Raw genomic sequence first — 56,532 nt, forward strand, 5'->3', positions numbered from 1 at the left:
GGTTCGAGGTGGAAGCATGGTGACATGTGCAGCTGACGAATACTAATCGATCGAGGACTTATCTATACTAATAAAGTACGGTTTGTTTGAACCTTGTTTTACTTCTTATCTAGTTTTTAGGGTATATTTTTATATATACAGGGAAGCACTTCCTTTACATAAAGGAAGATCAACGAAAACCGTCACATCCATGTGACAACGTTGATCGACTTGCATCCTGCAAGCCTGGTGACGATAGCGGAGAGGTCACACCTGTTCCCATGCCGAACACAGTAGTTAAGCTCTCCAGCGCCCATGGTAGTTGGGGCTCGCGCCCCTGCAAGAGTAGGACGTTGCCAGGCATATCAAAAAATCCTTAGTCTTTATTAGACTGAGGATTTTTTAATATTATAAAATACTGATTCTCAAATTCCATTATATGGTGTAAAATCTATAATTAAATGGAGGGAGAGGATCAGAAGATGTTAGATGAATGGCAATCAAAGCTCTACGATGATAAGCATTATTTTGTTTCTAATTATGGCAAAGGCATATTGGAATTGTTAGAACCACTAAAAGGTGAAAAGATCCTTGATGTTGGATGTGGTACAGGAGATCTTGCTGTTGAAATATCCAAATCTGGAGCAATAGAGAAAGGTATTGATAAATCAGAAGACATGATACAAACAGCGCAATCAAAATACCCTGATCTTAACTTTGCTACGGTAGACATTCTAAATATGGATTATAACGAAGAGTTTGATGCTGTGTTTTCAAATGCTGCTTTACATTGGTTGCAACAACCAAAAGAAGGCTTACAAAAGATCTATCAGAGTTTAGGTGAGGACGGACGATTTGTAGCAGAATTTGGTGGGAAAAACAATGTGATGATGATTAGAAATGCGCTTCATGCAGCTTATAGTAATTTGTTTTCGGATTCCCCTCCTCTAAAGGAACCATGGTATTTTCCAAGTATTGCAGAATACACAACATTAATGGAAGAAGTAGGGTTTACTGTCCATTATGCTAGATATTATAGTAGACCTACACCCCTTGAAGGAACAGATGGTTTAGCTAATTGGATTTTAATGTTTGGAGAGGGAATGTTACAGCATCTAACAAAAGATGAGAAGAGAACACTTATTGAGAATGTAGAAAAAAGTCTTAAGACAACGTTATATATGGATCATCAGTGGATAGCAGATTATTGTCGTATTCAAGTTATTGGGAAAAAATAACCTCTTATAAAAAATGTTTCACGTGAAAAAGCGATGAAAATGTCGAAGAATTAAATCTAGTATTCTTTGTATATTTATTACTAGATTGGCCATACTATCTAATGGAGGTGTGGCAAATGGGGAACAATAGTAAACATATTTGCGGTATTTGTGATCAGACAAAAGAAGAAGGAATTTATTTATATCAGTTATATATTTGTCGAGAGTGCGAGAAAGAAATTCTTTCTATTCATCCTCAAGATGATAATTATCAATATTATGTAGAGAAATTGAGAGCTATTAATCAATCAACCTATACTATATAATGGAATCACGAATAGTGATTCCATTATTTTTATATGTTAGAAGAGCGTGAAATTTAACAAAAAGAGATTTTAAGAAGTAAAAATGTCGTAAAGTATAAGAAAACTGCGGCATTTGTTAAAAGGAAAAAGAGAATACCGAGTTTTTTTTATAAAGTGAGGCAACAATATGCATAAAAAACAAAGACAGACACCACTCTACCAGAAACTTATTCACTTCGCTCAAAGCAGGCATACATCTTTTCATGTACCTGGCCATAAAAGTGGTGGGATCTTTCCAGAGGACTTTTCAGAGATTTTTAGTGACATATTAAAAATAGATGTAACAGAATTAGAAGGTTTAGATGATTTGCATGCACCTAGCGGGGTGATTAAGGAAGCACAAGATTTAGCTTCAGAATGGTTTGGCTCGCTGTATACTTATTTTTTAGTGAATGGCAGTACAGTAGGAAATCTAGCCATGATATTAGCGACTTGCCGACCAGGAGACCAAGTATTGGTGCAACGAAACTGTCATAAATCAATTTTGCATGGTATCGAATTAGCTGGGGTACAACCGATTTTCTTACCACCAATGTTTGATGCTGAAAAACAAATGTATACAAATCCTTCAATACAGGTTATGAAGGAAACGCTCTATAACTATCATAATGCTAGAGCAATCCTACTTACATATCCTGATTATTTCGGGAATACGTTTAATTTAGAGGAAGTAATAGAGATAGCCCACCATAACAACATACTAGTGCTAGTTGATGAAGCACATGGTTGTCATTTTTCTTTACCTTTTATCGAGGTGCCGCCTTCAGCTGTCTCGTTAGGTGCGGATGTTGTTGTCCAGTCTGCCCATAAAATGACTCCTGCCTTAACGATGGCCGCATACTTACATGTACAATCTACAGCTATTGATCAACAAAAGATGAATTATTATTTGCAGATGTTACAATCAAGCAGTCCCTCTTATCCGATTTTAGCAAGTTTAGATATTGCTCGTTATTATCTAGCTACCTTTTCTGAACAAAAAAAGCTGTCTTTATTTGCTTATATTGAAAAGGTGATCACTTGTTTTTCTGAAAGTGATGCATGGGTATTAGAAAAAAAAGGACCGAATGATGATCCATTAAAATTATCATTGAGAGTTAATCAAAATGTAGATATTCAACAATTAAAGTCCTTATTTGAACAAGAAAAATTATATCCCGAACTCATTACTGATAAACATGTGTTATTTATATTTGGTCTCGAGCCTGTTATTGACCCTTCGATCTTAAGAAAGAAATTAGTAAGAATTCAACAAGAATTAAAATTTTCTGATAATCGTGCTACAATAGAGATTAATCACAATACTTATTATCATGAAAAGATACTTCCTTTGGCTATATCGTATGCTGATATGAAAAGGTTACAAGCAAAATGGTCAGATTGGGAGAATGCAATAGGAAAAATTGCAGCTGAAGCAATTATCCCATATCCACCAGGGATACCCTTAATAGCTAAAGGGGAAAGAATCGAGCAAATAACAGTAGAAAAAATAAAACAATTATTTCAACAACAAATAAATTTTCAACCGAGTAATCGACAAACAGGTTTATATGTATATGTTGTGGATGAAACTAGAGGAGAATGAACGTGTTTATAACTTTTGAAGGAGGCGAAGGTGCTGGAAAGACGACTATTCTACATAGACTGGCACAACGCTTAAGAGAAGATGGTTATCAAGTAATGACAACGAGAGAGCCAGGAGGAATCCCAATTGCCGAAAACATACGGGATATTATTTTAGATACTAACAATACGATGATGGATGCCAGAACAGAGGCACTTTTATATGCGGCTGCAAGAAGGCAGCATCTAGTCGAAAAGGTACAACCTGCATTGGAACAAGGAAAAATTGTCCTTTGTGATCGTTTTGTTGATAGCAGTCTTGCCTACCAAGGAGCTGCAAGAGGATTAGGAATTGAAGAAGTATATCAAATCAATCAATTTGCTATTGCAGATCACATGCCTGATTTGACCTTGTTTTTTGATATTCAACCAGAAGAAGGATTAGCAAGGATCCAGCGAAATAAAGAGAGAGAACAGAATAGACTAGACCTAGAATCTCTCCAGTTTCATCAACAAGTATACCAGGCTTATCAACAATTACTTATTAAATTTCCGAAACGTATCGAGAGTATTGAGGCAAACTTTGGTATAATAGAAGTAGAAGCACAAGCATATAAAAAGATTAAAGCAAGATTATAATATTTTCGTCCATTAAAAAAGGAGGCGGCAAACGTGAAATTAATTATGGCGGTTGTACAGGATAAGGATAGTAATCGTTTAATTGACGCACTTAGTGATCAACAGTTTAAAACGACAAAGTTATCATCTACAGGTGGTTTTTTAAAAGAGGGGAATACCACGTTAATGATTGGTTGTGAAGATCAGCATCTGGATGAGGCATTGGAAGTTATCCGTGATAACTGTAGTCAAAGGGAACAAATGGTTTCACCTGTCTCTCCTATGGGTGGTAATGCAGATTCTTATATTCCTAGGCCGATAAATGTCGAAGTAGGCGGGGCAACCGTATTTGTAGTACCAGTTGATGCGTTTCATCAATTCTAAAAGGTGGGTATAGCAAGATATGAAAATTAGTCAGGACATGCGTACACAGTTGGATGCATTAAATAAAAAAGAACAACAAGCTAGACCGCCTTCACAAAGGTTCGATACGCTTGTAAAGCAGCAATCTACCCAAATGCAACAGGCACAGTTACAAAAGTTAATGAGTGAATTAACGGCACAAGGTCAAAAGATTGCTCGTTTTCGTTCTTTTAAAGATCTGGCAACCTATAAAAGAATGGTAAAACGCTTTGTGAAAGAAGCTGTTGATTATGGGTTAACCTTAAAACAATCGCATAGTTTTATGCTGGATGGTGATAACAGGAAATTAACGATTGTAGAAGAAGTAGATGAGAAATTAGTAGAATTAACCGAGTCTGTGATGGATCAGGAAAAGAATTCGATACAAATCTTGGACCTTATTGGAGAGATTAAAGGGCTTCTCATTAACTTATATACGTAGTACGTCATCAAGAGGATAGATTAGGAATGGTTACTAATCCATCCTCTTCTTTTTACAAATTAGAAAAACATAAATTAGAAAGTAGGCAATTTAATGGATTTAGTATGGGGAGATATGGTGGAAAAACAACCGATCGTCAGTAAAATGGTGATGAATAGTATTAGTAAATCAAGAATATCCCATGCCTATCTATTTCATGGTGATAAAGGCACAGGCAAATTTGAGTTAGCTCAATTATTGGCGATGAGTATCTTTTGTAAAAAAAGGACAACAATTGATCCTTGCCACCAATGTAGTGATTGTCGACGAATTAAGAGTGGCAATCATCCTGATTTACATATGATCATTCCTGATGGTGCAAGTATAAAGAAAGAACAAATATTACATTTACAAAAAGAATTCACCTATACAGGATTAGAATCTAACAAAAAAGTGTATATTATTTCTCAAACCGAAAAAATGACGGACAATGCTTCCAATCGTTTATTAAAATTTTTAGAAGAGCCAAGTCAACAAACCACAGCGATTTTATTAACCGAAAACAGTCATGCGATTTTGTCCACGATTCGATCAAGATGTCAAATGATCGCTTTTAAACCTTTGAATCCAAAACAACTCGAAAAAAGTCTTCAATCAGAAGGATTAACAGAGGCAAATGCGCGAATGATGACCGCGGTAACCAATAATGTACCTCAAGCAATTGAAAAGAGTAAGGATACTTGGTTTGCACAGTCACGAAAATTAGTGGTACAATTAATTGAAATGCTTCAACATAATCGAGGTGAAGTTCCAATATTTGTGCATACTCAGTGGATGCCACATTTTAAAGAACGTTCGCAATTGCAAGAGGGATTAGATTTATTATTAATATGGTTTCGAGATGTGGTTCATTGTCATCTTGAAGAAACCTCTGCCATCGTTTTTGCTAATCACCAAGATAAATTAGAAGCAGCAAGCATGTTTTGGTCAATCGGCCATGCTACAGAATGCTTGCAATTTATTATGGAAGCAAAACGAAAATTAGAACAGAATGTGCACCCACAATTAGTATTGGAGCAACTAACACTTCAAATACAGAGGTGAATTTTTGTGATAGAAGTAATTGGTGTCCGCTTCAAGAAAGCGGGTAAAATATATTATTTTGACCCAAGTGACCTAAAAATCGATAAAGATGATTATGTCATTGTGGAGACAGTAAGAGGAGTAGAGTTTGGTAAGGTAGTTGTTGCCAATAAACATGTTGATGAAGAAGATGTTGTTCTTCCATTAAAAAAGGTAATTCGTATTGCCAATGATAAAGATAAGCTTATCGTTGTGGAAAATAAAGAAATTGCTGAAGAAGCCTATCAGACTTGTCAGGCGAAAATTAAAGAACATCAACTAGACATGAATTTAGTCGATGTTGAATATACATTTGACCGAAACAAAGTGATTTTCTACTTTACGGCAGATGGCAGAGTCGATTTCCGTAATTTAGTAAAAGATCTTGCATCTGTTTTTAAAACACGGATTGAATTGCGGCAAATTGGTGTAAGAGACGAAGCGAAGCTATTAGGTGGAATTGGTCCTTGTGGTCGTATGCTTTGTTGCTCGACTTTCCTAGGAGATTTTGAACCAGTATCGATTAAAATGGCAAAGGATCAAAACTTATCATTAAATCCTTCTAAAATATCTGGTTTATGTGGTCGTCTAATGTGTTGTTTAAAATATGAGAATGATGATTATGAAACAGCTAAAAAGGAATTACCAGACCTTGGTGAGAAAATAACTACTAGTTATGGCCATGGTAAGGTAGTTGGCCTCAATATTTTAGAACGTCTCATTCAAGTCGAAATTCCAGAGAAGGAACGAATGATTGAATATACGTTAGATGAGTTGATTGATGAAGGAGTTATTAATACCCAGGCCACAGAATAATGGGGTGTAAGTGACGTGAAGAAAAAAGAACTATTTGAACAAGTTTCCGATATGGAAGAACAAATCGGCCAATTATATCAGCAATTAGGTGATTTGAAACAACAGTTAGGTGAAATGTTAGAAGAAAATCATCGAATAGAAATGGAAAATCATCATCTCAGACAACGATTGGATAGTGAAACAGAAGGTCAGGAAGGTCATCAACTTGATGAAGATGACCCTGGCATAGGGGAAGGTTACGACAACTTGGCAAGGCTTTATGAAGAAGGCTTTCATATTTGTAATGTCCATTTTGGAAGTCCAAGACAAGAAGGCGACTGCTTATTTTGCCTACTCTTCCTTAACAAAACAAAATAAAATCAAAAGTTTAAGGCTGACGCAAACCAAGTGTCAGCCTTTTCTCTAGAAAGTAACCTATAAAATCTTTACAATAAACCTAAACGTGCTGCGAAGTTAATAAAACAAATAAACAATGTTCTTCACAGGATAATGCCTTCTCTTGACGGGATATACCCTGCGCTTCACTGGATAATTGGTTTGCTTCACGGGATATGAAGACTTATCCCGTGAAGCGATCACTATATCCCGTTAAGACATTCGATTATCCCGTCTACAATACCTCATATCCCGTAAAGGGGATCAACTTTTTATAAATTGTCACTAGTTCGCAATCTACTGAGTGAATTGTGTAATGAAGGAGAAGTAACATGGAATTAAAAGATGATGAAAGAATTGATGATTTATTGGTAGATCAAACGATGCAAATCATCCAAAGCCCGACGGTATTTTCCTTTTCAATTGATGCAGTCTTATTAGCGCACTTTGCGTCAGCTCCTAGAACAAGAGGGAAGATTTTAGATTTATGTTCTGGTAATGGAGTTATTCCCTTGTTATTATCCCAACGGTCGACTGTTCCGATAACAGGAGTAGAGTTACAAGCAAGGTTATATGATATGGCATGTCGAAGCATAAAATTAAATGATGTAACGGAACAAATTAGCATGATACACGGAGATCTAAAGGAAATGCCATCCTATTTTAAAAATAATAAATTTGATTTAGTCACCGTTAATCCACCGTACTTTAAAACTGATAATAAGAAACATCAAAATGCTAATGATCATTTAACGATAGCACGTCACGAAATTTATTGTACACTAGAAGAAGTGATCCAGTCCTGCAGTAAGTTAGTGAAATCTGGAGGGAAAGTAGCGATGGTGCATCGTCCTTCACGATTTGTCGATATTGTCACCTTATTCCGACAATATAAAATAGAACCAAAAAGAATACAATTTGTCTATCCAAAAGAAGGTAAGGAAGCGAATATATTATTAATAGAAGGTATTCGAGATGGCAGTCCTGATTTGAAGTTTTTATCGCCTTTATATACATTTGATCAAAATGGAAATTATACGAAAGAGTTAGAGGGCATATTATATGGTAGAAAAAATTAATCATTATGTCTACATACTGAAATGTAAAGATGAAACATTATACACAGGTTATACCACTAATATAAAAAGAAGATTAAACATGCATGAACAAGGAAAAGGTGCTAAATATACGAGAGGAAGAGCTCCTTTCCAATTACAATTTTACCAACGGTGTGAGACAAAATCAGAAGCACTTAAGTTAGAAGCAAAAATCAAGAAGCTTCCGAGAGCTAAAAAAATGCTTTTTATAAAGAAAAAGCAAAAAGAAGGGTATGGCGCAGATGAAAATACAAAAAAGCTACCAGAATGAACAAGATAAAGGGATGCTGTATGTTGTGCCGACACCAATCGGTAATTTGGAGGATATCACTCTTCGTGCATTAAAGGTATTAGAGGAAGCGGATGCAGTATTAGCTGAAGATACAAGAAACACCGGAAAGCTTCTTCACCACTTTGAATTAAAGAAAAAGATGATCAGCTATCATGAACACAATAAAATGATGAGACAGGATCAAATAATAGAAATGTTAAAAGAAGGACAAATGCTAGCCTTGGTTAGTGATGCAGGCATGCCCGGTATTTCTGACCCAGGTTATGAAGTGATTAATGCTGCTATCTCTGCAGATTTGACGGTAGTGGTATTACCTGGGGCAAATGCTGCATTGTCCGCCCTAGTTGCTTCAGGATTACCAACAGACCATTTTTACTTCTATGGTTTTCTACCACGAAAGAAAAAAGATCGGGATCATGCCATAAACGTACTGAAATCTATTGATACTACAGTGATCTTATATGAATCACCGCACCGGATTAAAGAAACAATTGAGTATTTAGCAGAACAACTTGGTGACAGGAAAGTTTCTATTGCTAGAGAAATAACGAAACGGTATGAAGAATACATAAGAGGTAACCTTCAAGAAATTGCCGATTGGTTAAGCGAACATCCAATCAAAGGTGAGTGCTGTATTGTTGTGGAAGGAAAAAAAGAAGAAAACTCCTCCCAGTGGTGGACAAACCTTACATTAAAAGAACACGTAGAAAAAATCATGGAATTAGATCGTAATACAAGTAAAGAAGCTATTAAACAGGTAGCAAAGGAACGGAACCTTTCAAAGCGCGAGGTGTATAGTGCCTATCATGTAGAATAGCTGATAAAAAAAGCGATCAATAATAAGTAGTTCAGTTTTGGAGAGTAAATTGTACTTCAAAATGGACTACTTTTTTCATTTTCAATTACATATAAAATGCAATTGAAAATAATAATTGAAGTATGTAATTTTATGGTATTATATTAGTGTAACTTATAATAAATTGCTCATTCAATTAGCGCGGCAGTAACGTTTAACATGAGTAGAGAAATAAGGTTACAAAAAGGGAGATATATAAATGACTTTACACCATTTCATTGGGTCCAATACAGAACTTCCTATTGGTAGTTTTGCTAGGAACCCAACATATAAACCTCTTTCAGAAGTGAAATTAAAAGGAGTAAGTTTAGATAAACATTTGAAGAAGAATAACAGTTCTAACCGTATAACGGTCTACGAAACAGAAGAAGATGCAAGTGGAATTGATGTTTTTGACTTAGATACTGGATATGAACCAATAAGAAATAAATTCACCACGCCTTTTGTATATGAAGTACAAGGCTACTTTCAAGCAAACAATACATTAGGTCAACGTAAATCAATCAAAACACTTTTTAATTATATTGATGAACATTTATTAAAAGAGGATTTCATTGAAATATACTCTTGTTGGGATGGGCATGAGGAAAAAGAGAAAGAAGAAAGCAAAGATGTAGTTATTAACCTTAGTACGTTCCAATTTGGAAAACATTTAAAGTTAAAAGACATAAATCATCTTTGCGAAACATTCTTTTTAGAAGATAAACAATACGTGTTGATAAAGAAATAAAGGATATTAATCTATTAAACGGGGACGTTGGTTGAAAAAGAACTGTATAGATAAAGCAAAAGAGCTTGGAATTACTCCAAGCTCTTTGTGTTATTTATTCATCTTTTGTTGAATCTCATCGATTAGTGCTTGCGCGCCTTCTGGGCTAAGTACTAATTTACCGTCTGCTAACGTAAAGTTATCGTCAGAGATGTCACCAGTAACATGACATGTCATGTTTGGCTTATATTTTTGTAAGATGATGCGCTCGTCATCGACATAAATTTCAAGTGCATCTTTCTCGTTAATTCCTAATGTACGACGAAGTTCGATCGGAATTACCACTCGACCTAGCTCGTCTACCTTTCTTACAATACCTGTTGATTTCATTATTTATTCTCCCCTTTGATAAATAAATTCGGCAATATTCGACAACTATAGCGTTATAATACCATTAGTTGCCATTAATGTCAAACCAAAAATATCTATTTTTTTCAAGCATTTATAAAAAAATTGAAAAAAACCAGGACTTTTTGATATTATCATTCTTTAAACTATATTGGGTTATAAGTTTGTCAAATTTAGGCGAAAATATATGAATCAAGCGTAACCGTCTTACTACATCCCTTTAATATTCAAGTACCAACAAAGAAGTTAAGTAGTGATAAGCAGGCGCTAACATCTGATGAGATTTGTTAGTAATCAGTAGGAAATTGAAATTCCTTCTAATTGAAGCCTCCCTTTATGATGGAAAAATGTTCGAAAAATCGCTACAATAAAAACAGACTGTTTATTTATAGTAAAATTGCGTTGAGGAGGTATAACAATGGCAGAACAAAAGAAGACTTTTTATATAACAACGCCCATCTATTATCCAAGCGGTAATTTACATATTGGCCATGCGTATAGTACGGTTGCAGGAGATGCTATGGCACGATATAAACGACTACGAGGATATGATGTTCGTTATTTGACAGGAACGGACGAACATGGGCAAAAGATACAAAAGAAAGCGGACGAGGCTGGAGTAACCCCACAAGCATATGTCGATGACATCGTAAGTGGTATTAAAGATTTGTGGGAGAAGTTAGATATTTCCTATAGTGATTTTATTCGTACAACAGAAGATCGTCACAAACAGGTTGTCGAAAAAATCTTTGCGAAATTATTAGAACAAGGTGATATTTATTTAGATGAATATGAAGGCAGTTATTGTACTTCTTGTGAGTCTTTCTTTACTGAACGTCAATTAGATAATGGTCGGTGTCCAGATTGTGGTGGCCCGGTAGATCATGTAAAAGAAGAATCTTATTTCTTTAAAATGAGTAAGTATGTCGATCGACTACTTGCCTTTTATGAAGAAAATCCTTCGTTTATCCAACCAGAAAGCCGTAAAAATGAAATGATCAATAATTTCATTAAGCCAGGATTAGAGGATCTAGCGGTATCCCGTACTACTTTTGATTGGGGTATTCAAGTGCCAGGTGATCCAAAGCACGTTATTTACGTATGGATTGATGCATTGTCGAATTATATTACCGCCTTAGGATATGGAACAGATGATGATGAATTGTATCAAAAATATTGGCCGGCAGATGTCCACCTAATGAGTAAAGAGATTGTTCGTTTCCATACCATTTATTGGCCAATTATGTTAATGGCTCTGGATTTACCATTACCAAAGAAAGTATTTGCTCACGGTTGGATTTTAATGAAAGACGGAAAAATGTCGAAATCAAAAGGTAATGTTGTCAATCCGACCGATTTAACGGAGCGTTATGGTCTTGATGCTTTACGTTATTACTTGCTAAGAGAAGTTCCGTTTGGATCAGATGGTGTTTTTACACCTGAAGGATTTGTCGATCGAACGAATTATGACCTTGCAAATGACTTAGGTAATCTACTAAACAGAACGGTAGCAATGATTAATAAATATTTTGATGGTCAAGTCCCTGCTTTTCGCACGGCAGAGGATCAATTTGATCAACAACTAGAGAACTTAGCCAAAGAAACAGTGAATAATGTAGAAGAAGCACTAGATGAAATGGGCTTCTCGGTTGCATTGACGCACATATGGAAATACGTGAGCAGAACCAATAAATATATTGATGAAACAGCACCATGGGTTTTAGCGAAGGACGATAGTAAACAAGAGCGTTTAGGAAATGTCATGGCGCATTTAGTAGATAGTTTACGTCGTATCGCTATTCTATTACGTCCTTTCTTAACACAAACACCAAATCGTATTTTCGAACAAATTGGTGTGACGGATGAATCGAAACATACATGGGAAAGTCTATTAGATGTTGGAAGTATAGAAGCTGGTACTAAAGTGGTGAAAAAAGATCCTATTTTCCCACGCTTAGATGTCGAAAAAGAAGTACAAATCATTAAAGAGATGATGACAAAACCGGAACCAGACAAAAAAGAAGCAAGTAAAGAGCAACATAATGAAATTACCTATAATGATTTTATGAAACTAGATTTACGCGTAGCAGAAGTAACACATGCTGAAAAAATGAAAAAAGCGGATAAATTATTACGTATCCAGTTGGATCTAGGATCAGAAAAAAGACAGGTTGTATCAGGCATTGCCGAGTACTATTCACCAGAAGAGTTAGTTGGGAAAAAAGTGATCTGTGTGACGAACCTAAAACCGGTAAAATTACGTGGTCAACTTTCTGAAGGAATGATTCTATCAGGAGAAGATGAAGATGGTTCATTATCCCTGGCAACCGTAGAATCCAACCTGCCAAATGGATCGATCGTAAAATAATAAAGCAGAAAACGCTTATCATCTAACCAGTGATAAGCGTTTCCGCATTAGGAGGATATTTATGTTATTCGATACACATGTGCATTTAAATGTCTCTCATTTTGATGAGGATCGGGAAGAAGTGTTACAAAGAGCAAAAGAAGCTGGTGTCGAAAAAATGGTGATTGTCGGATTCGATCATGAAACGATACCGAAAGCAATCGAAATGGCAGAAAAATATGATTATATGTATGCAGCTGTCGGCTGGCATCCAGTAGATGCTATCGACATGACTGATAAAGAATTAGATTGGTTAGAAGAGCTTTCCGCCCATCCAAAAGTGGTCGCCTTAGGAGAAATGGGACTTGATTATCATTGGGATAAGTCTCCAAAGCAAATTCAAAAAGATGTTTTTCGTAAGCAAATTCAATTAGCTAAAAAAGTAAATCTTCCAATTATTATTCATAATCGAGAAGCAACGGAAGATATTATACAAGTATTGCAGGAGGAGAAGGCAGAAGAAGTCGGCGGCATTATGCATTGTTATAATGACTCAGTAGAATACGTGGATGCATGTTTAGCGATGAATTTTTATATATCACTTGGTGGTCCTGTAACCTTTAAAAATGCATCATTGCCAAAAGAAGTAGCTAAATATGTACCCGAAGATCGTTTACTTATTGAAACTGATTGTCCCTTCTTAGCGCCTCACCCAAATCGAGGCAAAAGAAATGAACCAGCATATGTAAAATTGGTAGCGGAAAAAATCGCAGAACTACGGGAGCAAAACTTTGAAGAAATCAGTACAAAAACAACAGAAAATGCCAAAAGATTTTTTGGGATTAAATAGTGTTAAACATAACGCAGGATAGCCTTTAATCAATTGTTACTGTATTGTAATCTATTTGAAATATTCATCGATAAAAAGCAGGAGAACCCTTGAATTCAAAGGATTCCCCTGCTTTTTTATGTCTAATTAGAAGTTTGACACAAGAAAAGGAAGTTTATATAATACAACGGCGAGTAAAAAGGAGGGAAAGTTCATGAAACGTCTCAAATTTAGTCGCCTTTTGAGCAATAAAGACTTCGTTTACGCATTGACACTATTAGTATTTATTGGATTTATCAGTTTCTCTTATTATGAATTATCAAAAGCGGAAGTGACCTATGCTCAGGACGACGAAACAACAACAGTGCGCACACATGCTAAGACTGTTGAAGATGTACTAAATGAACTGGCAATTAATGTGGGGGAACATGATGATCTTTCACATAGTCTAGATGATCTCGTTACATCAGATATGGAAATTGAACATACAATAGCAAATCAACTCATTGTCAGCATAGATGGCGAAGAAGAAGCATATTATACAACAACAGATACTGTAGAAGCTTTTTTAGAAGAACAGAATATTGAATTAACAGAAAATGACCAGGTTTCGGTAGCATTAGATACTAAAGTGGATGAAAATCTTGAAATAGGTATTGAAAAAGCGTTCCAAGTAACGATTAATGATGCTGGAGAAGAACATCAAGTTTGGACAACAGGTGGATCTGTCGAAGAATTGTTAAATGAACACAATATCAAACTAAATGAACTAGATAAGGTTGAACCAAAAACCACTGCTTCATTAAGTGATAACTCTGATATACATATCACCAGAGTAGAAAAAATCACTGACGTAATCGAAGAAGAACAAGATGTTCCGGTAGTAAAACGAAATGATGATTCTCTTGATAAAGGTAAAGAAGAAGTCGTGTCTTCAGGTGAGCCAGGTCTGATCGAAAAACACTACGAGGTCGTGTTAGAGAATGGTGAAGAAGTATCAAGAGAGCTTGTTAAAGAAGAAGTGAAAAAAGAAAGTAAAGAGAAAATAGTAGCGATTGGTACGAAAGAAAATCAACCACAACCGACAAAAGCAAATACGTCAGCGAGTGCGTCAAATACATCGAGCAGTTCAGAAAAAGTTTCACGTAGTGGTGAGACTAAATCTGAAGGTAAAACGCTTTACATGAAAGCAACAGCTTACAATTGGGATTGTCCTTCGTGTGATGGTAGAGGACTGACTGCAACAGGTTACAATTTGAAGGCAAATCCAAACGGTGTAGTAGCAGTAGATCCAAGCGTTATACCATTAGGAACCAAAGTTTGGGTGGAAGGTTACGGCTATGCTATTGCACGTGACACAGGTGGTAATGTTAAAGGCAATAAGATTGACCTTCATATGCCAACTAGACAAAAAGCAGCAAGCTATGGTGTGAAAACCGTACAAGTGAAAATTATAAAATAATTATGAAGGCTTACCTATTCAAAAGGTAAGCTTTTTTGTTTTACCAGCTTTATTTGGTTTTTCTAAGTGAAATGAAGGAACGTAAATGTTAAAATAAACAAAGCTATGGCAAGCAAGAATGGAGGAGCCTTTTTGAAGGTAAAAGAAATTATAGTGGTAGAAGGTAAAGATGATACTGCAAAATTAAAGCAGGCATTAGACGTAGATACGATTGAAACGAATGGATCTGCAATAAATAAAGATATATTAGAACAAATTGCACACGCTAAGGATAAAAGAGGGGTTATTGTTTTTACGGACCCCGATTACCCAGGACAACGTATCAGACAAATTATTGATCAACATGTACCAGGATGCAAACATGCCTTTTTATCAAAGGATGAAGCGAAATCAAAAGGTAAACAACATGCAAGCCTAGGAATTGAACACGCTTCTATCGATGTGTTAAAAGAAGCTCTAAGTCAAGTATACCATCTATCAGAGAATGGGAAATCAGATATTACTCAATCAGACTTAATGAGTTATGGTTTGATAGGTGGAAAAGGTTCCAAGAAAAAAAGGACAAAATTAGGACGAAAATTAAGAATTGGCCACATAAATGGAAAGCAATTATTAAAAAGGTTACAAATGTTCGAAATCACCAAAAAGGAGTTCGAAAGCGTCATGCAAACCATTAACCAGGAGGAAAATTGATGAATGAACAAAAGGCGATAGCAACCCCTAAACGTACAAAAGAAATCATGAATAAATATGGCTTTTCTTTTAAAAAGAGTTTAGGACAAAATTTTATAATTGATGTTAATATACTTCGTAACATTATTACCAAAGCAGGCATCACAAAAGAGATGGACGCTATAGAAATCGGACCTGGAATTGGTGCATTAACAGAACAATTAGCGATTGCGGCAAATGAGGTTGTTGCTTTTGAAATCGATGGTCGTCTTTTGCCTATATTAGAAGACACCCTAAATCCATATAACAATATAAATATTATTAATCAAGACATTTTAAAGGCTAATATGATGGAAATATGGAATAGATATTTTCAAGGAGACCGACTAGTTAAGGTGGTAGCAAACCTCCCATATTATATTACAACACCAATCTTAATGCAGCTACTGATGGCCAAGCTCCCAATCTCAAGCATTACCGTAATGATTCAAAAGGAAGTAGCAGAAAGAATGGCAGCAAAAGAAAGTACAAAAGAATATGGCTCATTATCGATCGCTATTCAATATTACACAGAGGCGAGCGTAGAGATGATTGTACCAAAAACGGTATTTATGCCTCAGCCACGAGTTGACTCTGCTGTATTACACTTAAAAATGAGAGAGAAGCCACCTGTTCAGGTAGAAAATGAGCCGTTTTTCTTTAACTTTGTCCAATCAAGCTTTCAACAAAGAAGAAAAACACTAAGAAATAACTTATCGAGACATTTTAAAGATAAATTATCAAAACCTGAATTAGAAGCAGGTTTTGAAAAAATTGGAATAGATGGAACAAGACGAGGAGAATCCCTAACAATCAAAGAATTTGCTGAATTATCCAATTATTTCTATCAACAGATTAAAGAAAACTCGTAACTCAAAGAGTTTTCTTTTTTTGTATAAAAAATCTTTCAATTGGATTAAAACCAAACTATTCCTAATTTATATACATAAATTTTATAAATTAAGGTAAGCTATATACAAGAATTCCAAATTTTTTTATTGACATCCCTCAATTAATATTGATATAATAGAATATTTTTGATTGACGGTTGGACAAGAACATGGTATACTAATACTTAGTGAGGTGGAGTGTATTGGCTAAAACATTGGTTGAAATTAAACAAGGTTTAGATGGAAATGTTGGCAGACGTCTACGAATTAAAGCAAATGGTGGTCGAAAGAAAACCATTGAGCGTTACGGAACTTTATCAGAAACATATCCTTCCGTATTTATTGTTGAACTTGATCAAGATGAGAATGCATTTGAGCGTGTGTCTTACAGTTATGCAGATATTCTCACGGAAACAGTTGAACTAAGTTTCTCGGAAGAATTAGAAGCAGTAGCAGGGGAGCAGTAAACCTTGTTTACTGCTTTTTTTACTGTCCCTAACTAAAACCCAAATCAATTCACATAAAAACTAAACTGCGAAGTACCTGACATAGGGTTATTGGCAAAAGTATTGAGATAAGTGCTAATCCAACGCTACGGAAAAACACTCCCTTTCCGGGGGCACGGCTGAAGCTAACTTGGTAAAGAAAAACACTTTACCAAGTGGATCTTCAGCTCGTGCTGTTCCCTCAGGAGTGTCGCATTTTTCCTCCGCTTTGTTAGATATCTGTTCAAGTACGAGGAAATTTGCTGTAATATCAACATTCTAGCTGTTTCTAAATTTGTAGAACACTATGGAAGCGTAGTCCATTTACGTAGACTCCAGCGGGAACAGCGTCTTCCGAAGACCCCACAGGCAGTGATTTTCTGCCGAGGAGGCTGAGGTGACGCCCGCGGAAAGCGAAGTAAATGGACGGAGCTTTTGGTTAACACTCATCAAACTTTCAAAATTGTCACTGGTTCGTAGTTTGTGTCTACAGATTATTATCGTTCTATTTCTGTACCAGTTAATCCTTATATTGCCTAGCATCAATTTATAATTTCAACACAAACTATGATTGTCGTAAGAGGCGACAGAAAGGGAGTATCTTCTATGTCAAGGAAACGAGGGATTATGTCCAGTCGTTTTAAGGAAGAGCTTGCTAAAGAATTAGGTTTTTACGACAAGGTACAGCAAGATGGTTGGGGTGGAATTACTGCAAGGGATGCCGGTAATATGGTGAAAAGAGCAGTACAAATGGCAGAAGAGAATTTAAAAAAGGACAAAGTCTAATTTTAGACTTTGTCCTTTTTGCGCTTTTCTTTATATTTATGGTATCTTTACATAAAGTGAGAATTGTTAGCGAAACTTATCAGAAAGTTACCGTCCGTATACTAGAAATAGTTTCTTTACTATTACCTGTAACTCGAAGTATGGGTATTACCGACGGCTAGCACCGCGATAAAGTCAAATTCTGAATATTAATTAGTCAGTAGGTGAACAAAGAATGTATATTTTAGAAAAGGCACCAGCTAAAATAAATTTAACACTTGATGTCTTATATAAAAGACCTGATCAGTATCATGAAATAGAAATGATTATGACAACGGTAGATCTAGCAGATCGCTTAGAATTTTTCTTATTACAAGAAGACAAAGTAGAAGTCGTTTCAGAAAATCGCTTTGTACCAAACGATGAGCGAAATTTAGCATATCGAGCAGCAAAGTTGTTAAAAGAAAGATTTCAAATTAGCCTTGGTGTAAAGATTAAAATAGATAAGCAAATCCCAGTGGCTGCGGGTCTGGCTGGAGGAAGTAGTGATGCTGCTGCTACTTTTAGAGGACTAAATCGATTATGGCAACTTAATTTGTCTATTGAAGAACTAGCAAATTTAGGAGCGGAAGTAGGATCAGATGTATCTTTTTGCGTATATAACTCCACAGCTTTAGCAAAAGGTAGAGGTGAAACGATTGTAGAATTACCTGCTCCACCAAAATGTTGGGTAGTTTTAGCAAAGCCTGTTCAAGGGGTTTCCACACAATCTGTATACCAATCCTTATTATTGGACGACTTAGATCATCCAGATACAAAAGGAATGGTGGATGCAATTAAACAGTCCGATTACCAAGGGGTATGCAATAGACTAAAAAATGTTTTAGAATCCGTTACATTGCCGAAAAACCCCGAAGTAGAACAAATAAAAGAACAAATGCTACGATCTGGAGCTGATGCTGTGTTGATGAGCGGTAGTGGGCCTACCGTATTCGGTTTGGTACAACAAGAAAGTAGAGCAGATCGAATTTATAACAGTTTGCGAGGGTTTTGTGAAGAAGTTTATGTGGTGAGATTGTTAGGAACACATCAAACACTTGATTAAACACGTATAAAATGTTATATTTACCTCAAAATATTCGGATTTCGGGGTGTAGAGATGAAAAGAAGTGATCGTCTTGTTGCGATGACCAATTATTTAGTAGAACATCCAATGGAATTAATTTCTCTTCCATTTTTCTCAGAAACATATGGTGCAGCAAAATCCTCGATAAGTGAGGATTTAGCTATAATTAATAAAATGTTCAAAGAAGATGGTATCGGTTATTTGGAATCGACTTCAGGAGCATCAGGTGGAGTGAAATATGTTCCAAACGTATCGATGGCTAAAAGTGAGAAGATTATGGATCAGTTATGTCAGGAATTAGAGGATCCGACGCGTATTTTACCTGGTGGTTATTTGTTTATGAGTGATATCTTAGGAAATCCAGGAACAGTGAGAAATATCGGTCGACTATTTGCCTCCAGGTTTGCTGGGTTACATATTGATTCTGTTGTAACAGTTGCTACAAAAGGCATTCCGTTAGCCTATGCTGTAGGTGACTTTTTAAATGTACCGGTAATCATTGTCCGTCGAGATCCTAAAGTAACCGAAGGATCGACAGTTAGTATTAATTATGTTTCTGGTTCTTCCAAAAAGATTCAAACAATGGTTTTGTCTAAGCGAAGTTTAAGTCCGGGAGAAAATGTCTGTATCATCGATGACTTTATGAAAGCTGGCGGAACGATTAATGGGATAAGGAACTTACTCCAAGAATTTGAAGCCAATGTTAAAGCTATAGGTGTGTTAGCAGAAGCAGAAGATGATGAGGAAGATCGAGTAGTAGAAGACTACACTTCTCTATTACAAATTAAAAATGTCGACTCTAATAAAAAACACATCGAAGTAATCAAAGGGAATTATTTCACAAGTAGTGATAAATAATAGGTTTGATCCAATAAAAATATGTTCACCATCACTTGAAAGAAACGAATTTTCTTAAAAAAATAAATTTTTTTAAAATTTTGGCAGGAATTTAAGAAAATTTGTTGAATTAAGTTAATAAGTTCTTAAAAAGGGAAAAGGTGGTGAAACATAATGGAAGTAACTGACGTGAGATTACGCCGCGTGAATACCGATGGAAGAATGCGAGCTATTGCATCCATTACATTAGACCATGAATTTGTAGTGCATGATATACGTGTAATTGATGGAAACAATGGGATGTTTGTAGCAATGCCTTCTAAACGTACACCGGATGGTGAATTTAGGGATATTGCGCACCCAATCAACTCTGGCACAAGATCTAAAATTCAAGAAGCTGTTCTTGAAGAGTATCAGCGTGCTGGTGAAACTGAAGTAGAATACGAAGAAGCAGGAGCTTCTTAAGTAGAGTAAAAAAGTCTAATCATTTTTGGTTGGGCTTTTTATTTTTGTCCTTCTTTATTGAAAATGTTGCGCTTTTCATATATATTCATAATTGGGATATTATTGTGCAAAATGAGAATAATTCAATCATACATAAAACGCTTTTAGAAGAACGGAGGAAATCACTTGTCAAATCGTTATGCAATTGTTTTAGCAGCAGGTAAAGGCACAAGAATGAAGTCTACATTATATAAAGTCCTTCATCCAGTATTAGGAAAGCCAATGGTACAGCATGTGGTAGATCAATTAAAAAGGTTAGACCTAGCCAGTATTACCACAGTTGTTGGTTTTGGAGCGGAAAAAGTACAGGAACAACTTGGAGAAAATTCTCAGTTCGTTATTCAAGAGGAACAATTAGGAACTGGTCATGCGGTACAGCAGGCAGAAAAATACTTGGCAAATAAACAAGGTACTACTATCGTCGTGTGTGGAGATACACCACTATTAACGAATCAAACACTTCAGTCAGTAATAGATCATCACGAAGAGCAGAAAGCGGCTGTAACAATTCTAACTGCTCATGCTGAAAATCCAACTGGTTATGGACGAATCGTACGAAATGCAGACAATCAGGTAAGTAAAATTGTCGAGCAAAAAGATGCATCAGAAGAAGAACAAAAAATCCAAGAAATTAATACGGGAACCTATTGCTTCGATAATGAATTACTATTCAAGGCTTTGAAAAAAGTATCCAATGATAATGCCCAAGGAGAATATTACTTGCCAGATGTGATTCAAATTGCGCAAGAAGAAAAGCAAAAGGTAGTAGCCTATCAAACGGAAGAATTTACAGAAACGATCGGTGTAAATGATCGAGTGGCATTATCACAGGCTGAAACCTTCATGAAAAAGAGAATTAACGAACAGCACATGAGAAACGGTGTTACTCTTATCGATCCAAATAACACCTATATTGGAGCAGATGTCAAGATAGGGACAGATGTCATTATTGAGCCAGGCACTGTCATTAAAGGTGATACAACAATAGAAAATGAGGCTATCATTGGACCTCATACAGAAATTAAAGATTGTCATATTGGACAAGGAACGGTATTGCGTCACAGTGTGGCAACATCAAGTTATATTGGTAAAAGAGTTCAAGCTGGACCTTTTGCTCATATTCGCCCTGAAGCTTCAATTGGCGATGATGCCAAGATAGGTAATTTTGTTGAAATTAAAAAATCAAAGATAGATAATGGAAGTAAGGTTCCACACTTGAGTTATATTGGTGATGCTGAAATTGGTAGTGGCGTAAATATCGGATGTGGAGCGATTACCGTTAACTACGATGGGAAAAATAAGTTTAAAACAACGATAGAAGATGATGTATTTATCGGTTGTAATGCTAACTTAATTGCGCCAGTGCGTATCGGTAAAGGGGCACTAATAGCAGCAGGCTCGACCATCCATCAGGATGTGCCAGGAGATGCCCTATCAATTGGCCGAGCGAAACAAGTAAATAAAGAAGAATACGCAAAGAAATATAAATAATCAAGAACACATGGAGGTATACAAATGTCCTATAAGGATTCATCCTTAAAAGTATTTACATTAAATTCGAATCCAAGACTAGCAGAAGAGATCGCAGCGAATATTGGGGTGGAGTTAGGAAAAAGCTCGGTAACTAAGTTTAGTGATGGTGAAATTCAGATAAACATCGAAGAAAGTATTCGTGGTTGTGATGTATATGTAGTCCAATCGACTTGTGAGCCAGGAAACCAACATATTATGGAACTTTTAATTATGATTGACGCCTTAAAGAGAGCTTCCGCCAAGTCGATTAATATTGTGATGCCTTATTATGGGTATGCAAGACAAGATCGTAAAGCTCGTGCTCGCGAACCGATTACAGCTAAGCTAATTGCGGATTTATTACAAACGGCAGGTGCTACACGAGTTATTACCTTAGATCTACACGCACCACAAATTCAAGGCTTCTTTGATATTCCTGTAGACCAGTTAGTAGGTGTGCCAATTCTTTCTAGTTATTGGAGCAAAAAAGGACTTGAGGACATCGTTGTGGTATCTCCAGACCATGGGGGAGTGACGCGTGCTCGACAGTTAGCGGATCGACTGAAAGCACCTATTGCTATCATTGATAAACGTAGACCGAAGCCAAACGTAGCAGAAGTTATGAATATCGTAGGTAAAATCGAAGGGAAAACAGCTATCCTAATCGATGATATCATCGATACTGCTGGTACGATAACACTTGGTGCTAATGCACTGATTGAAAATGGTGCAACGGATGTTTATGCATGCTGTACACATCCAGTATTATCTGGACCAGCAATCGAGAGAATCGAAAATTCAACGATTAAAGAACTTGTGGTGACAAATAGCATTCCGCTGCAAGAAGAAAAACAATTGGACAAGATTACGCAATTATCAGTAGCACCACTGATAAGTGAAGCAATTATTCGTGTACATGAACGTCAGTCTGTCAGTATATTATTTGATTAAAACCAAACCTCACAACCTGTTAACATGCTGTAATAAATAAGTTTTCTTAAAAAAAGAGGTTTAGCCGGTCACATACAAGGGAAAATTAATGATAGCAGTAATTTTCAAATGGAGGGTGATCTTAGTGGCAGTAACTTTAGAAGCAAAGAAAAGAGAAAATTTAAAAACGTCAAATACAAAAGCGATACGATTAGCAGGGGATGTACCTGGTATTATTTATGGGTATCAAGTAGATCCAAAAACAGTAACAGTAAATAGCATTGAACTATTAAAAACGGTAAGAGATGAAGGGAAAAATGCAATTATCTCTTTACAAGTAGATGGAGAAGCAGTGGATGTAATGCTTCATGAATACCAAGTTGACCCATTAAGAGATGAACTAGTGCATGCAGACTTTTATGCGGTTAATATGAAAGAAGAGCTAGATGTACAAGTACCAATTGCATTAGAAGGGGAAGCTAAAGGTGCAAGTGAAGGTGGCGTGCTTCAACAGCCATTGTATGAACTTGCATTAAGAGCAAAACCAAAAGATATTCCTGAACAGATCACGATCAATGTTTCGGATTTAGAAGTCGGTGACAGTATTCTGGTGTCAGATCTAAAAGATGGTAAAAATTACGAGATTTTAGAGGACGAGACAGCCACAATCGTGACCATTCTTGTACCAGACGAAGAACCAGCTGAAGAGCCAGCCGAAGAGGAAGAAACAGAACCAGAAGTAATCAATGAAAAATCAGAAGACGAACAAGAATAAATAAAAAAGACGCAACCAAAAAAGTTGCGTCTTTTCATATACCTCAACCGTACAGAAAAACTAAACTGCGTAGTAAGAGTTACTGTTCACTTTGAAATTATGATGAGTGCATGTAAAAGCTCCGTCCATTTACTTCGCTTTCCGCGGGCGTCACCTCAGCCTCCTCGGCAGAAAATCACTGCCTGTGGGGTCTTCGGAAGACGCTGATCCCACTGGAGTCTACGTAAATGGACTACGCTTTAGTAATGTTCTACAAATAAAGAAAGTGCTAGATTATTGGCTTTAGTTCATATTTCATCGTACTTGAACAGAGGTCTATACAAAGCGGAGGAAAAATGCGACACTCCTGGGGGACAGCACGAGCTGAAGATCCACTTGGTAAAGTGGTTTTCTTTACCAAGTTAGCTTCAGCCGTGCCCCCGGAAAGGGAGTGTTTTTCCGTAGCGCTGGATTTACACTTATCTAAATCCTTTATACGAACTGTCACAAGTTCACAGTTTGCTTATATTGTTGTGAAAAGTGGTAGGGTTTGTTCGGATTTTCTTGTGTTTTTATGTTAGACTATAGAGAAGAAATAATCGTAAAAGGAAGACTCGTAAAATGAAATGTATTGTAGGGTTAGGAAATCCAGGAATTAAATATCAAGAAACTCGTCATAATGTAGGATTTATGGTAATTGACGAAATACTAAAGCGACACAATTGGACATTAAACAAAAATAAATTTAAAGGTCACTTCGCCTTGGAGACAATTGAAAGTGAAAAAGTAATTTTATTACAGCCTCAAACATATATGAACTTATCAGGTGAATCACTTCGCCCATTAATGGATTTTTATAATCTTACACCAGAAGAAGTAACCGTTATTTATGACGATTTAGATTTACCATTAGGAAAGGTGCGCTTACGTCAAACAGGAGGGCATGGGGGACATAATGGTGTCCGTTCCATTATAGACCAATTAGGGACCAAACAGTTCAATCGTCTGCGATTTGGTATTGGTAGGCCAGAAACCCCAATGTCTGTGATTGATTATGTGTTAGGTAAGTTTGATAAATCTAATCAACCTTTATTAGAGAAATCAATTACTCATGCTGCAGATGCAATGGAATCCTGGATGGGTCAACCTTTTCAAAAAGTAATGAATGACTATAATAAATAAAATGATTTATTCGCGTATAGTTGACTATTCTCTCGGTTAGAATAACAATAAACTCGCTTTGGACTTATAGGAGGCGCGAATATGACATTATTATATACCTGCAAACATTGTGGAAGTGAAGTAGGTAGGTTACAACCCGCGATGCTTGATCTAGATAAAATTGGTTGGAATGTCTTATCGATGGAAGAGAAAATGAAATTAATAAATTATCGTCAGGATCAGACGATTACCCTTCATTCCATTTGTGAAAATTGCCAACAATTATTAGATCAGCATCCACAATATCATGAGTTAGATTATTTTATTCAATAAATAATAAAGGCGAAGATTAGCTTTGGTTGAAACCAAAGCATTTTTGCGCGGTTTGGTAATATTAAACGAAATTATCATATATTAGTTTTAAGGAATTTAGGGGGAGCATTATGTATGAAATAAAACAATATCTACAAAACCGCGATGACGTGTATTCGATTATTGACGGTATAGAATCTGGTCTTAAAGAACAATTAGTATCGGGTTTATCTGGGTCTGCCAGAAGTATGTTTACCTCCATGGTGCAAGAAGCTTCCAACAAAAAAACAATTATTGTCACCCATCAACTAACTCAAGCACAACAATTGTATGAGGACATGTTAGAGTTTACAGATCAACAAGAGGTCCATTTGTATCCTGTAAATGAATTACTAGCAGCGGAATTAGCAATAGCTAGTCCGGAATTGTTGAGTCAAAGAATTGCGGCATTAACCAACTGGCTAAATGCAAAAAGTGGTATTTTAATAGCTCCTGTGGCAGCATTAAAACGAATGTTACCACCAGTAGAATATTGGCAGGAATACCAACTGGAATTTCAATTAGATGGAGTAATTGACATAGAGACAACGGTACAAAAGTTAGTTGACATGGGCTACGTCAGACAAGATATGACAGCAAGTCCGGGTGAATTTAGTTTGCGTGGCGGTATTTTAGATATTTTTCCGCTAACCGAAGAACAGCCAATTCGTATTGAGCTATTCGATGATGAAATTGATTCAATACGTTATTTTGATTCGGAATCACAGAGGTCGCTAGATAAAGTAAAGCAGTCAACCGTACTGCCAGCAACGGAATTATTATTAAAAGACAGTGATCTAGTGGCAGCGGCACAGAAATTAGAACAATCGTTAGATGACACATTAAAGAAAGTTAAAAATAAATCAGATCAGCAAGTTCTGACCGAGACGATCCATGCAGATATAGACCGTTTAAATCAATGCGAACGCTTTCAAGAAATTAGAAAGTATGCTTCTTTCTTTTATAAGAAAACCTATAGTTTACTAGATTACCTATCAAGTGATGGATTAATTGTGCTTGATGAAATGAGTAGAATTCAAGAAACAGCAAATCATTTGGATGATGAGGAACATGAATGGCTAAAAGATAATTTACAACGAGGTAAAGCGGTTAGGGACATGAAGCTATCCTATGACTGGTTAGAAGTATGGAACAATATGGAGCAGCAAAAATTATTCTTGTCTGTATTTTTAAGACATATCCCAAATACAAATCCCGTGAATATTGTCAACGTATCCTGTCGGGCTATGCAACAATTTCACGGGCAAATGAATTTGCTTCAAAATGAGATGGAGCGTTGGCATAAAGGAGACTTTTCTGTCATTATTCTAGCTCCAAATCAAAGCAGAATGGAAAAAATCCAATCGGTCTTGGAAGATTATCAAATGACGGCCGCCATCAGTGAGACATTACCAAGTTTACCCTTAGCACAAACGGTTATAACGCCGGGTAACATAAGTGGTGGATTTGAGCTTCCGATGCACAAAATTGCTGTTATTACTGAAAATGAATTATTTAAGCAGAAATCACCTAGAAAAAAAAGAAAGCAAAAAATTTCGAATGCAGAGCGAATCAAAAGTTATCAAGAGCTTCAAATTGGTGATTATGTCGTTCATAGCAATCATGGGATCGGACGTTATATCGGTATCGAAACATTAGAAGTAAATGGTTTGCATAAAGATTTTATGTTACTGCGATATTCAGGTGATGATAAATTATTTGTACCAATTGATCAAATCGATCTTGTGCAAAAATATGTTGGATCAGAGGGAAAAGAACCGAAACTATACCGCTTAGGCGGGAATGACTGGAAAAAGGTAAAAAGTAAAGTACAGTCAAGAGTTGAAGATATTGCCGATGATTTAATGAAATTATATGCAGAGAGAGAAGCAGCAAAAGGTTTTGCATTTTCGCCTGATTCTGAAATGCAACGTGATTTTGAAGCATCGTTCCCATATCAGGAAACAGACGATCAATTGCGCTGTATTGAAGAGATTAAACAGGATATGGAGCAGGAAAAACCTATGGATCGCTTACTTTGTGGTGATGTAGGTTATGGTAAAACAGAGGTAGCCATAAGAGCCGCCTTTAAAGCAATTGCTGAAGGTAAACAAGTTGCGATTTTAGTACCGACAACAATATTAGCACAACAGCATTTCGAAACCGTGATGGAAAGGTTTCAAGATTACCCAATCAACATTGGCTTATTAAGTCGTTTTCGTACAAGAAAGCAACAAACCGAGACTTTAAAAGGATTGAAGACTGGAACGGTTGATCTTGTAATAGGAACCCACCGTTTACTATCAAAGGACGTCATTTACAAAGATCTAGGATTATTGGTTGTCGATGAAGAGCAACGATTTGGTGTTAAACATAAGGAAAAAATCAAGCAATTAAAAACGAATGTTGATGTACTTACATTAACCGCAACGCCTATACCAAGAACATTGCATATGTCGATGCTAGGGGTAAGAGATTTGTCTGTCATTGAAACCCCACCGGAAAATCGTTTTCCAATCCAAACATATGTAATGGAATATAATGGACCATTGGTGAGAGAGGCAATTGAGCGAGAAATAGCTCGTGGTGGTCAGGTATTCTTTTTATATAATCGAGTAGATTCGATTGAACGAATTGCTGAAGAAATCCAAGCACTCGTGGCAGATGCTCGTGTGGCAGTTGCACATGGTCAAATGAATGAATCTGAATTAGAAAATGTTATGTTTTCCTTTTTAGATGGGGAAGCGGATGTCTTAGTTAGTACGACAATAATAGAAACAGGTGTAGATATCCCAAATGTAAATACATTGATCGTATATGATGCTGATCGTATGGGATTAAGTCAACTCTATCAATTACGTGGTAGAGTGGGGCGATCTAACCGTGTGGCATATGCTTACTTCACGTATCAAAAGGATAAAATTCTAACAGAAGTATCAGAAAAAAGGTTGCAAGCAATAAAAGAATTTACCGAACTTGGATCAGGGTTTAAAATTGCGATGCGTGATCTATCAATACGTGGGGCCGGTAATATCTTAGGTTCACAACAACATGGATTTATTGATTCAGTTGGATTTGATATGTATTCTCAGATGCTAAATGAAGCAGTAGAAGCTAAAAAACAAGGTAAACCGGTAGAAGAGGTTAAGCCATTTGAAGTGGAATTAGATTTAAAAATTGATGCCTATATTCCTGATGAGTATATTCCAGATGAAAAGCAAAAAATTGATATGTATAAGCGATTCCAGGCTATTTATTCACAGGAAGATATTCATGATTTACGTGAGGAATTAATTGATCGTTTTGGAGATTATCCAGAAGAAGTAGAAAATCTTTTTCATGTTTCTACTCTGAAAATGATGTCGAAGAAAGAACGGATTGAATCGATAAGCGAACGCAAACAGAAAATCGAGGTAATAGTAGATGAAGAGAAGAGCCAACAATTAGATGGAGCGAAACTGTTTGAATTTGCGAATCAATACGGCAGATTGATTCAGTTAGGAACAGAAGATAAGAAATTAAAAGTAACATTTAAATTTGAAAAACAGCAATACATCAAACGTTATGATATATTAGAGGAATTTATTCAAACCCTTCAGGAAATGAAACACACCACTGTAGTATAAGTAGATTGAAATTATCGTCCTAGAATAGGTATAGTTTCCAAATTAATTAATCATACTAACCTTACGACATAATTATTTCATTTGAAGAAATAAATGTATGTGATGTTCTATTATAGAAAGTGAGGTAAATGATTAATATGAAAGCTACAGGTATTGTACGTCGTATTGATGATTTAGGAAGGGTAGTTATACCAAAGGAAATTCGCCGAACGTTACGGATTAGAGAAGGGGATCCTCTCGAAATTTTTGTGGACCGTGATGGGGAGGTTATTTTAAAGAAATATTCTCCGATAAGTGAATTAGGTGATTTTGCAACAGAGTATGCTGAGGCATTATTTGATTCTTTAGATTTATCAGTCCTTATTAGTGATCGAGATGAATATATCGCAGTTGCTGGTGAGTCTAAAAAAGACTATTTGGGTAAAAATATTTCCAAAAAAATCGATCAATTAATGGATAGTCGTGAATCTGTTATCGAAACAAGCAAAAGTACCATAGAAGTGATCGAAAATAAAGAGGAAGAATTAGAAGCATACTTATTACAGCCAATTGTTGCAGGAGGGGATCCAATTGGTTGTATGGTATTGTTCACCAAAGAAAAAAGAGAATTCGGTGATGCAGAGAAAAAGTCTGCCCAAACCGCAGCCACCTTTTTAGCAAAACAAATGGAATAAAGACCAGTGTTACCGCTGGAAAAAAATCCGAACGATTACGCGAATTATACCAATTATAACTCGCAATCGTTCGGATTTTTTAATTGCAGATAAGAAGCAAAGCGCGACAGTTTTGTGGTGGTAATTATGAGATATTATGACTGCGTGACACTCGCTCCGGCTTGTCCGCTTCCCTTTCCGCGGGTTTTTACCCTAAGCTAACTTTTTAAGCACAGTTCGCTTAAAAAGTGGATCTTAGGGTAAAAACATCCCGCAGGAGTGGAAGCGGACGCCTGCGCTTTTTTATGCGCTACAACTATAGTCAGAATAATCATGTTGGCGTTATTCAATATCGTTTATGAATTTGTCTTAAGATTACTTATCATATTTAACAAAGTATATTCATATTTGTAACAATCCAAAATACTAGCATTTGCAATATTTGTAGAGTTTCATTCAGCGTAGGCGGCCCCACGGAAAGGGAAGTGGGCAAGCCGGAGCGGATACCACGCACATATACTATTTCAAAATTGCTATCAGAGTTATGGCACAATGTTCTTTGGCTGACAGACTCGAATTAAACAGGTGATATCTCGGTTAATTTTTAGTACAATAGGTTAATAGCTGTTGAATTCGAACTGAGGTGGAGAGACATGGAAGAGCAGATGAAGGTGAAGAAAGCACTCAATAATAATGTCTTAATAGCAACGCATCCACTGTATCATGAAGTTATTTTAATTGGAAAGGGTATCGGCTTTGGAAAATCCAAAGGCGATGTTGTACCACAGGATCAAGCAGAGAAAACATTCCTTTTGAAAAATGAGCAGGAACAAGCGCAATATAAACAATTAGTATCTTATATCGATCCTTTATTAATGGAAGTGTTAAATGACATTATCCATTTAATTGAGGATAGAATGGGAGAAAAATTGCATGAGCATATCCACGTAGCTTTAACGGATCACCTATCCTTTGCTATAAATCGCGCACATCAAAAAGTGCAATTCTCAAATCCTTTTTTATTTGAAATTGAATCTTTGTATCCAAAAGAATATCGTATAGCACATGAAGTTGTTTCCATCATTAAGGACAAAGTCGGTGTTGATTTTCCAGAGGGTGAAACAGGATTCATTGCCTTACATATTCATAGTGCCGTTACGAATAAAACAATCCATGATATGAACCGTCATCATCAATTAATATCACAGTTGGTAGATATTATTGAGCAGACCTTACATTTAAAGTTAGAACGACATAATATTAATTATAACCGGCTTATTCAACATCTTCACCGGGCTATTGAAAGGGTATACCAAGGGGAACAAGTAGGAGAACAAACAAATTTAGCTAAAGTGTTGAAATCTACTTATCCAGTATGCTATAATCTTGCTTGGAAATTAATTAAGGTCATGCAACAACAATTACATACACGTGTAGACGAATCAGAAGTGCTCTATTTAACGATTCATCTGCAACGATTAACGCAATCATAAACGTGTTACTGATACGATCAGGCATGAGTAAAAAGGTTGTTTTAGGAAAAGATATGGGAGAAGTGTATACTCCCATCCTTTTCTAAAACATTTATAACCTTTTACTCATGTCTTTTTTTATTGAATAAAAATGTGATGCATGAACCTATATTGAAAAATAAGAGGAGGAATATGTATGTCCAATTTATTTGGTACGCTACAAAAAGTAGGGAAAGCATTAATGCTACCCGTAGCATTGCTACCAGCTGCTGGGATTTTATTAGCGTTTGGTACAAGCTTTGCCCAAGATCAATGGGTAGAGAAGTTTCCTTGGTTTGGAAATGACGTTGTTCAAAAAATATTAGAGGTAATGGCCGAAGCTGGTGGGATTGTTTTTGATAACTTGCCATTACTGTTCGCAGTAGGGGTAGCCATAGGTCTGGCAAAAGGTGATGGTGTAGCAGGACTTGCTGCTATTATTGGTTACTTAATTATGAATGTGACCATGGGTGTATTTGGTGATATAACGCAAGAAATGACGTCAGAACCTGCCTATGAAAGTGTTCTCGGTATACCAACCTTAGGAACAGGAGTATTTGGTGGTATTATCGTCGGTATACTCGCAGCCTTTATGTATAATCGGTATTTTAATATAGAACTTCCACAATTCTTAGGTTTTTTTGCAGGTAAACGATTTGTACCGATTATTACAGCTTTTACATCCTTAATTTTAGGGATTGTCATGTATTTAGTTTGGCCATTTGCTCAAGATGGTTTAAACGCAGTATCACATTTAATGTTGGAAACAAATAGAACGATATCAACTTTTATATTTGGTGTAATTGAACGAGCACTAATTCCTTTTGGACTACATCATATCTTTTATTCACCATTCTGGTTTGAATTTGGTTCATACACGAATGCAGCAGGAGAATTAGTTCGTGGCGACCAGGCAATCTTCTTCGAACAATTAAAAGATGGTGTTGATTTTGATGCAGGTAACTTTATGACAGGTAAATTTCCGTTCATGATGTTCGGTTTGCCAGCTGCAGCACTAGCGATATACCATACTGCAAGACCTGAGAAAAAGAAAGTGGTTGGAGGTATTATGTTCTCTGCTGCCCTAACTTCTTTCCTAACAGGTATTACAGAGCCACTTGAATTCTCGTTCTTATTTGTGGCACCTTTGTTATTTGCGATTCACACTATTTTTGCAGGGTTGTCATTTATGACGATGTATTTATTAGATGTTAAAATCGGGATGACTTTCTCAGGTGGTTTAATTGACTTTATCTTATTTGGTATTATGCCCAACCGGACGGACTGGTGGTGGGTCATCATCGTTGGGTTAATTTTAGCTGTGATTTACTACTTCGGTTTCCGTTTTGCAATTCAGAAATTCAACTTAGCGACACCAGGTCGTGAAGATGAGGCAGAAGATTCTGAGGATGACGGAGAAGTAGATGACCGTCCATATGAAATCTTGTCTGCGATGGGTGGCCAAGAAAACATTACAAACTTAGATGCTTGTATTACTCGTTTGCGTGTGAGTGTGGATGATAAAAATAAAGTAGATAAGAAACGCTTAAAACAGTTAGGTGCTTCTGGTGTCATGGAAGTCGGTAATAATATTCAAGCTATTTACGGTCCAGTATCGGATACAATAAGAGGCCAAATGCAAGATATTATCGATGGTAAAACCCCGACTAAAAAGGCGGATACGAAAGAGGTAGATCAGGAAGCAGATTCGAACGAAAGCGTAGCAGTAGCTGATCTTGAGTTCGTGAGTCCGATGCAAGGGGAAGTGATGCCATTGTCAGAGGTTCCTGACCAAGTATTTTCACAAAAAATGATGGGTGATGGTTTTGCGATTAAACCAACAGACGGAGAGATCGTGTCACCTGTTGATGGTAAAATCCTTAATATTTTCCCGACAAAGCATGCCATCGGTATGGTAGCGGAAAATGGTACAGAGATTTTGATTCATATCGGTATTGATACGGTGAATTTGAAAGGGGAAGGTTTCACTGCTAAAGTTGCTGAAGGCGATCAAATCAAAAAGGGTCAAGCTTTAATGCAAGTAGATCTTGATTACATTAGCAAAAATGCACCTTCCACCGTAACACCAATCATTTTTACCAATCTAGAAGAGGGTCAATCGATTCAACTTAACGCATCAGGCAATATAAACAAAGAAGACAAAAACATTTTTCAAATTAATCAATAATAACCAAAACCTCTAGCCCAAAAGCTAGAGGTTTTTTAACAACCATTAACAATAAAACTAAACAGCGAAGTACCTGCACTGTAAACTTTGAAAATGTGATGAGTGGTAGACAAAAGCTCCGCCCATTTACTTCGCTTTCCGCGGGCGTCACCTCAGCCTCCTCAGAAAAGCAAAGATCGCTTTTCTTGCGGGGTCTTCGGAAGACGCTAATCCCGCAGGAGTCTACGTAAATGGACTACGCTTTAGTGATGTTCTACAAATAAAGTAACTGCTAGAATATTGTTTGATAGTTTATTTCCTCTTATTTGAACAGAAATCTCTACAAAGCGGAGGAAAAATGCGACACTCCTGGGGGAACAGCACGAGCTGAAGATCCACTTTGAAAAGTTTCTTTCTTTTCAAAGTTAGCTGAAGCCGTGCCCCCGGAAAGGGAGTGTTTTTTCCGTAGCGGTGGTAGTTCACTCATCATTATTCTTTATGTGATGAAGTATTCATTACTTTGCAGTTTGTGTCTACTTAGTTCTTATTCCGATTGGCTGTGGTATAATGGCTAGGAATTTAGATGTTGAAGGAAGTTTTCGATGGAAGAGACCAAATATGTTTATAAAGGTGCCTTTGCTTTATTATTAGCAGGCATATTTAGTAAAGTGATTAGTGCGTTTTACCGAATACCGTTACAAAACTTAACGGGCGATGTCGGTTTTTATATTTATCAGCAAGTGTATCCTATCTTAGGGATAGCCTTTATGCTCGCTTTATACGGATTCCCGGCAGCTATTTCTAAATATCTGGCAGAACATAACAAATATAGACAACATAAAGCAATCTATATCCAATTATTCACTACGTTAATGAGTGTGTCGATTTTTATATTTCTAGCGATTTTTTTGTTAAGTCCTGTAATTGCCGACTGGATGGGAGATATTTATTTAATCGATCCAATTAGACATACGGCATGGGTATTTTTATTTGTCCCGTTCGTAGCGCTGTTAAGGGGCGGCTTTCAATCATTACAGTGTATGCAACCGACCGCTTATTCACAAATGATCGAGCAAATCGTAAGAGCAGCTATTATTATTCTCACCGCTATTTTTATTTATCAAGGAAAGATTTCTGTCTATCAGATAGCAGACGGAGCTGTAATAGCAAGTATAGTAGCTCTAAGTACGTCCTTTGCTTTTTTATATCTGTATAGTAAAAAACACCTTAAGATTTCAGTTGTGAGCCAAGCACCAGAAATATCGCTAAGTAACCTCTTTCGATCTATTGTTCTAGCAGGTATTATTATTAGCTTAAATCACATGTTATTACTTTTGATGCAATTGGCTGATGCGTTCACAGTAGTGCCAGGATTACTGGATTATGGACATTCTTTAGCGGAAGCTACTTCTTGGAAGGGAATCTTTGATAGAGGCCAGCCATTAATACAGCTAGTCACCATTGTGGGATCCTCTTTTGCAATGGCGCTCGTACCGCAAGTAACAAAAATGAATTGGCAAATGAATCGGCAGGAAACTCTCGAAAAAATTCGTTTAACGACAAAGATTTGTCTTTTAATCTCAATCGGAGCAACTGTTGGGTTAATCGTACTGATGCCGGAAATTAATCAATTATTTTTTAAAAATGAAATGGGTACGATGAGTTTAAGGATACTTGCTGTGTCATTATTGTTTACTTCGTTATCTGTCACGACGGCCTCTACCCTACAAGGGTTTGGGTATATGAAGTGGACGGCATTTGTTTTATTTTTAGGTCTATGGATAAAAATAGGACTTAATCAATGGTTCGTTCCATGGCTGGGAATTCCAGGTGGGGCGGTTGCTACCTTAATAACAGTATGCTTTATTTTCATAGGTAATTATGTTTTATTACGGAACATCACAGGGCATACTCGTATTTTTGTTATATCCTGGCTAAAATTAATCCTCGCTAGTTTTTTGACGGCTATCTCCTTAATTGCTTTAAAGTTAGCGAGTACGTATCTATTACAAATGGATAATCGTTTAGTATTGTTCTTTTTTGTAATAGCGAGTGTGATCATAGGTTTTGTTGTCTATGCTATAGTTGTTATTTATGGAAAAATCGTATCGTCTAAAGAACTAGCTTTACTGCCAATACCTAGTAAATGGAAGAAAGGATAGAGATTATATGAAACCAGTCATTGAAATTATTGGACTTGGAGCAGGAGACTTTAATCAATTTCCAATCGGGATTTACCGCAAATTAACGAATGGAAGAAACAACTGTTTTGTCCGGACAGAAGATCATCCAGTTATTAAAGCATTACAAAAAGAATTGATCACATTCAGCTCATTTGATGATGTTTATGAAAAACACGATCAATTTGAAGCTGTCTACCAAGAAATTTGTGACACGCTAGTAGAGACAGCTAAGGCTGAGGGTAACCTTATATATGCTGTACCTGGACATCCGATGTTAGCAGAACAAACCGTACAATTATTATTAAATCACCCAGAAGTTACAGTAGATATTGTAGGGGGTCAAAGTTTTTTAGACGATTTATTCTCCGCATTAAAAATTGATCCAATCGAAGGATTTCAATTTGTTGATGCTACATCTTTTGAACGTCAACAATTACAATATCAACAACATCTTGTTTTTTGTCAGGTATATGATGCTTTTATTGCCTCTGAAGTGAAATTAAGCTTATTAGAAGATCTACCTGCTGACTATTCTATCTATATCGTTGAAGCGGTGGGTAGTGAATCAGAAATGATTAAGGAAGTCCCATTGGTAGAATTAGATCAACAAACCACATTAAGTAATTTAACAAGTGTCTACATCCCACCGATAAAAAAAGAAAGCTTAAATCATCAGTTTTTCCGTCTAAAGGAAGTTATCTCCACTTTACGCGGACCAGGAGGATGCCCGTGGGATCAGAAACAAACCCATGGATCACTAAAGAAGTACTTGGTTGAAGAAACCTATGAGGTATTGGAAGCTATTGATAGAGAAGACGATGATGGACTAGCAGAAGAATTAGGAGACATTCTTTTACAAGTGATGTTACATAGTCAAATTGGGGAAGAAGAAGGGTTTTTTACAATCGATGACGTAATATATAGTATTACGGAAAAAATGATTCGTCGTCATCCACATGTCTTTGGAAATGTAGAGGTGGAGAACGAATCAGATGTTATAAAAAATTGGGAAGAAATTAAACAAGAGGAAAAAGGGGAAACACCCGAGACTTTATTGGATCAGTTAACCAGTGGGTTACCAGCATCGCTTCTTGCGGAGGAAATTCAGAAAGCAGCAGCAAAAGTAGGGTTTGATTGGATGGAGGTCGAACCGATCTGGGCAAAGGTTTATGAAGAAATAAACGAGTTTCAAGAAGCATGTAAACGGGGAGATTTAGAAGAGCAAGAAAAAGAATTTGGAGATATACTATTTGCAATGATTAACTTAGGAAGATATTATAAAATTAATCCAGAAATTGCTTTAATGCGTACGAATCATAAATTTAAAGACCGTTTTCAATTTGTAGAGCAAAAAGTAAAGCAAACAAACAGAGAGTGGCAGACGTTTACGTTAGAAGAACTCGATACGTTTTGGGATGAAGCAAAGCAATTTGATAATTAATTATTTCTAAGAGGAAGGGAATTATCTATGCGACTAGATAAATTTTTGAAAGTCTCGCGTTTAATAAAGCGCAGAACTTTAGCTAAAGAAATCGCTGATCAAGGGAGAATCGTTGTAAATGGTAATGTTGCCAAAGCGGCTACAAATGTAGAGGTTGGTGACGAATTGAAAATTCAATTTGGTCAAAAGCTACTGACAATTACAATTGATCTGTTAAAAGAAACAGTAAAAAAAGATGAAGCAAGTGATTTATATACCATTAAACATGAGGAATATATCAATCAATAGTTTTCTATCATCCTTGTTCTAAACTTGTCCTTTTATTCATATATTAGTGATGGATAAAAGGGAGGGAATAAAATGAATTACTATGATAAAAAAACAATGCCAGCACCGCAAATGGAACATCATGTAAAAATGACAAACCGTCGCTTGTTAGAAATAGATGGTGTAAAAGAAGTAGATAGCTTTGATAGTGAAGAATTTCTCCTGCAAACAGTAATGGGTTACCTTGTTATCCGTGGTGATAATTTACAGATGAAAAACTTGGATGTAGAAGCAGGTCATGTTTCTATTAAAGGTAAGATATACGAGCTTTCCTATTTGGACGAGCAACACGGGGAGAAAGCTAAAGGGTTGTTTAGCAAGCTTTTTAAATGACACTTAGCACACAGTTTATCACGATGATTAGTATGGTATTATCTGGTGTCTACCTCGGAGCCAGTTACCACACCTTTAAACGACTGGAACGATTATGGTTATCTAGCATAACATGGAAGTATCTGTTAGAAATATTATTTTGGCTTTTACAAGCAGTAGTACTTTATGTTATTCTTTTTTTAATCAATGAAGGTATTTTACGGTTTTATGTATTTTTAGCAGTAATATGCGGTTATGCAATGTTCAAAAGTCTCATTGAACAGGTATTTAGTCGCATATTAGATGTTATTTTTCGAATCTTACATGATATTTACCGCTTTTTATATCGTACCATTGAACTCCTGATTGTACGACCTATTATTTTTATTATTACAGTATTTATCGTATGTATTACAAAGGTTTTTACTTTTTTTATTACAATACTGTTAGCCATTTTAAAAGTAATTAGTTGGCCGATTAGGGCTTTGTTTTCTGTTTTATTTAATATGGTACCTAAAAATGCGCAAAAATATCTACATCCATTTTATCGGATTTATAGTAAAATAAAAAATAAAGATTAAGCTCTTACAAGGAGGCAGTGGTGAATATGTCAAGACGCAGTAAAGTATCTCGTATAAATGATGCATATATAAAGCAATACGATGCCCAAATGGAACGTCAGAAACGAAAAAAGAAAAAATTACATCGTCGTTTAATGTTATTTGGCATGATTGTTGCGCTCACCATGATCAGCCTCGTTACTTTTCACTTGGATCAACGAGCGAAATACCAAGGTATGAAACAAGAATACTCAGAGCTATCAACTGAGTTAACAAGTCTGCACAAAGAAGAAAAGCAGTTAGCCGAAGAAATAGAGCTATTAAATGATGAAGAATATCTTTTGCAAATCGCAAAAACAAATTACTTCTTTACGAAAGAAGGAGAGATCGTCTTTAAATTACCGGAAGAGGATCCATCTTATTGACACCGTTTTAATTGCTTGGCTATAATATAGCAGTAGCATATTTTTTTAAAATTTTAAGGAGGAGCAATTTTTTTATGTCAATCGAAGTAGGCAGCAAGTTGCAGGGTAAGGTAACAGGTATCACTAATTTCGGAGCTTTTATTGAGTTACCTGGAGGAAAGACAGGTCTCGTTCACATTAGTGAGGTTGCCGATAATTATGTAAAAGACATTAATGAACACTTAACTGTTGGCGACGAAGTCACAGTAAAAGTACTTAATGTGGAAGACGATGGAAAGATTGGTTTATCTATCAAGAAAGCAAAGGATAATCCACCACCGTCCAATCGTCGTAAAAGTCAAGGCAATCCAAAAAATAACCGTGATCGCGGCGAATCATTTGAACAAAAAATGAACCGCTTCTTAAAAGATTCTGAAGATCGCTTGGCTACACTTAAAAAGCAAACAGAATCAAAGCGCGGAGGACGAGGGGCGAGAAAAGGCTAAACACTTGCTGTCTATGTAATGGAGAGAAGACGGATGTGACTCGTAATTATATATAAGTAAACAAAAAAGCTACCGATCATAGGTAGCTTTTTTGCTTTAACCAAGAAAATCCCAGTAGTTAATAGCATTTGGGTATGACAATGCGACATAACTCTTGTGGTAATTATGAAATTTTAGAACTGCTTAACAACCGCTCCGGCTTGTCCGTTTCCCTTTCCGCGGGTTTTTATCCTCAGCTAACTTTTTAAGCATAGTTCGCTTAAAAAGTGGATCTTCGGATAAAAAATTCCCGCAGGAGTGGAAACGGACGCCTTCGCTTTTTTTACTCTACAACTAAAGCAAGAGGATGCATTTTTGCTATAATCACAATCTTTTGTGGTAAATATTTTAGAGATAATTCCAAATAACAGCATTTGTAAAAGTTGAAGAATCTCATTGAGCGTAGGCGGCCACTCCAACTCCTATGGGACTCGTTTTTCCTGAAGATCCACTTTTCCATGCGGTTTTTGCATGGAAAAGTTAGCTGAAGGAAAAACCCCATGGAAAGGGGAGTGGCCAAGCCGTAGCGGATACCACACTCATACATCATGTCAAAATTACCACCAGGGTTATGTCGGATAATCCTCCCACTGATAACAGTCTCACATTTATTGCTTCTAATAGAAAAAGACTTGGCGGTTGCCAAGTCTTTTTTGGTATAGCGGCGGAGGGAATCGAACCCACGACCTCACGGGTATGAACCGTACGCTCTAGCCAGCTGAGCTACACCGCCATCATGTTTAATTAAATGTATCTCCCTTTGAAAGACACAAAAAATATAATACATCAGCCAGTCCTATCTGTCAACATGCAATTAGAAATTTCCCCATATTTAAACACGTTTTTCGCCTAAGTAAACCTTTGTCCTTTATAAATCAGACAGGAAATTATGGGGAATACCTAGCATTTTTGATGAATTGTAAGTCTTGATTACAAAAGAGAAGGTAACGTTGGGGATGTCGGATTATTTCTCATTAGAAGAATGGAGTCGAACTTTTTAGAACGGCAACTTCCTTGTTTTGACAAAATATAAATAAGAGTTGTGATTTAATGTGAAAAGAGGAGTGATATATATGAATACATATACGGAAAATAAACCAAAGTCTTTTCTTTCTACTAATGAATCAACTTTTATGAGCTTCCGAAAAAAAATCTCTGATACTGGCACCAAATTGATGTTTGAGAAAGGATTGCTTCTTTGCATCATCGGTTTTTTGTTAGGACGAGCAATCATTCTTTCTACCCTATCCCCTTTTGTGATTGCGTTTGTCGCAGCAGTATGGTTTTTACGCAGAGACAAGCTATTTCCTCTGATTTCGTTTTCGTTATTAGGGGCTTTCACTTACAATGTTTCACACAGCTTCTATATCTTCTTATCGATTGCTGTCTTAATGGTGCTGTGCCTATTTATGTCCCGATCAAAAGCAATCGAAAAACTATTACCGCTATTTGTTTTTGTTGCCGCATCTGTTCCTCGATTAAGTTTATACGCTATGACAGTGGAGTTAACTTATATAGAATGGCTTATCGCTATCGTCGAAGGTATACTGGCAGCAGTTTTATTACTTATCTTTATGCAAAGTATTCCATTATTATCACCAAAAAGATATAAACCGCTATTAAAAAATGAAGAAATTGTTTGTTTTATTATTTTGGTGGCGTCGATTTTAACTGGTTTAATTGGTGTTCAACTATATGAAGCTCAAATGGAGCAAGTACTTGCACGATATCTAGTTTTAGTACTTTCATTAGTTGGTGGAGCTGCTATAGGATCTACTGTTGGGGTTGTGGCTGGGTTAATACTGAGTCTAGCGAATATTGCGAATATGTATCAGATGAGTTTGTTGGCATTTTCAGGTTTGTTAGGTGGTTTATTAAAAGAAGGTAATAAATTAGCTGTTAGTCTCGGTCTGTTAATTAGTACCTTATTAATAAGTCTATACGGTGATTCTGTAACCACGCTAGCAGTAGCCTTATTGGAATCTACATTAGCTATATTTATTTTTTTAGTAACACCGAGTAAATGGATTAAACAAATTGCCAAGTATATTCCCGGAACAGTTGAACATTCAAGAGAACAAGAACAGTATTTACAAAAGGTGCGTAATGTAACAGCACATAGAGTCGAGCGATTTTCTAATGTGTTCAAGGCATTGTCTCGTAGTTTTCAAACAGAATCCCATCAATTACAGGAACAAGATTTAGAGGTTGATTATTATTTAAGCAATGTGACAGAAAAAACATGCCAAACCTGCTTCAAGAAAGAAACATGTTGGGTTCAACAATTCGATGATACCTATCAACTCATGCGCGATGTGAAAGAGCAACTAGAAGTGGATGATCAATTGAATAATATTACAAATAGGCAGTTTGAAAATCATTGCATTAAATCCAAGAAAGTAATCGATACGATGCAGCAGGAATTGTCGTTCTTCCAGGCAAATCAGAAGTTAAAGAAACAGGTTTTAGAAAGCAGACGTTTTGTTGCAGACCAATTACAAGGTGTATCAGAGGTGATGGAGAACTTTGCTGTGGAAATTTTAAAAGAGAAAGAAAATCATGAACAGCAAGAGATTGAGCTTGTAGCTGCTTTAAAGCATGTTGGTATCGAATTAGAGAAGTTGGATATTTACAGTCTGGAAAAAGGAAACGTGGATATTGAAATGGTAATTTTATTTCAAGATTATCACGGAGAAGCGACGAAATTAATTGCTCCCATTTTATCCGATATATTAGATGAAACCGTAATTGTCGTAACCGAAGATCTATCACCGCTTGCTAAAGGGCATAGCTTCTTTACTTTTGGTTCTGCTCGCAAGTATGTCATCGATTCAGGTGTCGCCCATGCAGCGAAAGGAGGAGGGCTGGTGTCTGGAGATTGTTATAAAGCAATGGATCTAGGGGCTGGAAAATATGCTTTAGCTATTAGTGACGGTATGGGAAATGGAGATAGAGCGCACGAAGAAAGTACAGAAACGTTAAGGCTCCTGCAGCAAATATTAGAATCTGGTTTACATGAACAAGTGGCGATTAAGTCGATTAACTCGATCTTAGCTCTTAGAACAAATGATGAAATTTACGCTACATTGGATTTGGCAATGATCGACCTGCATCATGCCGCTGTTCGGTTCTTGAAGGTCGGTTCTACGCCTAGTTTTATATTACGACATGATTCGGTCGAACAAATAGAGGCTAGCAATCTGCCAATAGGGATCATACAAGAAGTAGAAGTAGATGTCGTTAGCTCGCAATTAAGGGATGGAGACTTCTTAGTTATGATGAGTGATGGTATTTTTGAGGGTCCAAAAGAGATTGAGAACGTCGATATGTGGTTAAAACGAAAACTTTTGGAAATGGAAACAAAAGAACCGCAAGAAATGGCAGATCTCTTATTAGAAGAGGTGATTCGTACGCAAAGTGGTGAAATTGAAGATGATATGACCGTGCTCGTCGCTCAAATAAAAGAAAACCAGCCACAATGGGCACCCATTCGGTCATTTCGTCAGTTTGAAAGGGAAAATATCAGCTGAGATCTCACTTTGATAGGTATAATTCTCCCATTTATTGGCGAATCTTACTAACAAACGAAAGACCAATAATTAGGAGGAATAAATACAATGAAGACAGGGACTCTTAAACAAATTCTTTTAATTACCGATGGCTGTTCTAATCAAGGAGAAGACCCAGCACACATCGCAAGTATAGTAGCAGAACAAGGGATTACCGTTAATGTTATTGGAATTTTAGAAGATCATCATTCTGAACAACCGGAAGGACTTGAAGAAGTGGAAGAGATTGCAAGTTGTGGACAAGGTGTGAGCCAAATCGTTTATCAAGAAACACTTTCTCAGACTGTTCAAACCGTAACCAAACAGGCAATGAACGAAACCTTACAAGGGGTAGTGAATAAAGAGCTAACGCAAATACTAGGAAATGAAAAAACAATGGAAGAATTGCCACCAGATCAACGCGGAGAAGTGATGGAAGTAGTTGATGAGCTTGGAGAAACATGTGATCTGGAAGTATTAGTTTTGGTAGATACAAGTGCGAGTATGACAAATAAGCTACCGACAGTACAAGAAGCTTTAATAGATCTTTCGATTAGCATGAATGCACGAATTGGGCGCAGTCGCTTTGCGGTTTATCAATTTCCTGCAAGAAAAAAAGCGATTCAGCAGTTGGTAGATTGGACATCGAAACTTGAATCTATTTCAAGCATTTTTGCCAAAATTTCAAGTGGAGGTATTACACCTACCGGTCCAGCTCTGAAAGAAGCGATGTATCAATTTGGAAAAAGCTCGCTACGAAGGAGATTTATCAAAGATGATTACACAAACATCGAAGAAGCCTGACATCCATATAAATAAGGGTCAAATTATTAAAGGAAAATGGCATCATCACCATTATCATATTGTAAAAAAGCTTGGTAATGGTGCAATTGGTTCGGTCTATTTGTGTGTACATGGTAATAAACAAGTGGCACTGAAATTGAGTAAACAGAGTTCGTCGATTAGCTCCGAAGTAAATGTGTTAAAGGCCTTTCAAGCGGTTCAAGGATATCACCTTGGACCTTCTTTAATAGATGTCGATGATTATGAAGCAACAAACGGATATCAATATTCCTTTTATGTAATGGAGTATATTTCAGGGAATACCTTGCATGATTTTATTAGGCAGAATGGGCACGAATGGTTAGTGTCCTTATTAATTGGTTTTGCGAAGGATTTGCAAGTATTGCATCAAGAAGGATATGTATTTGGTGATTTGAAGGTTGAGAATTTAATTGTTTCCAGAAAACCTGCCAGGTTAAGGTGGGTAGATGTAGGTGGTACGACATTACAAGGTAGAGCGATTAAAGAATATACGGAATTTTACGATCGAGCCTATTGGCAATGCGGTTCACGGAAAGCAGATCCAGGATATGATTTGTTTGCATTAGCAATGGTGATCGTACGAATCTATTATCCGAATGGGTTTGCAAGAGGGAATAGTCCCAAAAAAACGCTACAGTATAAAATAAATCAAGCCGTTGACATTGATCCACTAAGGCGTTTATTATTGATGCTTATTCATGGTTCTATTCAAGATGCGGAACAGGTAAAGAATTATTTATTAACATATTTTATGGATCAGAAGAATAAAAGAGACAAAAGAGGTGCAACACATAAAAGAAGTAAAAAGCAAGATCGTTTATATCCATTACTAGAAGTAGGTAGCATTCTAACCATTGGAGGCGTTTGTTATCTTTATGTTACATTATTTATGTGATAAAACGTATTTTAGATCATAGTATGTTAAAATAGTGTAAAAGAAACTGGATGGGGTGGTGGTGTTTGAAAGATCAGGTGTTATCATTTATCGAGAGACATCAATTATTACATAACGGTGCAACCGTATTAGTTGGGGTTTCAGGTGGTGCAGACTCTCTATTATTATTACGATATTTACTAACATTAAAAAATGCATGGCAATTACATATTGTGGTCGTGTCGATTGATCATGGATTACGGGGTGATGAGTCTGCCGATGATGTGAAATATGTAGAGAGCATATGCCAGCAATGGGGTGTTCCTTTTATTGCCAAACAAGTAGATGTAAAAGGTCGTAAGAGCGTACATAAAGAAGGAACACAACTAGCAGCACGTACTTTGCGTTATCAAGTATTTGAAGAGACGATGAAGGAAGTAAATGCAGACCTCTTAGCGTTGGCACACCATGGGGATGATCAAGTAGAGACCGTAGTAATGCGAATGGTTCGTCAATCTAATCCGTCTCTATTACAAGGAATACCTGTAAAACGGAGCTTTGCTAATGGATATATTGTTAGACCTTTTTTATGTTTATCCAAAGATGAAATCTATCAATACTGTCGGGAATATCAACTTGTTCCAAGGGAAGATCCTTCCAACCAATCCACCACATATACGCGTAATTTTTTCCGGTTAAAGGTATTGCCGTTGCTAAAGCAACAGAATGACCAGATTCATCAACATATACAAGCAATGACAGAACGTGCTTCAGAAGATCAAAACTATTTGGAATCAAAAGCAAACGATTTGTTGGAGAACGTTGTAAGTTTGGAAGAAAATATGGTTTTTTTTGATATCGAATCATTCAAAGCATACCCAATAGCTTTACAAAGGCGAGCCTTTCATCTAATATTAAACTATCTTTATCAAGGTGTGCCTAGAGATTTATCATACCAACATGAAGCAGATTTCTTTGCTTTATTGAAACAAGTGAAAAGCAATGTATCTTTAGACTTTCCAGCATCCTTAAAAGTCACTAAAAATTATCAGGAAATACGATTCCATTTTCTTGAAAAATTTGATAAGGAATGGGCTGACCTGCAAACTTTGAAAGTTCCGAGCATCGTATCATTAACTAATGGTGCCACATTATCAGTAGGTTATACCTCGAGAGCTAGCCACGAAGATCATCATACTTTACATATTCCAAAAGAAAATCAGTCACTATTTCCTTTACGTATGAGAGTACGAAAGCCAGGTGATCGAATGATGGTCAAGGGATTAAATGGACATAAAAAAGTAAAAGATATTTTTATTGATGAGAAAGTACCTGTATACAAACGGGATCGTTGGCCACTGATTTTTGGTGCGGATGGAACATTGTTGTGGATCGTTGGCCTGAAGAAGGCAGAAATAAAGGAAAATAGTTCAAGCAGCAAGTATATTGTGCTAACATACACAGATTCAAATGAATAGGAGGCAGCATGATGCATAACGAAATAAAAGAAGTGCTCATATCGGAAGAACAAATTCAAGTAAAATGCAGGGAGCTCGGTGAACAATTAACACAAGAATATGACGGGAAATTTCCATTGGCAATTGGTGTGCTAAAGGGAGCTTTGCCTTTTATGTCTGATATTCTACGTTCTATTAATACCCATTTGGAAATGGATTTTATGGATGTTTCCAGTTATGGAAATGAAATGCGTTCTTCTGGTGAAGTAAAAATCGTCAAAGACTTAGATACGAAAGTAGAAGGTCGCGACATTTTAATTATTGAAGATATTATAGATAGTGGTTTAACCCTTAGTTATCTAGTAGACCTTTTTAAATATCGAAAAGCGAAGTCGATTAAGATCGTTACTTTACTAGATAAGCCTGAGGGAAGAACCGTTGATATAAAAGCAGATGTAGTAGGGTTTGAAGTTCCAAATGAATTTGTTGTAGGGTATGGATTAGATTATCAAGAGAAATATCGCAACTTGCCCTATATCGGTATTTTGAAACCAGAAATATATGGTGGAGAAGAATAATTAAAAATTAAACATGTATCAGTTGTAATTAGTTGTCATAAAGTCTTTCAATATGATACTATTTACTATAGTTTTCTCGTTTCGGGAGGAGGTAGGCAATGAATCGGATTATACGTAATGTGATCCTTTATTTCTTAATATTTTTGGTGGTAATAGGGATCATATCAGTATTCTCAAGCCAAAACAACCAGGCTGAAGAATTAAAAGTTAATGAGTTTATGCAAGTTTTAGAAGATAATGAAATCAAGGAAATGGTTATGCGCCCATCCAATGGTGTCATGCGAGTTGTGGGGGAACTAGAGGGAGAAGATAACAGTTTTATTACTAATATCCCCAATAGTCCTACAATTGTAGAATCTGTAACGCAAATTGCAACAGATCAAGGGATATTAGATGTGAAGGAAGAGGAACAACCAAGTGGATGGGTTACATTCTTAACCACTATGATTCCATTTGTTATTATATTCATTTTGTTTTTCTTCTTACTGAACCAAGCTCAAGGTGGCGGAAGCCGTGTTATGAACTTTGGTAAAAGTAAGGCGAAAATGTACAATGAAGAAAAGAAAAAGGTTCGTTTCCGTGATGTAGCAGGTGCGGATGAAGAGAAACAAGAGTTAGTAGAAGTGGTAGACTTCTTAAAAGATCCTCGCAAATTCGCTGCGATTGGTGCCAAGATTCCAAAAGGGGTTTTATTAGTAGGACCTCCAGGTACTGGTAAAACATTACTTGCAAGAGCGGTTGCGGGTGAAGCAGGAGTTCCATTCTTCTCTATAAGTGGTTCAGACTTCGTTGAAATGTTTGTAGGTGTTGGGGCATCCCGTGTACGTGATTTATTTGAAAATGCAAAGAAAAATGCACCATGTATCATCTTTATTGATGAGATTGATGCAGTTGGTCGTCAACGTGGCGCTGGTGTTGGTGGTGGACACGATGAACGTGAGCAAACCCTAAATCAGTTACTAGTTGAAATGGACGGTTTTGGTGAAAATGAAGGTATTATCATTATCGCTGCGACAAACAGACCGGATATTCTAGACCCTGCCTTGTTACGTCCAGGACGTTTTGACCGTCAAATTACGGTAGATCGACCAGACTTAAGAGGACGTGAGGATGTTCTTAAAGTACATGCTCGTGATAAACCTCTGGCAGATGATGTAGAATTAAAAACAATTGCAATGCGTACTCCAGGTTTTTCGGGTGCGGATTTAGAGAACTTGTTAAATGAGGCTGCGCTTGTAGCGGCTAGACATGACAAAGAGAAAATTGGCATGGAAGATGTCGATGAAGCGATTGATCGTGTTATTGCAGGACCTGCTAAGAAAAGTAGGGTTATTTCTAAGAAAGAAAGAAATATTGTCGCCTATCATGAGAGTGGACATACCATTATTGGTATGGTGTTAGATGATGCAGACATGGTACATAAGGTAACGATTGTACCTCGTGGTCAAGCTGGTGGTTATGCTGTCATGCTTCCGCGTGAGGATCGCTATTTTATGACAAAGCCAGAATTGTTTGATAAGATTACAGGTCTATTAGGTGGGCGTGTAGCAGAAGAAGTTATTTTTGGTGAAGTAAGTACAGGTGCACATAATGACTTCCAACGTGCGACAGGGATTGCTCGTAAGATGGTAATGGAATATGGTATGAGTGAGAAAATTGGTCCATTACAATTTGGAAGCAGTAACGGTCAAGTTTTTTTAGGTAGAGATATGCAAAATGAGCAGAACTATAGTGATGCTATCGCCTATGAAATTGATCAGGAAGTACAAAACTTTATCCAAATGTCATATGATCGTGCGAAGCAAATTCTAACAGAAAATCGAGATAAGTTAGAGCTTGTTGCAAAGACGTTGCTAGAAATTGAAACATTGGATGCCAACCAAATCAAATCATTATTTGAGGAAGGCAAATTACCTGATCCAGTCGTTTCAGAACAAGACGGAGAAGAAAAAACTCCTAAAGGTTCAGAGGCGGATAAAGAAGGTAATGAAGATAGTGATGAGGAAAAGTCATCTGACGTAAAAGTAAACATTCAATCAAAATCGGAGGTTGAGCCAGGTTATTTTGATCAAGATTCGGAAAGCTATTTCGACAAAGACAAAAAAACCGATGAATCCGACGACAAAGATAAACAATAAAACCAAAGGCAGTTCCTAACAAACCAGGAACTGCCTTTCTTTTATCACAAAAACAATAACCATCCCGAACATATTCAAACCCATCAAAATAAGCATCACCCCACTGCATATTAGGAAGATACTTCGCAATAAATTGATGTGGTCATTATGACAGTAAATGTGAGTGTACCAACCGCTCCGGCTTGCCCACTTCGCTTTTACCACGGGCATAAGTCAACATCTGCTCAAACAAGTTTTCGCAGTGTATCCTATACCGGGGGGGCATGCTCTTCAGCTAACTTTCAAAAGAAAAGCACTTTTCAAAGTGGATCTTCAGATCATGCTAATCCCCCAGGAGTCGAAGTGGACGCCTGCGCTAATTTGATATTTTACAACGCTAGCATAAGGAGGCATATCGGTATTTCTATCATTTTAAAAATTCATTATTTGGAGTAAAAGCTCAAAATGCTACCTGTCACAGCAGTTGTAGAACAAATATATTAGCGCAGGCCGCCCACTTTCACTCCTGTGGGAATGTTTTACCTGAAGATCCACTTTTTCAAGCGATTTGTGCTTGAAAAAGTTAGCTGAAGGGAAAACCCCACGGAAAGGGAAGTGGGCAGCCGGAGCGGGTATAACCAGTTAAAACAATGTCCAAATTACTGCATCAGTTGTTGTGTAGTATCTTTATTAGGTTCAGGAAGGGAAGAGGTTTGTTTTTTCTAGTGATAATTAATCAATTAACTTGCGGGGAGTGTCCTGCAAAATATACAATATGAAAGTAAGTATACTAATAAAAGAAATATGTGGAGGATATTATGATTTTTGTATTAGACGTAGGAAATACTAATACGGTTTTAGGTGTTTTTCGCGACGGACAACTAACCTATCAATGGCGAATGCAAACCGATAAAAATAAAACAGAAGACGAATACGCAATGTTTATTAAGTCCCTGCTCGAACATGAAGGATTAACCTTTCAAGATATTAATGGGATCGTTATCTCATCCGTTGTGCCCCCCATACTATTTGCTCTTCAACGAATGGCAGATAAATACTTTCATTGTCGTGCGATGATAATTGGTGACGAAAAAGTGAATCCATACTTAAAAATGAAGTATCCTAACCCTAAGGAATTAGGGGCGGATCGTGTCGTTAATGCAGTAGGTGTGATTAAAGAATACGGTGCTCCAAGTATTATTATTGATTTTGGGACAGCAACTACGTATTGTTATATTAATGAAAATGAGGAATATGTCAGTGGTGTCATCACGCCTGGTATTAATATATCTCTAGAGGCACTCTACCAAAATGCAGCGAAATTACCTAAAATTGAACTAAAGAAACCGAATCAAGTTTTAGGTCAGTCGACAGTAGAAGCGATGCAATCAGGGGTATATTTTGGCTATGTAGGACAAGTAGATGCTGTGGTCAATCGAATAAAACAAGAAACAGCCGGCTCACCGCAAGTAATTGCAACTGGAGGATTAGCAACTTTAATTGCTAAAGATTCGTCAGTGATTGATATTGTTGATCCTTATTTAACATTAAAAGGTTTATATGAAATCTATCTAAAGAATGAGCGAGATTTTGGTTAAAAGAAAGGAAGTTTGAATATGAATGATTACTTATTGAAAGCAACCGCGTACGAAGGCGAAGTGAGAGCTTACGCTATTCGCTCCACCGAAACAGTAGAGGAAGCAAGGAGAAGACAGGATACATGGGCAACAGCATCTGCTGCATTAGGTAGAACAATCACCATTACGACCATGCTCGGTGCCATGCTTAAAGGCGAGAATAAATTAACTGTAAAAGTGGAGGGAAAAGGACCAATCGGAGCGATTATAACCGATGCTAATGCAAAGGGTGAAGTACGAGGTTATGTCACTAACCCTCACGTGGATTTTGAGTCAAACCAGCAAGGGAAATTAGATGTTAAAAGAGCAGTGGGCACAGAGGGGACCCTTAGTATTGTCAAAGACTTAGGGTTAAAAAACCATTTTACTGGACAGGTTCCTATTGTCTCTGGTGAGATAAGTGAGGATTTCACTTATTATTTAGCCAATTCAGAGCAAGTTCCTTCTGCAGTTGGAGCTGGTGTGTTAGTGAATCCAGATCATAGTATTTTAGCTGCTGGTGGATTTATAGTGCAAATGATGCCAGGTGCATCGGAGAATACTATAAGTAAAATCGAAGAGAGCATTGCAAGTATGCCACCAATATCCTCGATGGTTCAAGACGGAAAAACTCCTGAAGAGATATTGAATATCATTTTAGGAACGGACAGTTTAAAAATACTTGAGCAATTACCAGTAATTTTTTCATGTGGTTGTTCAAAAGAACGGTTAGAAACAGCGATCCAAAGTTTAGGAAATGAAGAAATCGACGCGATGATTCGTGAAGATCATGGCGCAACGGCATCTTGTCATTTTTGTAATGAAAAATATGCATTCAATATAGATGAATTAAGAGCATTAAAGACAAAGTAGGGGGAGTAATAGTTTGAGAATATCACGTCTAGTGTTATGGTCTATTATTTTACTATTACTCATTACAAATATCACTACATTATTGCTTTTTTCTGGTGACAACAGTGGAGAAGAATATAGATTAGACGAAAATACTAAAATAGATCGTAATAAACCATTAGCAGAAATAGAAAATCAGGAGATTTTGTATCAAGATTGGATGGACCAATTGGTTAGTCTCTATGGCGAACAAGTTTTATCAGATATGATCGATCAAGAAGTCGTTTTTCAATTAGCAGAAAAAGAAGGAATAGAAATAAATCCGAAGATCATCCAACGTGAAATATCACGAATGATGGTCATGCAAGGTTTGCAATCAGCAGAAGAAAGAGAAAGTAAAATAACAGAATGGACTGAGCAGATCGAATTCCGTTATTTTTTACAACAGTTGTTGACGAAAGATGTATCGGTATCAGAGTCCGAAATAGAAGAGTATTTTAATACCTATCAAGGGCAATACCAATTCGATGATATGGTCCAATTATCTCATATACTCGTTTCCAATCAACAGGAAGCGGAACTTGTAATTGCAAAGTTAGAAGAAGGCGATTCTTTTTCACAAGTAGCGCAAGAGTATTCAACGGATGAAGAAACTGTCAACCAAGGTGGCTATCTAGGTTATTATTCTGAAACGAGTAGCTTTATTCCGGATCAATATTATGAAGAGGCAACTTCCATTGAGGAAGGTACGTATAGTGAGCCACTTTTGGTAGGTAGTGGCTACGCAATAATCTTTCACCATCAACATCTTTCTGCTATCGAACTTAACTATGAGGAAGCATATCAGGAGGTGAAACAGGATATAGCTTTGGATAGAATGGACACCGAAGTCGATGCAGCACTTTTACGGGAACAATTAGAAGTAGATTTAATATATGAAAATTAATAAATACAACCTGTTTTTACCAATTTATGGTTGACAAATGTACCATGTTTCATGTACATTGTATATAAAACCAATTATATTACTTGGAATTGAGGAGGAACTTGAATGAAAGTGGCTCAAAATATTGCAGAACTGATTGGAAACACCCCGATTGTGAAGCTAAACCGTACAGCAGATCCTGAAGGTGCAGAAATTTACCTAAAGCTTGAATTTATGAACCCAGGTAGCTCGGTGAAAGATCGTATTGCTTTAGCCATGGTGGAAGCGGCTGAGGATGAAGGTATCCTAAAAGACGGTGATACGATTATTGAACCGACTAGTGGTAATACTGGTATTGGTTTAGCGTTAGTTGCAGCAATTAAAGGATATAAAGCGATTCTAGTCATGCCAGATACAATGAGTATGGAAAGACGCAATTTATTAAGAGCATATGGTGCAGAATTAGTACTTACTCCAGGTGCAGATGGAATGAAAGGTGCTATTGCGAAAGCAACCGAATTACAGAAAGAAAACGGTTATTTCATGCCTCAACAATTTAATAATGTTGCAAATCCTGCCGTTCACGCACGTACAACAGGTAAAGAAATTGTAGAACAAATGGGTGACCAACTAGACGCTTTTGTTTCGGGCATTGGAACTGGTGGTACAATTACAGGTGCAGGGAAGGTACTGAAAAGCCATTATAGTAATATAAAAATTTATGCGGTAGAACCTACAGATTCTGCAATTTTATCTGGAGGCAAACCAGGTCCTCACAAAATCCAAGGTATTGGTGCCGGATTTGTACCAGAAGTCTTAGATACAGATGTCTATGATGAAGTAATAACAGTATCGAATGACCAGGCTTACGAAACAGCGAGAGAAGCTGCTCGTAAAGACGGTGTTTTAGGTGGTGTATCTTCAGGGGCTGCTATTTATGCGGCACAACAAGTAGCGCAAAAGCTTGGTAAAGGCAAGAAAGTCCTTGCGGTACTACCAAGTAATGGAGAACGTTACTTATCTACTCCACTTTATCAATTTGATGATGAATAAAAATCAACGGCCATCTATAAAAAGGTGGTCGTTTTTTTAGTATTAAATGTGCTATAATGTTTTGTTATGAATAGCATTTAATTTTTGAGACCATAAGGACGGATGTTATGCAAAAGTGGCTACGCACAAAAATAAAGGATTATTACTATCCTGATAAAACATTAGTGATGGGGATTCTTAATGTTACACCGGATTCTTTTTCAGATGGTGGGAAGTATAACAACATTAACAAAGCAATTCTTCAAGCAAAGAAAATGGAAGCAGATGGAGCGGATATTATCGATATTGGCGGGGAATCAACACGTCCAGGTCATACACCAGTATCTGAGCAAGAAGAAATAGAACGTGTAATTCCAGTGATAGAAGCATTAGTAGGAGAAATCAATATACCGATATCTATCGACACATTTAAGACGAAAGTTGCGAGGTTATCTCTTGAGGCAGGGGCCGCCATTATAAATGATGTATGGGGAGCAAAAAGAGAACCCGATATTGCAAAAGTAGCGGCTGAATTTGATGCACCCATCATCTTGATGCATAATCGAGAGAAACCTGTTTATCATTCTTTGACAGAGGACATTGTGTCGGATCTCCAAGAAAGTGTTCAAATCGCAATAGATGCTGGGGTAAAAAGTGAACAAATTATTATCGATCCAGGCATTGGGTTTGCGAAAACATATGAAGAAAATGTAGAGACTTTGCAAAAAATGGACAAGCTTAGAACATTAGATTATCCGTTGCTGCTGGGCACTTCAAGAAAATCCATTATAGCAAAGACCTTGAATTTACCTGTAGATGAACGTGATGAAGGTACAGGGGCAACTGTATGCTTTGGTATGACAAAAGGTTGTGAAATCGTACGAGTGCATAATGTGAAAATGCATGTGCGGATGGTGAAAATGATGGATAAGCTTTTAGGTAAGGGTTGTGAAGATAATGGATAAGATTTATTTAAATCAGATGGCGTTTTACGGATTTCATGGTGTATTTCCGGAAGAAAAAAAACTTGGACAACGATTCCTGGTCGACTTAATATTAGAAGTTGATCTGAAAAAAGCGGGAGAAACAGATGACATTTACCAATCAATTGACTATGGACGTGTATACCAAGTAACAAAACAAGTGGTCGAGGGACCTTCCAAAAATTTAGTTGAGGCTGTTGCGGAAGCACTATCAATAGAATTGTTTTCTCATTTTGACTTATTAACAGCATGCACCGTTAAAGTGATTAAACCTGATCCACCTATTCCAGGTCATTATCAGTCCGTTGCGATTGAAATTTACAGGGAGAAATCATGATGAAATCAGTGTATATTGCATTAGGTTCCAATATTCAACCGCGCTTAAATTATTTAGAACAAGCAATGGAACAACTATCAGATCACCCAAATGTAAGGATCATAAAACAGTCTTCTATTTATGAGACGGATCCAGTAGGTCCAGTCGATCAGGAACAATTTTTAAATATGGTAATTGAAATAGAAACCGATTTGCAACCTCATCATTTATTAGATGTATGCCAAAAGATAGAATCACAACTAGGACGAAAGCGTGAAATTAAGTGGGGTCCTAGAACGATAGACCTTGACATTATAGTATATAATCAAGAGAATATAGAGACAGAACGATTAATTTTACCACACCCAAGATTACACGAAAGAGCATTTGTATTAATTCCATTATCAGAGCTTAATGATCGATTAAATATAGTGCATAAAGATCTTCCTGTTTCAGAATTATTAGCAAATCTACCTGTACAAGATAAAGAAGGAGTAGTCATATGGGAACAAACAAATGGGGTAAACGCATCAAAGCCTTTCGAAAATTAAAGGGGTATACACAGATTCAATTCGCAGATGAATTAGGTGTATCTGTTTCGCACTTAGGAGATATCGAAAGAGGAAAACGAGCACCAACACAAGCAAATCTTAAAGAAATAGCAGATCGTTTGCACATATCGATAGAAGAATTACAACCTAATATAGACAATGAACATGACGGGAAGAGTAATTCGCAATATTAGTAAAAAGCAAGCGTTTCTTAAAAGTGTAAACATTGACATGAAAGGATTCCTTTTCTATACTATTCATGAATGTGATACTGTCAGTACGATGCTGGCAGTTTTTTGATATATAACAAAAAAGGTAAAATTAATTAATAGAGGTGAATAAAATGAGTGATGAACTTAATGAGCATATGCGAGTACGTCTTGATAAAATGCAAAGTTATCGTGAACAAGGTATCGATCCATTTGGTGATAAATTTGTTCGTACCCATCTTGCAGAAGAATTAATCGAAAAGTATGACCAATTCTCTAAAGAGGAGCTTGAAGAAAAAGCAATCGAAACAACCGTAGCTGGCAGAATAATGACCAAAAGAGGAAAAGGTAAGGCTGGGTTTTCCCATATTCAAGATTTGAGTGGTCAAGTGCAACTATATGTACGAAAAGATATGATCGGTGAAGACGCCTATGAAATTTTCAAATCAGCTGATTTAGGGGATATTGTAGGTGTAACGGGAACCGTTTTTAAAACGAACGTAGGGGAACTTTCGGTAAAAGCTAATGAATTTACGATGCTGACAAAGTCACTAAGACCATTACCAGAGAAGTTCCATGGTTTAAAAGATGTCGAGCAACGTTATCGCCAACGTTATTTGGATTTAATTACAAATATGGAAAGTAAAAATACGTTTGTTCTTCGTAGTAAAATAATTCAATCGATGCGACGCTATTTGGATGATAGAGGTTTCTTAGAGGTAGAAACACCAATGATGCACGGTATCGCGGGTGGAGCATCAGCGCGCCCATTTGAAACACACCATAATGCTCTAGACATACCATTATATATGAGAATTGCAATTGAATTACATTTAAAACGCTTGATTATTGGTGGTATGGAAAAAGTATATGAAATAGGAAGAGTATTTCGTAATGAGGGTGTATCGACGAGACATAACCCAGAGTTTACAATGATTGAACTATATGAAGCATATGCAGATTATCATGATATTATGGAACTTGTAGAAAATCTTGTAGCACATATTGCAAAAGAAGTAACCGGTTCTTCTAAAGTAATGTATGGTGAAGATGAAGTAGATTTAGAACCTAAATGGACAAGATTACATATGGTAGATGCTATAAAAGAAGAAACAGGGGTAGACTTCTGGAAGCAAATGTCTGATGAAGAAGCAAAAGAGCTAGCAAAAGAGCATGGTATAAAAATAGAAGAAACAATGCAATTTGGTCATATTGTAAACGAGTTTTTTGAACAAAAAGTAGAAGAAACATTAATTCAACCGACATTTGTTTATGGTCATCCCGTTGAAATTTCACCATTAGCTAAGAAAAATAAAGAGGATGAGCGATTTACCGATCGCTTTGAATTATTTATTGTAGGACGCGAACACGCCAATGCATTCTCTGAACTGAATGATCCGATTGATCAAAGAGAGAGGTTTGAAGCACAAGTCAAGGAAAAAGAACAAGGCAACGATGAAGCACATGAAATGGATGATGATTTCTTAGAAGCTTTAGAGTATGGTATGCCACCAACAGGCGGTTTAGGCATTGGGATTGATAGATTAGTGATGTTGCTAACTAATTCACCATCCATACGAGATGTGTTACTATTCCCGCAAATGCGTAATAAGTAAGTTTGTAAACACCTTTACTAGTGATGTAGTAAGGGTGTTTTCTACTATATATAGAAAGTTTATTAGAAAAGAAAAAGAATATTTATAAAAAAGTGCTTATACTTATTGACACTGGTTTTTAATATGTGTTATATTATTAAACGTCGCTGAAAACGACACACCAAAAAATATCATCTTAAAAACATCAAAATAAATGAAAAACTTCTTAAAGAAAAGTTGTTGACATCAACCGATGAGGATGATATGATATAAAAGCTGTCGCAAAAGACAGCAACATTGATCTTTGAAAACTGAACAAAACAACCAGTATGATAAAAACATGAAACAAGCCAGTTTGATAAACTGTGCGCAAGACAACTTTATTGAGAGTTTGATCTTGGCTCAGGACGAACGCTGGCGG

Annotated in this window: 55 protein-coding genes, 1 tRNA gene and 1 rRNA gene; 55 read left to right on the top strand and 2 right to left on the bottom strand. The window is 36.7% G+C overall.

Features of this window, described 5'->3' with window-relative positions; all coding sequences use genetic code 11:
• Nucleotides 1-224: 224 nt before the first annotated feature.
• From rrf to BN3107_RS00190, 14 genes are all read left to right on the top strand, one after another.
• Nucleotides 225-341, top strand: a 5S ribosomal RNA gene (rrf, locus tag BN3107_RS00125).
• A 120-nt stretch (nucleotides 342-461) separates the two neighbouring features.
• Nucleotides 462-1,217 (top strand): class I SAM-dependent methyltransferase, encoded by a 756-nt coding sequence (locus tag BN3107_RS00130; protein ID WP_058305622.1) that lies wholly within the window; start codon nucleotides 462-464, stop codon nucleotides 1,215-1,217.
• Nucleotides 1,218-1,333: 116 nt separating this feature from the next.
• Complete coding sequence (locus BN3107_RS00135) at nucleotides 1,334-1,522, top strand: sigma factor G inhibitor Gin (protein ID WP_058305623.1); 189 nt, start codon at nucleotides 1,334-1,336, stop codon at nucleotides 1,520-1,522.
• A gap of 166 nt (nucleotides 1,523-1,688) precedes the next feature.
• Complete coding sequence (locus BN3107_RS00140) at nucleotides 1,689-3,146, top strand: aminotransferase class I/II-fold pyridoxal phosphate-dependent enzyme (RefSeq protein ID WP_058305624.1); 1,458 nt, start codon at nucleotides 1,689-1,691, stop codon at nucleotides 3,144-3,146.
• On the top strand, nucleotides 3,143-3,763 hold the full coding sequence (tmk, locus tag BN3107_RS00145; RefSeq protein WP_058305625.1) for a dTMP kinase: 621 nt from the start codon (nucleotides 3,143-3,145) through the stop codon (nucleotides 3,761-3,763). Before BN3107_RS00140 ends, tmk begins: the two co-directional genes overlap by 4 nt.
• Before the next feature lie 33 nt (nucleotides 3,764-3,796).
• Nucleotides 3,797-4,126: a cyclic-di-AMP receptor gene (locus tag BN3107_RS00150; protein ID WP_058305626.1), complete on the top strand. Its 330-nt coding sequence runs from the start codon at nucleotides 3,797-3,799 to the stop codon at nucleotides 4,124-4,126.
• A 19-nt stretch (nucleotides 4,127-4,145) separates the two neighbouring features.
• Nucleotides 4,146-4,586, top strand: a complete 441-nt coding sequence (locus tag BN3107_RS00155; RefSeq protein WP_058305627.1) for a YaaR family protein — start codon at nucleotides 4,146-4,148, stop codon at nucleotides 4,584-4,586.
• A gap of 93 nt (nucleotides 4,587-4,679) precedes the next feature.
• On the top strand, nucleotides 4,680-5,669 hold the full coding sequence (gene holB / locus BN3107_RS00160) for a DNA polymerase III subunit delta' (protein WP_058305628.1): 990 nt from the start codon (nucleotides 4,680-4,682) through the stop codon (nucleotides 5,667-5,669).
• Nucleotides 5,670-5,675: 6 nt separating this feature from the next.
• Complete coding sequence (locus tag BN3107_RS00165; RefSeq protein WP_058305629.1) at nucleotides 5,676-6,503, top strand: PSP1 domain-containing protein; 828 nt, start codon at nucleotides 5,676-5,678, stop codon at nucleotides 6,501-6,503.
• Nucleotides 6,504-6,518: 15 nt separating this feature from the next.
• The gene (gene yabA, locus BN3107_RS00170; protein ID WP_058305630.1) at nucleotides 6,519-6,860 is read left to right on the top strand and encodes a DNA replication initiation control protein YabA; all 342 of its coding nucleotides are present in this window, start codon (nucleotides 6,519-6,521) and stop codon (nucleotides 6,858-6,860) included.
• Nucleotides 6,861-7,210: 350 nt separating this feature from the next.
• A complete protein-coding gene (locus BN3107_RS00175) occupies nucleotides 7,211-7,957 on the top strand; it encodes a tRNA1(Val) (adenine(37)-N6)-methyltransferase (RefSeq protein WP_058305631.1) in 747 nt (248 codons plus the stop codon).
• On the top strand, nucleotides 7,941-8,246 hold the full coding sequence (locus BN3107_RS00180; protein ID WP_058305632.1) for a GIY-YIG nuclease family protein: 306 nt from the start codon (nucleotides 7,941-7,943) through the stop codon (nucleotides 8,244-8,246). Before BN3107_RS00175 ends, BN3107_RS00180 begins: the two co-directional genes overlap by 17 nt.
• Nucleotides 8,218-9,084, top strand: coding sequence for a 16S rRNA (cytidine(1402)-2'-O)-methyltransferase (gene rsmI, locus BN3107_RS00185; protein WP_058305633.1), 867 nt, complete (start codon nucleotides 8,218-8,220; stop codon nucleotides 9,082-9,084). Before BN3107_RS00180 ends, rsmI begins: the two co-directional genes overlap by 29 nt.
• 238 nt (nucleotides 9,085-9,322) lie before the next feature.
• Nucleotides 9,323-9,853, top strand: coding sequence for a hypothetical protein (locus tag BN3107_RS00190; protein WP_058305634.1), 531 nt, complete (start codon nucleotides 9,323-9,325; stop codon nucleotides 9,851-9,853).
• Nucleotides 9,854-9,943: 90 nt separating this feature from the next.
• Here the strand turns inward: BN3107_RS00190 and BN3107_RS00195 are convergent, their stop codons facing one another.
• The gene (locus tag BN3107_RS00195) at nucleotides 9,944-10,222 is read right to left on the bottom strand and encodes an AbrB/MazE/SpoVT family DNA-binding domain-containing protein (protein ID WP_058305635.1); all 279 of its coding nucleotides are present in this window, start codon (nucleotides 10,220-10,222) and stop codon (nucleotides 9,944-9,946) included.
• 436 nt (nucleotides 10,223-10,658) lie between these two features.
• On the opposite strand from BN3107_RS00195, the gene metG reads away from it, so the two are divergent.
• The 26 genes from metG to BN3107_RS00330 all read left to right on the top strand — a co-directional run bounded on the left by metG (nucleotide 10,659) and on the right by BN3107_RS00330 (nucleotide 38,594).
• Entirely contained in the window at nucleotides 10,659-12,608 is a 1,950-nt protein-coding gene (gene metG, locus BN3107_RS00200) for a methionine--tRNA ligase (RefSeq protein ID WP_058305636.1), read from the top strand.
• A gap of 61 nt (nucleotides 12,609-12,669) precedes the next feature.
• Entirely contained in the window at nucleotides 12,670-13,437 is a 768-nt protein-coding gene (locus BN3107_RS00205; RefSeq protein ID WP_058305637.1) for a TatD family hydrolase, read from the top strand.
• A 193-nt stretch (nucleotides 13,438-13,630) separates the two neighbouring features.
• Complete coding sequence (locus BN3107_RS00210) at nucleotides 13,631-14,878, top strand: G5 and 3D domain-containing protein (protein ID WP_058305638.1); 1,248 nt, start codon at nucleotides 13,631-13,633, stop codon at nucleotides 14,876-14,878.
• A 132-nt stretch (nucleotides 14,879-15,010) separates the two neighbouring features.
• On the top strand, nucleotides 15,011-15,571 hold the full coding sequence (gene rnmV, locus BN3107_RS00215; protein WP_058305639.1) for a ribonuclease M5: 561 nt from the start codon (nucleotides 15,011-15,013) through the stop codon (nucleotides 15,569-15,571).
• The gene (gene rsmA, locus BN3107_RS00220; RefSeq protein WP_058305640.1) at nucleotides 15,571-16,461 is read left to right on the top strand and encodes a 16S rRNA (adenine(1518)-N(6)/adenine(1519)-N(6))-dimethyltransferase RsmA; all 891 of its coding nucleotides are present in this window, start codon (nucleotides 15,571-15,573) and stop codon (nucleotides 16,459-16,461) included. The genes rnmV and rsmA overlap by 1 nt, the downstream gene beginning before the upstream one ends.
• A gap of 221 nt (nucleotides 16,462-16,682) precedes the next feature.
• Nucleotides 16,683-16,946: a biofilm formation stimulator Veg gene (veg, locus tag BN3107_RS00225; protein WP_058305641.1), complete on the top strand. Its 264-nt coding sequence runs from the start codon at nucleotides 16,683-16,685 to the stop codon at nucleotides 16,944-16,946.
• A 624-nt stretch (nucleotides 16,947-17,570) separates the two neighbouring features.
• Nucleotides 17,571-17,750 carry a small, acid-soluble spore protein, alpha/beta type gene (locus BN3107_RS00230; RefSeq protein ID WP_058305642.1) on the top strand — a complete coding sequence of 60 codons (180 nt, stop codon included), beginning with the start codon at nucleotides 17,571-17,573 and terminating at the stop codon, nucleotides 17,748-17,750.
• 214 nt (nucleotides 17,751-17,964) lie between these two features.
• Nucleotides 17,965-18,834 (top strand): 4-(cytidine 5'-diphospho)-2-C-methyl-D-erythritol kinase, encoded by an 870-nt coding sequence (ispE, locus tag BN3107_RS00235; protein WP_058305643.1) that lies wholly within the window; start codon nucleotides 17,965-17,967, stop codon nucleotides 18,832-18,834.
• Nucleotides 18,835-18,888: 54 nt separating this feature from the next.
• On the top strand, nucleotides 18,889-19,713 hold the full coding sequence (gene purR / locus BN3107_RS00240) for a pur operon repressor (protein ID WP_058305644.1): 825 nt from the start codon (nucleotides 18,889-18,891) through the stop codon (nucleotides 19,711-19,713).
• Between the two features lie 153 nt (nucleotides 19,714-19,866).
• On the top strand, nucleotides 19,867-20,157 hold the full coding sequence (gene spoVG, locus BN3107_RS00245) for a septation regulator SpoVG (RefSeq protein WP_058305645.1): 291 nt from the start codon (nucleotides 19,867-19,869) through the stop codon (nucleotides 20,155-20,157).
• Nucleotides 20,158-20,322: 165 nt separating this feature from the next.
• Nucleotides 20,323-21,687 (top strand): bifunctional UDP-N-acetylglucosamine diphosphorylase/glucosamine-1-phosphate N-acetyltransferase GlmU, encoded by a 1,365-nt coding sequence (glmU, locus tag BN3107_RS00250; protein ID WP_058305646.1) that lies wholly within the window; start codon nucleotides 20,323-20,325, stop codon nucleotides 21,685-21,687.
• Nucleotides 21,688-21,705: 18 nt separating this feature from the next.
• On the top strand, nucleotides 21,706-22,659 hold the full coding sequence (locus BN3107_RS00255) for a ribose-phosphate diphosphokinase (RefSeq protein ID WP_148434600.1): 954 nt from the start codon (nucleotides 21,706-21,708) through the stop codon (nucleotides 22,657-22,659).
• Between the two features lie 124 nt (nucleotides 22,660-22,783).
• Nucleotides 22,784-23,413 carry a 50S ribosomal protein L25/general stress protein Ctc gene (locus tag BN3107_RS00260; RefSeq protein ID WP_058305648.1) on the top strand — a complete coding sequence of 210 codons (630 nt, stop codon included), beginning with the start codon at nucleotides 22,784-22,786 and terminating at the stop codon, nucleotides 23,411-23,413.
• A gap of 600 nt (nucleotides 23,414-24,013) precedes the next feature.
• Complete coding sequence (gene pth, locus BN3107_RS00270; protein ID WP_058305650.1) at nucleotides 24,014-24,574, top strand: aminoacyl-tRNA hydrolase; 561 nt, start codon at nucleotides 24,014-24,016, stop codon at nucleotides 24,572-24,574.
• An 81-nt stretch (nucleotides 24,575-24,655) separates the two neighbouring features.
• The gene (locus tag BN3107_RS00275) at nucleotides 24,656-24,886 is read left to right on the top strand and encodes an anti-sigma-F factor Fin (RefSeq protein WP_058305651.1); all 231 of its coding nucleotides are present in this window, start codon (nucleotides 24,656-24,658) and stop codon (nucleotides 24,884-24,886) included.
• Between the two features lie 110 nt (nucleotides 24,887-24,996).
• On the top strand, nucleotides 24,997-28,530 hold the full coding sequence (mfd, locus tag BN3107_RS00280) for a transcription-repair coupling factor (protein ID WP_058305652.1): 3,534 nt from the start codon (nucleotides 24,997-24,999) through the stop codon (nucleotides 28,528-28,530).
• A gap of 137 nt (nucleotides 28,531-28,667) precedes the next feature.
• A complete protein-coding gene (spoVT, locus tag BN3107_RS00285; protein WP_058305677.1) occupies nucleotides 28,668-29,204 on the top strand; it encodes a stage V sporulation protein T in 537 nt (178 codons plus the stop codon).
• Nucleotides 29,205-29,836: 632 nt separating this feature from the next.
• Complete coding sequence (gene glcT / locus BN3107_RS00290) at nucleotides 29,837-30,676, top strand: glucose PTS transporter transcription antiterminator GlcT (RefSeq protein WP_058305653.1); 840 nt, start codon at nucleotides 29,837-29,839, stop codon at nucleotides 30,674-30,676.
• Nucleotides 30,677-30,851: 175 nt separating this feature from the next.
• A complete protein-coding gene (gene ptsG, locus BN3107_RS00295) occupies nucleotides 30,852-32,882 on the top strand; it encodes a glucose-specific PTS transporter subunit IIBC (RefSeq protein WP_058305654.1) in 2,031 nt (676 codons plus the stop codon).
• A 581-nt stretch (nucleotides 32,883-33,463) separates the two neighbouring features.
• Nucleotides 33,464-35,023: a putative polysaccharide biosynthesis protein gene (locus tag BN3107_RS00300; RefSeq protein WP_058305655.1), complete on the top strand. Its 1,560-nt coding sequence runs from the start codon at nucleotides 33,464-33,466 to the stop codon at nucleotides 35,021-35,023.
• A gap of 7 nt (nucleotides 35,024-35,030) precedes the next feature.
• On the top strand, nucleotides 35,031-36,485 hold the full coding sequence (gene yabN, locus BN3107_RS00305) for a bifunctional methyltransferase/pyrophosphohydrolase YabN (protein WP_058305656.1): 1,455 nt from the start codon (nucleotides 35,031-35,033) through the stop codon (nucleotides 36,483-36,485).
• A gap of 27 nt (nucleotides 36,486-36,512) precedes the next feature.
• Nucleotides 36,513-36,773, top strand: a complete 261-nt coding sequence (locus BN3107_RS00310; RefSeq protein ID WP_058305657.1) for an RNA-binding S4 domain-containing protein — start codon at nucleotides 36,513-36,515, stop codon at nucleotides 36,771-36,773.
• Nucleotides 36,774-36,845: 72 nt separating this feature from the next.
• Nucleotides 36,846-37,145, top strand: a complete 300-nt coding sequence (gene yabP, locus BN3107_RS00315; protein WP_058305658.1) for a sporulation protein YabP — start codon at nucleotides 36,846-36,848, stop codon at nucleotides 37,143-37,145.
• Complete coding sequence (gene yabQ / locus BN3107_RS00320) at nucleotides 37,142-37,705, top strand: spore cortex biosynthesis protein YabQ (protein ID WP_058305659.1); 564 nt, start codon at nucleotides 37,142-37,144, stop codon at nucleotides 37,703-37,705. The genes yabP and yabQ overlap by 4 nt, the downstream gene beginning before the upstream one ends.
• A gap of 26 nt (nucleotides 37,706-37,731) precedes the next feature.
• The gene (locus BN3107_RS00325; protein ID WP_058305660.1) at nucleotides 37,732-38,109 is read left to right on the top strand and encodes an FtsB family cell division protein; all 378 of its coding nucleotides are present in this window, start codon (nucleotides 37,732-37,734) and stop codon (nucleotides 38,107-38,109) included.
• Between the two features lie 74 nt (nucleotides 38,110-38,183).
• Entirely contained in the window at nucleotides 38,184-38,594 is a 411-nt protein-coding gene (locus BN3107_RS00330) for a S1 domain-containing RNA-binding protein (RefSeq protein ID WP_058305661.1), read from the top strand.
• 698 nt (nucleotides 38,595-39,292) lie between these two features.
• On the opposite strand, the gene BN3107_RS00335 is transcribed toward BN3107_RS00330, so the two are convergent.
• A tRNA-Met gene (locus tag BN3107_RS00335) sits at nucleotides 39,293-39,366 on the bottom strand.
• Between the two features lie 340 nt (nucleotides 39,367-39,706).
• Here BN3107_RS00335 and spoIIE point away from each other — a divergent pair.
• The 15 genes from spoIIE (at nucleotide 39,707) to lysS (ending at nucleotide 56,132) form a co-directional block, all read left to right on the top strand.
• Complete coding sequence (spoIIE, locus tag BN3107_RS00340) at nucleotides 39,707-42,163, top strand: stage II sporulation protein E (protein WP_058305662.1); 2,457 nt, start codon at nucleotides 39,707-39,709, stop codon at nucleotides 42,161-42,163.
• An 87-nt stretch (nucleotides 42,164-42,250) separates the two neighbouring features.
• Nucleotides 42,251-42,985, top strand: coding sequence for a vWA domain-containing protein (locus BN3107_RS00345; protein ID WP_058305663.1), 735 nt, complete (start codon nucleotides 42,251-42,253; stop codon nucleotides 42,983-42,985).
• The gene (locus BN3107_RS00350; protein WP_058305664.1) at nucleotides 42,957-43,901 is read left to right on the top strand and encodes a protein kinase domain-containing protein; all 945 of its coding nucleotides are present in this window, start codon (nucleotides 42,957-42,959) and stop codon (nucleotides 43,899-43,901) included. The genes BN3107_RS00345 and BN3107_RS00350 overlap by 29 nt, the downstream gene beginning before the upstream one ends.
• Nucleotides 43,902-43,966: 65 nt before the next feature.
• Nucleotides 43,967-45,358, top strand: a complete 1,392-nt coding sequence (gene tilS / locus BN3107_RS00355; protein ID WP_058305665.1) for a tRNA lysidine(34) synthetase TilS — start codon at nucleotides 43,967-43,969, stop codon at nucleotides 45,356-45,358.
• A gap of 11 nt (nucleotides 45,359-45,369) precedes the next feature.
• Complete coding sequence (gene hpt / locus BN3107_RS00360) at nucleotides 45,370-45,915, top strand: hypoxanthine phosphoribosyltransferase (RefSeq protein WP_058305666.1); 546 nt, start codon at nucleotides 45,370-45,372, stop codon at nucleotides 45,913-45,915.
• A 98-nt stretch (nucleotides 45,916-46,013) separates the two neighbouring features.
• Nucleotides 46,014-48,053 carry an ATP-dependent zinc metalloprotease FtsH gene (gene ftsH / locus BN3107_RS00365; RefSeq protein WP_058305667.1) on the top strand — a complete coding sequence of 680 codons (2,040 nt, stop codon included), beginning with the start codon at nucleotides 46,014-46,016 and terminating at the stop codon, nucleotides 48,051-48,053.
• Nucleotides 48,054-48,850: 797 nt separating this feature from the next.
• Nucleotides 48,851-49,630, top strand: a complete 780-nt coding sequence (locus BN3107_RS00370; protein WP_058305668.1) for a type III pantothenate kinase — start codon at nucleotides 48,851-48,853, stop codon at nucleotides 49,628-49,630.
• Between the two features lie 18 nt (nucleotides 49,631-49,648).
• The gene (hslO, locus tag BN3107_RS00375) at nucleotides 49,649-50,521 is read left to right on the top strand and encodes an Hsp33 family molecular chaperone HslO (RefSeq protein WP_058305669.1); all 873 of its coding nucleotides are present in this window, start codon (nucleotides 49,649-49,651) and stop codon (nucleotides 50,519-50,521) included.
• Between the two features lie 13 nt (nucleotides 50,522-50,534).
• Nucleotides 50,535-51,446, top strand: a complete 912-nt coding sequence (locus tag BN3107_RS00380; protein WP_058305670.1) for a peptidylprolyl isomerase — start codon at nucleotides 50,535-50,537, stop codon at nucleotides 51,444-51,446.
• 105 nt (nucleotides 51,447-51,551) lie between these two features.
• Nucleotides 51,552-52,478 (top strand): cysteine synthase A, encoded by a 927-nt coding sequence (gene cysK / locus BN3107_RS00385; protein WP_058305671.1) that lies wholly within the window; start codon nucleotides 51,552-51,554, stop codon nucleotides 52,476-52,478.
• A 107-nt stretch (nucleotides 52,479-52,585) separates the two neighbouring features.
• Entirely contained in the window at nucleotides 52,586-53,422 is an 837-nt protein-coding gene (gene folP, locus BN3107_RS00390) for a dihydropteroate synthase (RefSeq protein WP_058305672.1), read from the top strand.
• On the top strand, nucleotides 53,415-53,777 hold the full coding sequence (folB, locus tag BN3107_RS00395; protein ID WP_058305673.1) for a dihydroneopterin aldolase: 363 nt from the start codon (nucleotides 53,415-53,417) through the stop codon (nucleotides 53,775-53,777). Before folP ends, folB begins: the two co-directional genes overlap by 8 nt.
• Entirely contained in the window at nucleotides 53,774-54,307 is a 534-nt protein-coding gene (gene folK / locus BN3107_RS00400; RefSeq protein WP_058305674.1) for a 2-amino-4-hydroxy-6-hydroxymethyldihydropteridine diphosphokinase, read from the top strand. Before folB ends, folK begins: the two co-directional genes overlap by 4 nt.
• On the top strand, nucleotides 54,259-54,501 hold the full coding sequence (locus BN3107_RS00405) for a helix-turn-helix domain-containing protein (RefSeq protein ID WP_058305675.1): 243 nt from the start codon (nucleotides 54,259-54,261) through the stop codon (nucleotides 54,499-54,501). The genes folK and BN3107_RS00405 overlap by 49 nt, the downstream gene beginning before the upstream one ends.
• 149 nt (nucleotides 54,502-54,650) lie before the next feature.
• A complete protein-coding gene (gene lysS / locus BN3107_RS00410; protein ID WP_058305676.1) occupies nucleotides 54,651-56,132 on the top strand; it encodes a lysine--tRNA ligase in 1,482 nt (493 codons plus the stop codon).
• Nucleotides 56,133-56,532 lie beyond the last annotated feature (400 nt).

The organism is Gracilibacillus massiliensis (genome assembly GCF_001458115.1).
GTDB lineage: Bacteria > Bacillota > Bacilli > Bacillales > Amphibacillaceae > Gracilibacillus > Gracilibacillus massiliensis.

What these genes read in the sequence shown, in the direction of transcription:
- BN3107_RS00130 (WP_058305622.1), top strand. Translation starts at nt 462, where the DNA reads ATGTTAGATGAATGGCAATCAAAGCTCTACGATGATAAGCATTATTTT.
- BN3107_RS00135 (WP_058305623.1), top strand. Translation starts at nt 1,334, where the DNA reads ATGGGGAACAATAGTAAACATATTTGCGGTATTTGTGATCAGACAAAA.
- BN3107_RS00140 (WP_058305624.1), top strand. Translation starts at nt 1,689, where the DNA reads ATGCATAAAAAACAAAGACAGACACCACTCTACCAGAAACTTATTCAC.
- tmk (WP_058305625.1), top strand. Translation starts at nt 3,143, where the DNA reads ATGAACGTGTTTATAACTTTTGAAGGAGGCGAAGGTGCTGGAAAGACG.
- BN3107_RS00155 (WP_058305627.1), top strand. Translation starts at nt 4,146, where the DNA reads ATGAAAATTAGTCAGGACATGCGTACACAGTTGGATGCATTAAATAAA.
- holB (WP_058305628.1), top strand. Translation starts at nt 4,680, where the DNA reads ATGGATTTAGTATGGGGAGATATGGTGGAAAAACAACCGATCGTCAGT.
- BN3107_RS00175 (WP_058305631.1), top strand. Translation starts at nt 7,211, where the DNA reads ATGGAATTAAAAGATGATGAAAGAATTGATGATTTATTGGTAGATCAA.
- BN3107_RS00180 (WP_058305632.1), top strand. Translation starts at nt 7,941, where the DNA reads ATGGTAGAAAAAATTAATCATTATGTCTACATACTGAAATGTAAAGAT.
- rsmI (WP_058305633.1), top strand. Translation starts at nt 8,218, where the DNA reads ATGAAAATACAAAAAAGCTACCAGAATGAACAAGATAAAGGGATGCTG.
- BN3107_RS00190 (WP_058305634.1), top strand. Translation starts at nt 9,323, where the DNA reads ATGACTTTACACCATTTCATTGGGTCCAATACAGAACTTCCTATTGGT.
- BN3107_RS00195 (WP_058305635.1), bottom strand. Translation starts at nt 10,222, where the DNA reads ATGAAATCAACAGGTATTGTAAGAAAGGTAGACGAGCTAGGTCGAGTG.
- metG (WP_058305636.1), top strand. Translation starts at nt 10,659, where the DNA reads ATGGCAGAACAAAAGAAGACTTTTTATATAACAACGCCCATCTATTAT.
- BN3107_RS00205 (WP_058305637.1), top strand. Translation starts at nt 12,670, where the DNA reads ATGTTATTCGATACACATGTGCATTTAAATGTCTCTCATTTTGATGAG.
- BN3107_RS00210 (WP_058305638.1), top strand. Translation starts at nt 13,631, where the DNA reads ATGAAACGTCTCAAATTTAGTCGCCTTTTGAGCAATAAAGACTTCGTT.
- rsmA (WP_058305640.1), top strand. Translation starts at nt 15,571, where the DNA reads ATGAATGAACAAAAGGCGATAGCAACCCCTAAACGTACAAAAGAAATC.
- BN3107_RS00230 (WP_058305642.1), top strand. Translation starts at nt 17,571, where the DNA reads ATGTCAAGGAAACGAGGGATTATGTCCAGTCGTTTTAAGGAAGAGCTT.
- ispE (WP_058305643.1), top strand. Translation starts at nt 17,965, where the DNA reads ATGTATATTTTAGAAAAGGCACCAGCTAAAATAAATTTAACACTTGAT.
- purR (WP_058305644.1), top strand. Translation starts at nt 18,889, where the DNA reads ATGAAAAGAAGTGATCGTCTTGTTGCGATGACCAATTATTTAGTAGAA.
- spoVG (WP_058305645.1), top strand. Translation starts at nt 19,867, where the DNA reads ATGGAAGTAACTGACGTGAGATTACGCCGCGTGAATACCGATGGAAGA.
- pth (WP_058305650.1), top strand. Translation starts at nt 24,014, where the DNA reads ATGAAATGTATTGTAGGGTTAGGAAATCCAGGAATTAAATATCAAGAA.
- BN3107_RS00275 (WP_058305651.1), top strand. Translation starts at nt 24,656, where the DNA reads ATGACATTATTATATACCTGCAAACATTGTGGAAGTGAAGTAGGTAGG.
- mfd (WP_058305652.1), top strand. Translation starts at nt 24,997, where the DNA reads ATGTATGAAATAAAACAATATCTACAAAACCGCGATGACGTGTATTCG.
- spoVT (WP_058305677.1), top strand. Translation starts at nt 28,668, where the DNA reads ATGAAAGCTACAGGTATTGTACGTCGTATTGATGATTTAGGAAGGGTA.
- glcT (WP_058305653.1), top strand. Translation starts at nt 29,837, where the DNA reads ATGGAAGAGCAGATGAAGGTGAAGAAAGCACTCAATAATAATGTCTTA.
- ptsG (WP_058305654.1), top strand. Translation starts at nt 30,852, where the DNA reads ATGTCCAATTTATTTGGTACGCTACAAAAAGTAGGGAAAGCATTAATG.
- BN3107_RS00300 (WP_058305655.1), top strand. Translation starts at nt 33,464, where the DNA reads ATGGAAGAGACCAAATATGTTTATAAAGGTGCCTTTGCTTTATTATTA.
- yabN (WP_058305656.1), top strand. Translation starts at nt 35,031, where the DNA reads ATGAAACCAGTCATTGAAATTATTGGACTTGGAGCAGGAGACTTTAAT.
- BN3107_RS00310 (WP_058305657.1), top strand. Translation starts at nt 36,513, where the DNA reads ATGCGACTAGATAAATTTTTGAAAGTCTCGCGTTTAATAAAGCGCAGA.
- yabP (WP_058305658.1), top strand. Translation starts at nt 36,846, where the DNA reads ATGAATTACTATGATAAAAAAACAATGCCAGCACCGCAAATGGAACAT.
- yabQ (WP_058305659.1), top strand. Translation starts at nt 37,142, where the DNA reads ATGACACTTAGCACACAGTTTATCACGATGATTAGTATGGTATTATCT.
- BN3107_RS00325 (WP_058305660.1), top strand. Translation starts at nt 37,732, where the DNA reads ATGTCAAGACGCAGTAAAGTATCTCGTATAAATGATGCATATATAAAG.
- BN3107_RS00330 (WP_058305661.1), top strand. Translation starts at nt 38,184, where the DNA reads ATGTCAATCGAAGTAGGCAGCAAGTTGCAGGGTAAGGTAACAGGTATC.
- spoIIE (WP_058305662.1), top strand. Translation starts at nt 39,707, where the DNA reads ATGAATACATATACGGAAAATAAACCAAAGTCTTTTCTTTCTACTAAT.
- BN3107_RS00345 (WP_058305663.1), top strand. Translation starts at nt 42,251, where the DNA reads ATGAAGACAGGGACTCTTAAACAAATTCTTTTAATTACCGATGGCTGT.
- BN3107_RS00350 (WP_058305664.1), top strand. Translation starts at nt 42,957, where the DNA reads ATGATTACACAAACATCGAAGAAGCCTGACATCCATATAAATAAGGGT.
- hpt (WP_058305666.1), top strand. Translation starts at nt 45,370, where the DNA reads ATGCATAACGAAATAAAAGAAGTGCTCATATCGGAAGAACAAATTCAA.
- ftsH (WP_058305667.1), top strand. Translation starts at nt 46,014, where the DNA reads ATGAATCGGATTATACGTAATGTGATCCTTTATTTCTTAATATTTTTG.
- BN3107_RS00370 (WP_058305668.1), top strand. Translation starts at nt 48,851, where the DNA reads ATGATTTTTGTATTAGACGTAGGAAATACTAATACGGTTTTAGGTGTT.
- hslO (WP_058305669.1), top strand. Translation starts at nt 49,649, where the DNA reads ATGAATGATTACTTATTGAAAGCAACCGCGTACGAAGGCGAAGTGAGA.
- cysK (WP_058305671.1), top strand. Translation starts at nt 51,552, where the DNA reads ATGAAAGTGGCTCAAAATATTGCAGAACTGATTGGAAACACCCCGATT.
- folP (WP_058305672.1), top strand. Translation starts at nt 52,586, where the DNA reads ATGCAAAAGTGGCTACGCACAAAAATAAAGGATTATTACTATCCTGAT.
- folB (WP_058305673.1), top strand. Translation starts at nt 53,415, where the DNA reads ATGGATAAGATTTATTTAAATCAGATGGCGTTTTACGGATTTCATGGT.
- folK (WP_058305674.1), top strand. Translation starts at nt 53,774, where the DNA reads ATGATGAAATCAGTGTATATTGCATTAGGTTCCAATATTCAACCGCGC.
- BN3107_RS00405 (WP_058305675.1), top strand. Translation starts at nt 54,259, where the DNA reads ATGGGAACAAACAAATGGGGTAAACGCATCAAAGCCTTTCGAAAATTA.
- lysS (WP_058305676.1), top strand. Translation starts at nt 54,651, where the DNA reads ATGAGTGATGAACTTAATGAGCATATGCGAGTACGTCTTGATAAAATG.